44 protein-coding genes and 1 pseudogene are annotated in these 54,233 nt (G+C 62.8%); 28 read left to right on the top strand and 17 right to left on the bottom strand.

From position 1 onward, the window contains the following. Positions 1-18: 18 nt before the first annotated feature. Entirely contained in the window at positions 19-1,059 is a 1,041-nt protein-coding gene (locus tag N6L27_RS21025; protein ID WP_271909393.1) for an OmpA family protein, read from the bottom strand. A gap of 188 nt (positions 1,060-1,247) precedes the next feature. Here N6L27_RS21025 and N6L27_RS21030 point away from each other — a divergent pair, with 188 nt between their 5' ends. From N6L27_RS21030 to N6L27_RS21045, 4 genes are all read left to right on the top strand, one after another. Beyond that, positions 1,248-2,744: a caspase family protein gene (locus tag N6L27_RS21030; RefSeq protein WP_334312519.1), complete on the top strand. Its 1,497-nt coding sequence runs from the start codon at positions 1,248-1,250 to the stop codon at positions 2,742-2,744. Between the two features lie 740 nt (positions 2,745-3,484). After that, complete coding sequence (locus N6L27_RS21035) at positions 3,485-4,447, top strand: LysR family transcriptional regulator (RefSeq protein WP_271909394.1); 963 nt, start codon at positions 3,485-3,487, stop codon at positions 4,445-4,447. A 107-nt stretch (positions 4,448-4,554) separates the two neighbouring features. Continuing rightward, a complete protein-coding gene (locus N6L27_RS21040) occupies positions 4,555-6,255 on the top strand; it encodes a hypothetical protein (protein WP_271909395.1) in 1,701 nt (566 codons plus the stop codon). Beyond that, positions 6,252-6,986, top strand: coding sequence for a DUF3726 domain-containing protein (locus N6L27_RS21045; RefSeq protein WP_271909396.1), 735 nt, complete (start codon positions 6,252-6,254; stop codon positions 6,984-6,986). Before N6L27_RS21040 ends, N6L27_RS21045 begins: the two co-directional genes overlap by 4 nt. A 265-nt stretch (positions 6,987-7,251) precedes the next feature. Here N6L27_RS21045 and N6L27_RS21050 read toward each other — a convergent pair whose 3' ends face one another. The 6 genes from N6L27_RS21050 to N6L27_RS21075 form a co-directional block, all read right to left on the bottom strand. Beyond that, positions 7,252-8,586, bottom strand: coding sequence for a DUF4384 domain-containing protein (locus N6L27_RS21050; RefSeq protein ID WP_271909397.1), 1,335 nt, complete (start codon positions 8,584-8,586; stop codon positions 7,252-7,254). Positions 8,587-8,591: 5 nt separating this feature from the next. Next, positions 8,592-8,999 (bottom strand): ExbD/TolR family protein, encoded by a 408-nt coding sequence (locus tag N6L27_RS21055; protein WP_271909398.1) that lies wholly within the window; start codon positions 8,997-8,999, stop codon positions 8,592-8,594. Then, positions 8,996-9,409 (bottom strand): ExbD/TolR family protein, encoded by a 414-nt coding sequence (locus N6L27_RS21060; protein ID WP_271909399.1) that lies wholly within the window; start codon positions 9,407-9,409, stop codon positions 8,996-8,998. Before N6L27_RS21060 ends, N6L27_RS21055 begins: the two co-directional genes overlap by 4 nt. A 145-nt stretch (positions 9,410-9,554) precedes the next feature. Continuing rightward, positions 9,555-10,172 carry a MotA/TolQ/ExbB proton channel family protein gene (locus N6L27_RS21065; RefSeq protein WP_271909400.1) on the bottom strand — a complete coding sequence of 206 codons (618 nt, stop codon included), beginning with the start codon at positions 10,170-10,172 and terminating at the stop codon, positions 9,555-9,557. A gap of 3 nt (positions 10,173-10,175) precedes the next feature. Beyond that, positions 10,176-10,595: a hypothetical protein gene (locus N6L27_RS21070; protein ID WP_271909401.1), complete on the bottom strand. Its 420-nt coding sequence runs from the start codon at positions 10,593-10,595 to the stop codon at positions 10,176-10,178. A gap of 64 nt (positions 10,596-10,659) precedes the next feature. Further along, on the bottom strand, positions 10,660-11,508 hold the full coding sequence (locus N6L27_RS21075) for a hypothetical protein (RefSeq protein ID WP_271909402.1): 849 nt from the start codon (positions 11,506-11,508) through the stop codon (positions 10,660-10,662). 189 nt (positions 11,509-11,697) lie between these two features. Between N6L27_RS21075 and tssA the strand changes: the two genes are divergently transcribed. The 22 genes and pseudogenes from tssA to N6L27_RS21185 all read left to right on the top strand — a co-directional run bounded on the left by tssA (position 11,698) and on the right by N6L27_RS21185 (position 42,088). Then, the gene (tssA, locus tag N6L27_RS21080; RefSeq protein WP_271909403.1) at positions 11,698-12,768 is read left to right on the top strand and encodes a type VI secretion system protein TssA; all 1,071 of its coding nucleotides are present in this window, start codon (positions 11,698-11,700) and stop codon (positions 12,766-12,768) included. 71 nt (positions 12,769-12,839) lie between these two features. After that, entirely contained in the window at positions 12,840-13,355 is a 516-nt protein-coding gene (gene tssB, locus N6L27_RS21085) for a type VI secretion system contractile sheath small subunit (RefSeq protein WP_271909404.1), read from the top strand. Between the two features lie 15 nt (positions 13,356-13,370). Further along, positions 13,371-14,867 carry a type VI secretion system contractile sheath large subunit gene (gene tssC / locus N6L27_RS21090; RefSeq protein ID WP_271909405.1) on the top strand — a complete coding sequence of 499 codons (1,497 nt, stop codon included), beginning with the start codon at positions 13,371-13,373 and terminating at the stop codon, positions 14,865-14,867. Positions 14,868-14,931: 64 nt separating this feature from the next. Then, positions 14,932-15,435 (top strand): Hcp family type VI secretion system effector, encoded by a 504-nt coding sequence (locus tag N6L27_RS21095; RefSeq protein ID WP_271909407.1) that lies wholly within the window; start codon positions 14,932-14,934, stop codon positions 15,433-15,435. Between the two features lie 90 nt (positions 15,436-15,525). Continuing rightward, entirely contained in the window at positions 15,526-16,329 is an 804-nt protein-coding gene (locus N6L27_RS21100) for a type VI secretion system accessory protein TagJ (protein WP_271909408.1), read from the top strand. After that, the gene (tssE, locus tag N6L27_RS21105) at positions 16,322-16,819 is read left to right on the top strand and encodes a type VI secretion system baseplate subunit TssE (protein ID WP_271909409.1); all 498 of its coding nucleotides are present in this window, start codon (positions 16,322-16,324) and stop codon (positions 16,817-16,819) included. The genes N6L27_RS21100 and tssE overlap by 8 nt, the downstream gene beginning before the upstream one ends. After that, a complete protein-coding gene (tssF, locus tag N6L27_RS21110) occupies positions 16,819-18,696 on the top strand; it encodes a type VI secretion system baseplate subunit TssF (protein WP_271909410.1) in 1,878 nt (625 codons plus the stop codon). The genes tssE and tssF overlap by 1 nt, the downstream gene beginning before the upstream one ends. Continuing rightward, a complete protein-coding gene (gene tssG, locus N6L27_RS21115) occupies positions 18,660-19,715 on the top strand; it encodes a type VI secretion system baseplate subunit TssG (RefSeq protein WP_271909411.1) in 1,056 nt (351 codons plus the stop codon). The genes tssF and tssG overlap by 37 nt, the downstream gene beginning before the upstream one ends. A gap of 1 nt (position 19,716) precedes the next feature. Next, positions 19,717-22,440, top strand: a complete 2,724-nt coding sequence (gene tssH / locus N6L27_RS21120) for a type VI secretion system ATPase TssH (protein ID WP_271909412.1) — start codon at positions 19,717-19,719, stop codon at positions 22,438-22,440. A 32-nt stretch (positions 22,441-22,472) separates the two neighbouring features. Next, positions 22,473-23,681 (top strand): hypothetical protein, encoded by a 1,209-nt coding sequence (locus N6L27_RS21125; RefSeq protein ID WP_271909413.1) that lies wholly within the window; start codon positions 22,473-22,475, stop codon positions 23,679-23,681. Positions 23,682-23,764: 83 nt separating this feature from the next. Beyond that, on the top strand, positions 23,765-24,619 hold the full coding sequence (locus tag N6L27_RS21130) for an ion transporter (protein ID WP_271909414.1): 855 nt from the start codon (positions 23,765-23,767) through the stop codon (positions 24,617-24,619). Continuing rightward, positions 24,612-25,109: pseudogene (tssB, locus tag N6L27_RS21135) on the top strand (type VI secretion system contractile sheath small subunit); the annotation flags it as partial. The gene N6L27_RS21130 and the pseudogene tssB (N6L27_RS21135), both read left to right, overlap by 8 nt. Before the next feature lie 1,083 nt (positions 25,110-26,192). After that, positions 26,193-29,708, top strand: coding sequence for a type VI secretion system contractile sheath domain-containing protein (locus N6L27_RS23315; RefSeq protein ID WP_442915815.1), 3,516 nt, complete (start codon positions 26,193-26,195; stop codon positions 29,706-29,708). Positions 29,709-29,772: 64 nt separating this feature from the next. Next, positions 29,773-31,884 carry a type VI secretion system Vgr family protein gene (locus N6L27_RS21145; protein ID WP_271909415.1) on the top strand — a complete coding sequence of 704 codons (2,112 nt, stop codon included), beginning with the start codon at positions 29,773-29,775 and terminating at the stop codon, positions 31,882-31,884. A gap of 40 nt (positions 31,885-31,924) precedes the next feature. Beyond that, the gene (locus tag N6L27_RS21150) at positions 31,925-32,503 is read left to right on the top strand and encodes a DUF6931 family protein (RefSeq protein WP_260018665.1); all 579 of its coding nucleotides are present in this window, start codon (positions 31,925-31,927) and stop codon (positions 32,501-32,503) included. Between the two features lie 18 nt (positions 32,504-32,521). Then, positions 32,522-32,824, top strand: a complete 303-nt coding sequence (locus tag N6L27_RS21155; RefSeq protein WP_039186474.1) for a PAAR domain-containing protein — start codon at positions 32,522-32,524, stop codon at positions 32,822-32,824. 8 nt (positions 32,825-32,832) lie between these two features. Then, positions 32,833-34,302 (top strand): type VI secretion system-associated FHA domain protein TagH, encoded by a 1,470-nt coding sequence (gene tagH, locus N6L27_RS21160; RefSeq protein WP_271909416.1) that lies wholly within the window; start codon positions 32,833-32,835, stop codon positions 34,300-34,302. 47 nt (positions 34,303-34,349) lie between these two features. After that, positions 34,350-35,690 carry a type VI secretion system baseplate subunit TssK gene (tssK, locus tag N6L27_RS21165; RefSeq protein ID WP_271909417.1) on the top strand — a complete coding sequence of 447 codons (1,341 nt, stop codon included), beginning with the start codon at positions 34,350-34,352 and terminating at the stop codon, positions 35,688-35,690. A gap of 14 nt (positions 35,691-35,704) precedes the next feature. Next, positions 35,705-37,132 carry a type VI secretion system protein TssL, long form gene (tssL, locus tag N6L27_RS21170; protein ID WP_271909418.1) on the top strand — a complete coding sequence of 476 codons (1,428 nt, stop codon included), beginning with the start codon at positions 35,705-35,707 and terminating at the stop codon, positions 37,130-37,132. Further along, the gene (gene tssM, locus N6L27_RS21175; RefSeq protein WP_271909419.1) at positions 37,129-40,701 is read left to right on the top strand and encodes a type VI secretion system membrane subunit TssM; all 3,573 of its coding nucleotides are present in this window, start codon (positions 37,129-37,131) and stop codon (positions 40,699-40,701) included. Before tssL ends, tssM begins: the two co-directional genes overlap by 4 nt. Next, positions 40,701-41,366, top strand: coding sequence for a type VI secretion system-associated protein TagF (tagF, locus tag N6L27_RS21180; protein ID WP_271909420.1), 666 nt, complete (start codon positions 40,701-40,703; stop codon positions 41,364-41,366). The genes tssM and tagF overlap by 1 nt, the downstream gene beginning before the upstream one ends. Further along, positions 41,366-42,088, top strand: coding sequence for a PP2C family protein-serine/threonine phosphatase (locus N6L27_RS21185; protein WP_271909421.1), 723 nt, complete (start codon positions 41,366-41,368; stop codon positions 42,086-42,088). Before tagF ends, N6L27_RS21185 begins: the two co-directional genes overlap by 1 nt. 83 nt (positions 42,089-42,171) lie before the next feature. Here N6L27_RS21185 and N6L27_RS21190 read toward each other — a convergent pair whose 3' ends face one another. Both N6L27_RS21190 and N6L27_RS21195 read right to left on the bottom strand, forming a co-directional pair. Continuing rightward, complete coding sequence (locus tag N6L27_RS21190; protein ID WP_271909422.1) at positions 42,172-44,334, bottom strand: serine/threonine protein kinase; 2,163 nt, start codon at positions 44,332-44,334, stop codon at positions 42,172-42,174. Positions 44,335-44,378: 44 nt separating this feature from the next. Further along, the gene (locus N6L27_RS21195) at positions 44,379-44,954 is read right to left on the bottom strand and encodes an OmpA family protein (protein ID WP_271909423.1); all 576 of its coding nucleotides are present in this window, start codon (positions 44,952-44,954) and stop codon (positions 44,379-44,381) included. A gap of 182 nt (positions 44,955-45,136) precedes the next feature. On the opposite strand from N6L27_RS21195, the gene N6L27_RS21200 reads away from it, so the two are divergent. Then, positions 45,137-45,979: a M15 family metallopeptidase gene (locus N6L27_RS21200; protein ID WP_271909424.1), complete on the top strand. Its 843-nt coding sequence runs from the start codon at positions 45,137-45,139 to the stop codon at positions 45,977-45,979. 117 nt (positions 45,980-46,096) lie between these two features. Here the strand turns inward: N6L27_RS21200 and N6L27_RS21205 are convergent, their stop codons facing one another. The 8 genes from N6L27_RS21205 to N6L27_RS21240 all read right to left on the bottom strand — a co-directional run bounded on the left by N6L27_RS21205 (position 46,097) and on the right by N6L27_RS21240 (position 52,625). Beyond that, on the bottom strand, positions 46,097-47,596 hold the full coding sequence (locus N6L27_RS21205) for a caspase family protein (RefSeq protein ID WP_271909425.1): 1,500 nt from the start codon (positions 47,594-47,596) through the stop codon (positions 46,097-46,099). Positions 47,597-47,715: 119 nt separating this feature from the next. Then, positions 47,716-48,042, bottom strand: coding sequence for a hypothetical protein (locus tag N6L27_RS21210; protein WP_271909426.1), 327 nt, complete (start codon positions 48,040-48,042; stop codon positions 47,716-47,718). A gap of 2 nt (positions 48,043-48,044) precedes the next feature. Next, positions 48,045-48,431: a response regulator gene (locus N6L27_RS21215; RefSeq protein WP_039152568.1), complete on the bottom strand. Its 387-nt coding sequence runs from the start codon at positions 48,429-48,431 to the stop codon at positions 48,045-48,047. 39 nt (positions 48,432-48,470) lie between these two features. Continuing rightward, positions 48,471-49,328: a CheR family methyltransferase gene (locus N6L27_RS21220; protein ID WP_271909427.1), complete on the bottom strand. Its 858-nt coding sequence runs from the start codon at positions 49,326-49,328 to the stop codon at positions 48,471-48,473. Further along, positions 49,325-49,807 (bottom strand): chemotaxis protein CheW, encoded by a 483-nt coding sequence (locus N6L27_RS21225; RefSeq protein ID WP_027260148.1) that lies wholly within the window; start codon positions 49,805-49,807, stop codon positions 49,325-49,327. The genes N6L27_RS21220 and N6L27_RS21225 overlap by 4 nt, the downstream gene beginning before the upstream one ends. After that, a complete protein-coding gene (locus N6L27_RS21230) occupies positions 49,797-51,965 on the bottom strand; it encodes a chemotaxis protein CheA (protein WP_271909428.1) in 2,169 nt (722 codons plus the stop codon). The genes N6L27_RS21225 and N6L27_RS21230 overlap by 11 nt, the downstream gene beginning before the upstream one ends. Position 51,966: 1 nt before the next feature. Then, positions 51,967-52,341 carry a response regulator gene (locus tag N6L27_RS21235; RefSeq protein WP_019297430.1) on the bottom strand — a complete coding sequence of 125 codons (375 nt, stop codon included), beginning with the start codon at positions 52,339-52,341 and terminating at the stop codon, positions 51,967-51,969. Next, positions 52,338-52,625, bottom strand: a complete 288-nt coding sequence (locus N6L27_RS21240; RefSeq protein ID WP_271909429.1) for an STAS domain-containing protein — start codon at positions 52,623-52,625, stop codon at positions 52,338-52,340. Before N6L27_RS21240 ends, N6L27_RS21235 begins: the two co-directional genes overlap by 4 nt. A 413-nt stretch (positions 52,626-53,038) precedes the next feature. Between N6L27_RS21240 and N6L27_RS21245 the strand changes: the two genes are divergently transcribed. Then, positions 53,039-54,233, top strand: a 1,195-nt coding sequence (locus N6L27_RS21245; protein WP_271909430.1) for a cache domain-containing sensor histidine kinase, incomplete at its 3' end; no start/stop codon positions are given.

The following is a 54,233-nucleotide window of genomic DNA, read 5'->3' on the forward strand; positions in this document are numbered from 1 at the left end:
AACAGGTTCAGGCGCTGATCAGTTCAAGACTTTGAACTCGATCCGCCGGTTCTTGGCCCGGTTCTGCGCGGTGTCGTTGGACACCAGGGGTGTGGTCTCGCCATAGCCGACCGCGACCAGACGCTCTGACGGGATGCCTTTCTGCTGCAGATACTGGTTCACTGCGGCGGCGCGCTTCTCGCTCAGCGTCATGTTCCAGGCGGCCTTGCCCTGGCTGTCAGTGTGGCCGCCGACCTCAACCACCATGCCGGGGCAGCGGCGGATGATGTCCGACAGGCTGTTGAGGAAGTCGCGGGAATTGGCATCAAGCCGGGCAGTGGAGGGAGCGAAGTTCACGCTGCGGCCCTGCGACAGGATCTCGAACCGCCCGGTGCAGGCTTCGCGGCTGAAATCGCCGCTCGCCTCCAGCGCGGCAGAGGCGCCGGCGGTGACTGTCCCCGCGGGGACAGATGCGCTGCCCGCACCGCCGCGCTCAAACATCAGGTCCATGCTGACCAGGCCGACGGGGGTGATGGTGACGCCGGCCGCTTCCTCCAGCTTCTCGCGGCCGGGGTTCAGATTGAAATCCTCCAGCTTGAGGATCACCGGCTGAACGGTGGCCACGGCGACACGGGTTTCGTCCAGCAGGGTGACCGCGACAGGAATGGTCAGCCCGGCAGTGACCCCATGCAGGGACAGGGTGACCGGCAGGTCGATCTGCTTGCGCTGCAGGGCAGTCAGGTCGGCGATCTGTTCCGGGCTGATCTGCGCCGTGATCACCGCTTCGGGGTAGGTGAAGGTTTCAAAGAACAGGAACCGCATCCGCACATTGCGCAGGTCGATGGAGGTGTCGACGGAGTCCAGAGCAATGTGGATCCTGGCTTCGCCCGTCTCGGAGATGCCGCCGGAGAAGGCAGCAAAGCGGCTGGACTCCGCAATGCTGCCCTTTTTGATCGATATGAATCGAATGGCAGAAGATTCGGGTGTCAGCTGCCAGCCGCCCTCAAACGGGCCAGCGGCCAGGGCAGGGCGGAGAGTAAGAAGGAAAAGTGTTATTATTGAGAGGGTTATGCGAAACATGCGGCAGCCATCCGGGTTGCTGAAAAGGGACGTCCCGGCATCAGGGCCGGGCAGGAAGCGATGCGCCCAGACTAACAGCAGTCTTGCCGCCGGGTGCAAGGGACGCGATAGTTTGGTAACCAAATACCTTTAAGAATGATACAGATGCCCGGCAGTGCAGGTGCTGCGGCGAGAAGTGGAGCAGAGACGTGCAAGTTTTGATGATCCGGGTCCGGATGGTCCTGCTGGCGGCTGCGGCGTCCCTTTGGGGAAGCTGGGTCCTGGCAGAGGAGCGGCTGGCGCTGGTGATCGGCAACTCAAGCTATGGTGCGGTGTCTGCGCTGGACAATCCCGTGCGCGATGCCCGGCTGATCGCCGGGGCGCTGGAGGGGCTGGGCTTTGACGTGACCCTGGCGGCGGACGCCAAGCAGATCGAGATGAAACGGGCGATTGCACAGTTCGGCCGCAAGCTGCGCAACGCCGGGGAGGATGCCACGGGGCTTTTCTACTATGCCGGCCATGGGGTGCAGAGCTTTGGCAGCAACTACCTCTTGCCGGTGGATGTGGCACTGTCGGATGCCGCCGATCTGGACCTGATGGCGATTGAGGCGCAGTCTGTCCTGCGGCAGATGGCGTCGGCCCGCAACCGCACCAACATCGTTATCCTGGACGCCTGCCGCAACAACCCGTTTGAAACAGTGGCCGACCTGAACGAAAGCGGCCTGGCGGAGATGAAGGCGCCAACCGGCACTTTCCTGGCCTATGCCACGGCACCCGGTGATGTGGCGCTGGACGGGGAGGGGGAGAACAGCCCCTTCACCGAGGCGCTGGCGCGTGAAATCACGGTGCCCGGGGCGCCGGTCGAACAGGTTTTTAAACAGGTGCGCCGCGCGGTTCTGGAGCAGAGCAGCGGCAAGCAGACACCCTGGGACACGTCCTCTCTGGTGAGTGATTTCACCTTTGCGCCGGCAGCGCCGGAGGCGGCCATGACCGCGGCGGAACTTGAAGAAGCGCAGATCTGGGCCTCGATCAAGGCGTCGCGCGATGCGATGCAGATCATGCTGTACCTGCGCGGTTACGGCGATGGCAAATATGCCGGTGAAGCGCGGGCGCTGCTGGCGGAACTGGTGCAGGAGGAATTGCAGGCCGGCCAGCCTGCGGCGGCGGCGGTTCCGGCCCCCGTTCAGGACGCAGAAACAGCGATGTTCCAGGCGGCGCAGGGGGATGGCAGCAAGGCGGCCTATGAGGCCTATCTGATGGCCTACCCTGAGGGGCAATTCGCCGAAATAGCCGCGGCAGAGGTTGCAGCGCTGGCTGCGGGTGCCGGGCAGGACCCGGCAGCTGGCGGCGAGTCGCCGGCGGCAGCGCCGGAGCCGGCCGCGGAACAGGCGCCGGCGCCGCTCAGCGAAGCCGGGCCGGTGACCTATGCCAGCCCCTTGCATGTCGGCGTTCCGGAGATTGCCGGGCTGACGCTGGCGGAGGCGGTGACACGGGCACCGCTTTTTCCGCCCATCGAGGGCCTGCCGGAGAGCTATTGGAAGGAGCAGTCCTGCAGCAGCTGCCATCAGTGGACGCGGGAACGGCTGTGCACGCAAGGCAACACCTATCTGAGCCTCAACATGCAGCGCTCGCTGGGCAAGCAGCACCCCTTTGGCGGCGCGCTGAAACAGGTGCTGAAAAGCTGGGCGGCGGGCGGCTGCCAATAGGGCTGCCGGCCTGGATCCAGCAGGGCAGGGGGCTCCCGCCCGTGCAGGTGCATTTGAAAATGCACCGTCCCGGTTGGGCGTGGCGCTGTGCTGCGCACAGCGCGGCGGCCGGACAGGCTGGCGAAGTGCCGGGCGGGGGGCGGATTCTCATTTGCTGAGAAGCTGTTAAGCGTCAGATAACTGTGGTTTGTGCGTGCGCAACTGACGCCACCGGCCGCTGTTGATCGCACCAAGGTTTTCCATCGGATACCGGACCTCCTTGACCTGCGGGCGCGCTGCCGCATTGAGCCAGCCAGACGTTCATGCAGCGCGCAGCGAAACCTGTTTTTGAGCCCTCACCGGACCGGTTAAAATTGTGGTGTAAAGGCAAAGTGGAAGATTTTCTGTGCTTGCATGGAAAACAGGTCTGCGGTGCAGCGGAGATCCCGGCCATTCATGCAAGATGCAGCGGAATTGAAGCCGTGAAACCGCACAGTGCAGTGGACCAGTTCAGACAGGGAGGCTTAAGCCGTGATGCTGGCCTTTACCTGTGCAGTAAGACTTGAGGAGCCAAACTTGTTGTTCGCCTAAGCGCGGACCACCCCTTACGCCCGCGGGGCAGGGGCGGATAAAAGGTGTTGATTTGTTTGGTTTTTCTGCGGTGGGGCGTGAGTTTTCAACAGTCGCGCCAGTGGCAGGATACCCGGCCGCAGGCGTTTTGTCCCATTCAGTGTTTGGCTGGCAAGTAATAGACTTCAGGAATGAATACAAAAATCGCCCGCAACCTGTCTCTCAAACAATTCCGCGCTTTTGTTGCGGTGGCGCGGTGCGGTTCGTTCAGCCGGGCAGCGCAGGAATTGGCGGTCTCCCAGCCGGCGCTATCACTGAGTATCCAGCAGTTTGAGGAAGTGATTGGCGTGTCCCTGCTGAAGCGGACCACCCGGTTGGTTGAGCTGACCGCGCAGGGGCAGGAGCTGCTGCCGAAGGCAGAGAAGATTCTGGAGGATGTCGAAGCTTCAGTCCTGTCAGTGAGGGCCAGTGCACAGGACCAGCTCAATCAGGTGCGGGTGGCGGTGCTGCCTTCGGCGGCGGTGCGGATTTTACCGCCGGCGATGCGCGGCTTTGCGGCAGAGATGCCGCAGGCAAAGGTTCACTTGCAGGACGACAACGCGCGCGGAGTGGAGGCGCAGGTGCTCGAAGGGCGTGCCGATTTCGGGGTGTCGAGCAGCTGGTCTGATGATCCCAGGCTGACCTATCTGCCGTTTCTGCGCGATCAGGTTGGACTGATCTGCCGCAACACCCAGGAACTTGCGCGCCGCACCGAGCCGCTGAGCTGGGATTGCCTCGACGGTTTGCCGTTTGCCGGTATGGCCAAGGATACCGGGGTCAGCCGTCTGACCATGGCGGGTAAAGGGCTGCCGGCCTCTGTAACCAGCCCCGATTTCACGGTGCTGACGATGGCGGCGCTGGCCGGGCTGATTGAAAGCGGTGAAGCGGTGTCTGCGGTCCCCGCGCTGGCGGCACCGGATTACCTGAACCCGGCATTGGTCTACCGCAGCCTGTCGGCGCCAACTCTGTACAGGGAGCTTCAGCTGGTGGTGGCAAAAGACCGCCCGCTGCCCTCTGCAGCTCAGAGCTTTCTGGAGTATCTGCAGAGCCAGGCACGGCAGATTTCCGCGCGGTTTCCGAACCGGACTGTTGAGGCATCCGTTGCCGGGGGCTGATTTATTTGCCTGACTTATAAGTCTTTCGATTCTTCAAATTTTACTTGGCTTCCCTTCCCGGCCAAAGCTGTCTGCGAACGCGCAGGACTGGAATGGGAGGGCATTACATGCTCGCAGCACTTACCGAAAGGATGCGGCCGGAGGCGGAGGTCATGGATCTGCAACGCCTGGGGTCACTGCATTCTTCGACGCTCAGCTTCATGCGCACTTTGGTGCGGCGGATCATGAAGGAAGAATGGGACATCAGCCGCCGGATGTTTGATCTGGACCCAAAGGGTTACGGCACGGCCATCTATGAAATCCGGACGCCCAATGGGATTTTCAGCTTTGTGCTGTTTTCCACCGAATTGCCTGATGAGGAGCGCAATGACCGGGTCATTGCCACCAGCTGGGACCTGACCATGGCGCTTTGTGAAGGCCTGGTGGATGAGGTCTGGCTGGAGGACCTGCGCCGCAATGTGCCGAAACAGGAAGCGGGCCGGGTTGATGCGCGGGTGTTCAGCCTGTCGCGGGCCAACCGTTCTTCCCGGCTGTTCAGCTATGTGCTGGAAGAATTGAGCGCAGGCCGCCAGCCCGACGCGCAGCGCATTGCCGAAGTCGGCTATCTTTACCGGACAACAGCGGTTTACGGCAGCGGCAAACTGGGCATGGCGGACTGGAACAAGGTCCGGGCGAAGTTTCCGGATTTCAACCGCCCGTTTGCACCGGAAATGTTCATCTGCTTCATGCTGCGCCAGTTCAGCCTGGACCAGATGGATCATGTCGCCAAGGCCAGCGCGCCTGATACGGCGGTGGCGCTGGATGGTCGGCTGAAGCGGTTTTTTGGCATTGGCAATTCCACGGGACTGGGCATGGCCCCATATCTGATCAACCATGGCGAATTATTCAGCCAATGGGTGGAGATGCGCGAAACGGCGCTGGCGCAGGTCTTGCACAAAGCCGCTCCGACAGCCTGGCGGATCAGCCTGTTCCACAATCTGGTAAGCCGTGCCAAGCAGCATTTCGGCGAAAGCCGCACCAGTGACGCCGAGCAGATCGACCGCAACCAGGTACTGATTGCGGAGCTCAGCGAAGTGGACACCTGGCTGGCTGGTGCAGGCGATCAGCTGACAACCTGGTCGGAGCTGACGGATTACGCCCGTGATGTCTGGAGCCTGGAAACACAGGAGCTGATCAATTCCTTCTGCCTGGAGATACACCCTGAGCTGGTCAATGACCTGGAAGACAATTTCGCCGTCATTCCAAATCCGGTGATCGACCCGGCGATGAGCACTGCAACCCTGCGGCAACTTATCGAAACCCGTTACGATTGGGCGCTGAAGATTGATTTCTCTGATCCTTCACAGACCGATGCCTTCTGGTACCGCTCGGAAGAAAAACTTGAGCCGCGCTTGGGTTTTGCCGGCGCTGATCCGGGGGTGGAAAAGCAGATGCCGCTGCCGATCGGCCGCCGGGTGCGCGAATGCTATGATCTGCTGATGCAAGATCTGGCGGAGACCCCGGACAGCGACGTGGTGCATTTCCTGATGCGCTGCCCGGCGATGAAAAGCATCGTGCGCCGCATCCAGACCATGTCGCGCCACAAATACGGAGAGATCCGGGCCAATCTGGCCAGCCGCGACATCCGCCCGATGGACATGCTGCGCTGCAAGCTGGCGTTCTTCGGCGTCAGCAAATTCGACCCCCGCTCCAAGCTGTGGGTGCGCAACACCATGTATCAAGGCGCTCCGCTGATCGAGGACATCGGCAAGACATACGACAGCTGGTTTCTGCCGCTAACACCGAAAATGGAGGAGGTCCTGGCATGAGAGTTTCCCGCAATGAAATGATCGCGGCGCTGTCACGCGCTTATGAAGGCGCCGGACATCAGATCGGTGACTACGAGGATGCCGCGCAGCTGATCACCTGGTCGCATATGAGCGGGCTGGGAGGGTTTGAACGCATCGCGCTGCCGCCAGCAGCCCCCAAGGGCGGTGTGGCGCCGCGGCTGGACTATGAAAACGCTGGTCTTGCGGTGATCGACGCCGGCGGTGCCGAGATCTGCGAGCACGGCTCTCTGGCAGCTGATCTGGCGTATGCCAAGGCGCAGACGGCCGGATTTGCGATCGTGGAGCTGATCAATTGCCGCTATCCGGACTTGATCCTGCGCAGCCTGTCGCTGGTTGCCCAGCAAGGGGTCTATATCGCCGCCTACTGGAGCGATCAGGCTGGACGGCATGGGGCCACCTTTGAAAGCGGTGCGGTTTTCCCCAACTATTGGAGGGTGGAGCATGCCGGAGCAGGACAAGAGACTTCTGCTCTGACCATTATCTGTACGACGCAGGCAGCCTTGCTGGCGGATGCAGTCACGCGGCAGGCCGAACATCCGGAACTGCAGCGGTTCGAAGTCACCGCGGCGCAGCTGGCAGCCAATTATGATCAGTCGCTGGAGCGTGGCATCTCTGTGCCTTCAGACCATTGGAACGCGCTGAATGCAGCTGCCTGGCCGATCCTGGTGCCGTCGGATGACAAATCCCGGGCAGGGGCTGGCCCAGCCTAGGTGCCGGCCTAAAAGCGTTCCGGTGTTCAAGAGCGGCAACCATGGCGGTTAAAAAATCCGCCAGAGGCAGAAACAGCCAAACACTTTTCTGCCTGTGCCGTGTTGTGACTGGCCGGGAAACGAATGCTGTGTCAGCAAGCGGTCAGAAAGATAATGTCGGTGTTGTCCGGCAACAGTGCTGATCGGCAGAGGCGCTTTGATTGCCCGGTCTTGCGGCGTTGGCCGCGGGGCTGCGGGTGCGGGAGTGCTGCCGGAACTGTAGAACTCAGGGGGCGTGGGTGGTGATCAGGAAATAGACCCATTCGCCCTTGAAACCGGCATGTTCGGCGCGGGCTGCGGCCACTTGGGTGCGCAGGAAATCGAGGTAGGGTCCGGCGGGTTCGCTGAGCGGGCGGAGGCCTTCGTAAAGCGGGTGCGAGGCGGCGAAGGCGACCGCGATTTCCTGGCCGTAGGGCGGTGCGACAGTGATCTGCAGACCGGGGTCTCCGGCCTCCTTGGCGCCGACGCGCAGGGCGGTTTTGGGTGCGGCCTCAGCCAGCGGCGCCAGCTCGTTTGGAGAGAGGTGGAGCACCGCGCCGCCGGCGTCGAAGTAATCCACGTAGACATAGGCCGGGTAATCCGGCGCGGTGAGGTCGAAGAACAGCCGCTCGCCGCCGGAATAGTCGAGCACCCGGGCGTGGGCGTCGCTGCCGACCAAGAGCGGGTTGGTGATCTGGTCGGTGCTTTGCGGCAGACCGACGTTCGCAATACCCGCCAGCGCGCCGCATTGCGGGCGGGGCAGCAGGCGCATGTTGTCCGATACCGTGATGTCAGTGCCCATTTGGGCCTGCAGCGCCGCCAGCACCGGGGTGCGGAGGCCGTCTTCGGGCAGGTGGCCGCGGACCTGGAGCGTTGCGGTTTCGGGGACAAAAGCAACCTGCAGGCGGGAACAGGGTACGGCGGCGAGGATGCCGGAGACGCCATCGCGCAGCGGGTCGCCCTCAGCCGCGGCATCGCCGGGCTGCATGAAACTTTGGAAAGCGGCGAGGGAGACCGGGTCGATGTCGCCGGAGCCGCCCTGGAAGGCCAGGGCAGCCTTGATGCGGGGGGCGTCGGGAACGGCGGCCGGGGCGCTCTGCGGATCTGGGTCCGCGCCGGGCAGGGGGACGGTATCCGGCTGCGCCGCGGGGCTGGGCTGGCTGTCGGGCGCAGCCTGCGGAAGCGCCGCTGTGTTCGGCTGCGCGGCCGGCGCGGCGGAGAGCGGGGCGGCCGCGCTGGCGAGCCTGTCTGCCGGAGCCTGGGATTGGGGTGCTGCAGAGGCCTTGGCTGCTGCGGGTTCGAGACTGTCTGCGGCGGGGGCCTTGGGCTGTGCCTTTGACTGGGGGATGCTGCCAGCGGCGAGGCCCTGGGTGTGGGCTTGGCTTTCAGGGGCTTGCTCACTCTCTGCCGCTTGCGGCACGGCCTCGGACCTTGGGATGCGGTGGGCCTGGAGGTTGAGGCTGCTTTCGGGCGCAGGCTGCTGCGGCAGCGGGTCCGGGGCGAGCGAGATCAGAAGCGCGCCCGCGCCTGCGGTGTGGACCAGGGCAGAGGCGGCCATCCCCAGTGCCCATATGGCGGGCATGCGCATCATCCGTCTGTTTCCGGAGTGACCACCAGTACCACGTCTTTGAACCCCAGCGCCTCGCCTTCGGCGACGAGCGGCAGCACTTTGCGCAGCTCAGCCGTGCGGTGGGCGTTGATGCGCAGGCGCAGGTCCGGATCGTCTGCCAGGAGGGCGGAGAGGGCAGGGGAGAGGGCGTCGCGCGGGAGCGCTGCGCCGTCAAGCGCCAGGTCGCCGCTGGCCGAGACCGCGAGAGTGATGCCGCCGGCGGGCATATCACGGCCTGTGACAGCGGTGGCGGGGCGGACGTCGAAGGGCGCAGTGGCGTCCATGCGGCCGATCAGCATGAAGAACACCAGCAGGAAAAACACCACGTCAATGAGGGCGATGATGGTTTCCGAATGGGACCCGCGGGCGGGGCGGTTGAGTTTCATTGCGCCGCCTCCAGCCGCAGGACGCGCAGGCGGGTGACGCCGGCCAGGGCGGCGGCGTCCATCACGGTTACCAGCGCCTGGGTCTGGGCGGCACCGGAGGGCAAGATGACGACTTGTGTGAGCGGTTCGTTTGCAACGGCGGTGGAAAGCGTGGAGCGGAGAGTGTCTGCATCCAGTTCCGCGCCGCGCAGCACTGGCACGCCATCGGCGCCAAGGCGGATCATCAGGGTGCCTGCCGGGGCTTGGGTGCCGCCCGTTGCAGCACTTTCGGAGGGTTTCACAGCCGGGATCATGTCGAGGTTCAGATAGGTGGAGGTCACCATGAAGAACACCAAGAGGATCAGCATGACGTCGATCATCGGCACCAGCGAAATCAGGGCGCGGGGGCGGGCGGGCCGGGTGAGGGTCATGCTGCCCCCGGGGCTATCCCCTTACGGAGGTTCGCGCCCGGGTCCGAGGGGGGGCGCAATCGCGCCCGCCCTGGGGGGCGGGGCCGGGCGCGAACCGGACCGCATGCGGTCCGGTGAAGAAGGGACTGGGGACAAACGGCCATTTTCAGCGCGACCCGTCGATCAGCAGCAGGCGGCCGGCGGCGCTTTCGATGGCTTGCGCGGCGGCGTCGATGCGGGCTGCGAAAAGCCCAGCGGCGATGGCGGCGGGGATGGCGACCAGAAGGCCCGCGGCGGTGGTCAGGAGCGCCTGCCAGATGCCGCCCGCGAGCACCGAGGCATTGGCGGCGCCCTGCGCCAGTTCCAGTTCCTGAAACGACTGGATCATGCCAAGGACGGTGCCGAGGAGGCCGAGCAGCGGCGAGACCATGGCGATGAGCTCCAGCAAGCGGATCAGGGAGTTCATGCGGCTCACCTCCTCATTGCCGCGGCGCTGCAGTTCATCCTGCAGCAAAGGGCCGCGCAGGCCTTCCTGCAGCGCCTGCATGGCGTAGGCCATGACCCGGTCGGCAGGGGACTTGCCGTCCGCGATGCTGTCCTGCGCCTGCTTGCGGTCGCCGTCTTTCCATTGGGTCAGCGCCTGTTCGCGGGCTTGCCCGCCGGAGCGCACCGGCCAGAGCTGGATCAGTTTGACGGCAATCACCGTCAGCGACAGAAGCGACATCAGGGCCAGGATCACGATCACTGGCCCGCCGGTGCCGAGCATATCCCAGGTGCCGGCCATGGCTTATTTCACCAGCGGCGCGGCAGCGCGGGAGCCAAGTTCCAGAATCGGGAAACAGTCCATCTGGTCCTCGTTCTGGGGCTGGCAGGAGGTGATGTCGTGCAGCAGGATCTCTGAGATGTTGCTGCAGGCGGTTTCCGGGATTTCGAACAGTTTCAGGGTGGTGCGCTGGACGGGCAGGGGGGCTGCGTCGATCGACAGCAGGCGGTCGATCACGCCCTGGCCGTCGAGGATGGCCAGCGACATCTCAAAGCCTTCAAAGCTTTTGCCGGTCTGGTTGCGGAACAGGAAGAAGGCGCGGCAGCCGCCGCCCTCGATTTCTTCGGTCTTGTTCAGCTCAACCCGCAGCGGGCCAGTGTCCGCGGCTGCGGCGAGCGGCAGGCAGGTCAGGGCGAGGGCAGTCAGCAGGCGGGTCAGGGGCATCGCGGTCTCCGGGGTCCGGTGGATGCCCGGCCCGCAACCGCTGCGGGCCGGGCGGTGTTCGGGGTCAGACCAGGGCGGTCAGGGCCTTTTCGATCTTGTCCATCGCGTCGCGGGCGGAATCGAGGTCGCGGCGCTTGAGGTGGCGGGCGGCCACATGCAGGGCGCGGCCCAGCCGGTCGCGGACCTTGCCCGGGGCGCGGGCGACATTGGCCTGCAGCGACTGGGCGCGTTTGACCTGGGCACCGAGCGAGCGCTGGTCCATTTCGCGCTGGCCGCGTTTCATCGACTTGGCCTCGTCTTCGCGGTCGGCGCCGATGCGGGCGACGGCGCGTTCGATCACCACGATCATGGTTTCGGCCTCCTGCAGCCGGCCGTCGTTGATCAGGCTGACGGATTTGGCCAGCGCGCGTTTCAGTTTCAGCTCCAGCGGGCCGGGAGCGAGGGTGATGCGCGGCTGGATGCGCTTCAGGCGCCGTTTCAGCGGCGCGATGGCCTTGGCGTCGATGCCGGAAGCAGAGATGTCGGAGGCGTTTTCCTCAGTCACCTGGCCCTTGGCGGCCTCGGGCTTGAGGCTGTCCAGAAGGTTGCCGCCGTCGTCATAGAACAGCACGTTGACCTTGGCCGGGTTGCGTTTGAGGAATTTCTTGAGTTCGGTGACCATGCGCTGCGGCGCGCTTTCGCAAATCATCTCCATATTGCCGGAGCGCACCACATAGGTGCCCCAGGCCATCGGCGGGCGCCCCCCCTCTTTTTTCATCGGGGCCTTCAGGGTTTCCGGTTTCTTGCCCGGCTGGATCATCAGGAGCGGGTCCTTGCTGGCATCGAGGCAGAAGGCGAAACTCATCCGCTTCTTGGCCCCTTCGCGAACCATCTCTTTGACTTCCTTGCCAGAAATACGATCAATACTCATCATTCAGCCGCTATTGAATGCTTGGAAAAGGTTTGACATTAGGATGGCGATAAGGCTCTGTTGGGGTCAAGTTATTGTTTGAGGTTTCCGCGGGTTTAACCACCAGGCTCGAAAAGAGTGGCACCTGCTTTCCGTTACGTTACCACACGGGAACGTAACCAAAAAAGAATGCACCCAGGGGGGCGAAAGACAATGGATCCTGCAGTATTGCTGCAATCCAAAGGGGATGATGCCCCTAGCGGTGAGAATCTCGAATACGATCCGGCTTTCACCGAGATGGAGCTGGCGGCCCAGCCGGGCGAGGAATCGGTGGTGGGCAACGAGACGATCGAAGCCACTGATCCCGATTACCGCGAAGTGCAGAAGAAGGCGCTGGAAGTGCTGGAGCGCAGCCACGATTTGCGGGCGGCGGTGTTTCTGGGCGATGCGATGCTGCATTCGGACGGGCTGCCGGGCTTCGCCGATGTGACCACCTATATCCGCGGCTGCCTGGAAGAGTTCTGGGAAACCTGCCATCCGGAGCTGGATGAGGACGACGGCGACCCGACAATGCGGATCAACGCGGTTCAGGATCTGTGCGGCCAGCCGGACGGGATGGCGGGGGCGTCGCCCTTGTACCGCTCGCTGCGCCGGGCGCCCTTGAGCGAGAGCCGCAGCTTTGGCCGGTTCTGCCTGCGCGACATTGAAATCGCCGAAGGGGTGATAACGGCGCCGCAGAGCATGGAGCATATACCGGACAGCGCCACCATCGGCGCGGCGTTCCAGGACAGCGACGAGGACGTGGTTGCGGCGCGGCTGGCGGCGGTGAAAACAGCCGAGGAAAACGTGCGCGCGATCTCTGCCGTGTTTGACGAGCAGACACCGGGGCAGGGGCCGGACCTGAGCGCGCTGATCAAGCTGCTGCAGCAGATCGGCAAGCGGATCGGCTCCTATGCCGATTTGAGCACGGAAGACGGGGCCGTTGAGGATGAGACGGAAGAAAGCGGCGCCGAGGAGGCCGGTGCTGCGGCGCCGGCGGCAGGCGGCCGTGCGATGCCATCCGCGCCCGGGGCGATCAACTCGCATGCGGATGTGTCCAACACGCTGGACCGCATCATCAGCTATTACCGGCGGGCGGAACCTTCCAGCCCGCTGCCGATCCTGCTGGAACGGTGCAAACGGCTGGTGGGGGCCGACTTCCTCACCATCATGAATGACATGGCGCCGCAGGGGGTGGAGAACGTCCACCTGATCGGCGGCATCGATGAAGACGACGACGACTGACGGACACGGGGAATCTCTGCGGCGGAACCAGCTGCGGATCCCGTGAAAGCAAGACGAGTAAGGAGACCTAGATGGCCGGAAGTTCACAGAAATTCATTGCCCGCAACCGGGCACCAAGGGTCCAGATCGAATATGACGTGGAGCTGTACGGCGCCGAGAAGAAGGTGCAGCTGCCCTTCGTGATGGGCGTTATGAGCGACCTGGTGGGCAAATCCGAAGTGGAGCAGCCTGCAGTTGCGGACCGCAAGTTCCTGGAAATCGACGTGGACAACTTCGATGACCGGATGAAGTCGATGGCGCCGCGCGCCGCCTTCACCGTGCCCAACACGCTGACCGGCGAGGGCAACATGGCGGTCGACATCACGTTCGAGAGCATGGACGATTTCAAGCCTGCCGCAATCGCCGCCAAGGTGGAGCCGCTGCGCGAGCTGCTGGAAGCGCGTAACCAGCTGTCGAACCTGATGACCTATATGGACGGCAAGACCGGTGCAGAGGATCTGATCTCCAAGATCATCCAGGACCCGAGCCTGCTGAAGACACTGGCCGCGCAGCCGAAACCCGGCGGTGACGCCGAGAGCGAAGAATAAGAGGGGAGGACAAAGATGGCTGAAGAAGAACTCCAGACGGAAGCCGCTGCTGGCGAAACCGCCTTTGGCTCTGCCGAATTCGCGAGCCTGCTGCAGAAAGAATTCCGCCCCAAGTCGGATCAGGCCAAGACGGCGGTTGAAAGCGCGGTCAAGACCCTGGCCGAGCAGGCGCTGGCGAACACTGCCCTGATTTCCGACGACGCGCTGCGCTCGATCGAGAGCATCGTGGCGGCGATTGATGCGAAGCTGACCGAGCAGGTCAACCTGGTTCTGCACAATGAGGAATTCCAGCAGCTGGAAAGCGCCTGGCGCGGCCTGCACTATCTGGTCAACAACACCGAGACCGATGAGCAGCTGAAAATCCGGGTGATGCCGATCACCAAGAAGGAAATGTCGAAGACCCTGAAGAAGTTCAAGGGCACGGCATGGGACCAGTCGCCGATCTTCAAGAAGATCTATACCGAGGAATTCAGCCAGCTGGGCGGCGAGCCCTATGGTTCCCTGGTGGCCGACTATCACTTTGACCATTCGCCGCCGGATATCGAGCTGCTGGGCGAGATGTCCAAGATCGCCGCTGCCGCGCATGCGCCGCTGATCACCGGCGCCAAGCCGACCCTGTTCCAGATGGACAGCTGGGCGGAACTGTCGAACCCGCGCGATCTGACCAAGATCTTCCAGACCCCGGAATATGCCGCCTGGCGGTCCCTGCGGGACAGCGAGGATGCGAAATACGTGGGCCTGGCGATGCCGCGCTTCCTGGGCCGTCTGCCCTATGGTTCCAAGACCGACCCGGTTGAGGAGTTTGCATTCGAGGAAGACACTGCCGGGGCCGGCAGCGAGAAATACGGCTGGGTCAACGCCGCCTATGGCATGGCGGTGAACATCACCCGTTCGTTCAAGATGTACGGCTGGTGCTCGCGGATCCGCGGCGTCGAAAGCGGCGGCACGCTGGAGAACCTGCCCAGCCACACCTTCCCGACCACCGATGGCGGCGTCGATCAGAAATGCCCGACCGAGATTGCCATCGACGACCGGCGCGAAGCGGAGCTGGCGAAGAACGGCATGATGCCGCTTATTCACCGCAAGAACACCGACGTGGCGACCTTTATGGGCGCGCAGTCGCTGCACAAGCCGGCCGAATACGACGATCCGGATGCAACCGCCAACGCCAATCTGGGCGCGCGGCTGCCGTATCTGTTCGCCACATGCCGGTTCGCGCACTATCTGAAGTGCATGGTGCGGGATAAAGTCGGCTCGTTCAAAAGCCGTCAGGACATGGAGTCCTGGCTGCAGGAATGGATCAACAACTATGTTGATTTCAACGCGGACATCTCTTCGGAGAACCAGAAGGCGCGCAAACCTCTGGCCGCAGCCGAAGTGGTTGTGGAAGAGGTCGAGGGCAACCCGGGGTATTACACCTCAAAATTCTTCCTGCGCCCGCATTACCAGTTGGAGGGGCTTTCGGTCTCGCTTCGTCTGGTGTCCAAACTGCCCTCGGAAAAGGGAGGCTAATTTCCACTCCAACGCCTCCTCCTGACCGAAACGACACTCAAATCAATTATGAAAGGATACAGCTATGGCTGCTAACATGTTCATCGAAATTAAGGACATTAAAGGCGACTCGACTGTTACCGGCTTTGAAAAAATGATCGTCATCCAGTCGGCAAGCTGGAATGTCGAACGCGCCGTGGAAATGACTGATCTGGGCTCCACCCAGCGTATGCATGCGAACTCGAACTTCGGGAAAATTGAAGTGACTTCGCAGATGGGCAAGGCATCGAACGATCTGGCGCTTGCCGTGGCAAACGGCACCGTGCGTCCGGAAATCAAGATGTACTGGTGCCGTTCCGGCGAGAGCGCGTCCGAAGGTCTTCAGGCTTATTCGACCTGGACATTGAAGGATGTTGTGATCGACACCTATTCGATCTCTTCCAGTGAAGATGGCATTCCGGAAGAAACCTGGTCGCTGGCCTATGCCTCTATCATTCATGAGTACAAGGCAACCGACCAGAAATCCGGTAAGCTCACTGCGCAGAAACCGAACTTCACCTGGAACGTGCAGACCGGCAAGGTCGAGTAAACCATTTGGCGGACCCCGGGTGTATTGCATGCCCGGGGTCCGTTTTTCTGACGTTTTAATGCATCCATCCCCGTTGCGGAGTTGAGCCCCATGACCCCCGAAGAGCATCTGAAAGCTGGTGATCCCAAGGCGGCGCTGGAGGCGCTGCAAGCCAAGATCCGTGCGGATGCGAGCAATCCGAAATTGCGGGTCTTTCTGTTTCAGCTCTTGTGCGTTCTGGGCGACTGGAACCGGGCGATTGCCCAGCTGAAGGCGGCGGCGGGGCTGGATGAAGGCGCCACCGTGATGGCGCAGGCCTACCGCGAGGCGATCATCTGCGAAGTCTACCGCGAGAAGGTGTTTGCAGGTGAAAAATCGCCGCTGATCCTGGGCGAGCCGGAGGAATGGCTGGCGCATCTGATCGAGGCGCAGAAACTGCTGGCAACCGGCAATCCCAAGGAAGCGGCAGAGCTGCGCGCTAAGGCGTTTGATGCGGCACCTGCCAGCCCCGGTGAGGTGAACGGCAAGCGGTTCGAGTGGATCGCGGATGCCGACATGCGGCTGGGACCGGTGCTGGAAGCGGTGATCAACGGCAAATATTACTGGCTGCCGTTTTCCAAGATCGTCTCATTCGAAGCAGAAGAGCCGAGCGACCTGCGCGATGCGGTCTGGACTGCGGGCACGCTGACCCTGGCGGGCGGCGGTGAAGTAGCGGCGATGATCCCGACCCGTTATCCCGGCAGCGAGAAGGCCGACGGGCTGTCGATGCTGGCGCGCGCCACCGTGTGGGAGGATGCCGGCGCGGAAACCTATACCGGTCTGGGCCAGCGGCTGCTGGCGATCGGCGATGAGGACATTGCCATCATGGACGTGCGTACACTCCGGATGGATGGGCACGGCGAAGAGAATGGCTGACAAGACACTGGCCGAGCGCCTGCAGCCCTCGCTGCTGGACCGGCTGACCGACAATGCGCCCGGCGATCAGAAGGAAACCCGCGAGAGCCGGGTGATTGATCTTGGGCGGCTGCGGGAAATCATCCAGCGCGATCTGTCGTGGCTGTTGAACACCCAGAATGTCGAAAGCCATTTCGATGCGGAGAGATACCCGGCGGTCTCGGCCTCGGTGCTGAACTACGGGCTGATTGAAGTGGCGGGGGAGGCCTCGACCACCGAGAAGGCAGAGGCGATCCGGCGCTCGATCAAGCAGGCGATCGCCACTTATGAGCCGCGGATCATCGAGGGCTCTGTGGATGTGCGGCTGCAGGATGGCACCGACGCGACCGAGATGACCGTGGGGCTGGAAATCCGCGCCGACATGTGGGCGCAGCCGATGCCGCTGGAGCTGTACCTGCGCAGCAAGGTCGATCTGACCACCGGCGAGGTGGAAATGGAAAGGGCCATGTGATGGATACACGGCTGCTGACCCATTACGAGAACGAGCTGAACTATCTGCGCGACATGGGCGCGGAGTTTGCGGCTGCCTATCCCAAGATTGCCGCTCGGCTGGGCATGGAAGGGGTCGAGGTTCTTGACCCCTATGTGGAGCGCCTGCTGGAGGGCGCCGCGTTCCTGACCGCGCGGGTGCAGCTGGAGCTGGAGCTGCAGTATCCGAATTTCACCTCCAACCTCCTGGAAATCATCTATCCGCATTACCTGGCGCCGACGCCGTCGATGATGATCGCGGCGTTTGAGCCGGATGTGGCGAACTCTGCCGTCAAAAGCGGCTATGTGCTGAAGCGCGGCTCAACCCTGCGGTCGCGGCTGACCGAGGGCGAGCAGACGCCCTGCGAATTCCGCACCGCCGCTGATCTGACCATGTGGCCGATCCAGATCACCGAGGCACAGTATATCGACGGCCGCGGCGAGCTGGTGGCGGCGGGGGTTGCCACGGGGTATGACGCGCGCGCGGGCATCCGGCTGCGGATCAAGCGCATTGACGGTGACCCGATCAGCAAGCTGGAGATGGACAAGCTGACGCTGTACCTGACCGGTGAGGCGGGCAACAGCTGGCCGCTGCTGGAACTCTTGTGCACACAGGTGCAAGGGATCGTGGCGCGCTCCACCGACCGCCGCGCCGACTGGCAGCTGCCGCTGCGCGAGGCCCGGGTGGCGCAAAAGGGGTTCAGCCCTGAGGAGGCGCTGCTGCCGCTGCCGCGCCGGGTCTATGACGGCTACCGGCTGCTGCAGGAGTATTTCGCGATGCCGGAGCGGTTCCGCTTTGTCGAACTGCAGGGGCTGCGCGAGGGGTTGCGGAAATCCGAAGGCAATGAGGTCGACCTCTATATCCTACTGCGAGAGGGGATGCCGGAGATTGCGCCGATCGTGGTGCCGGAGGTGTTCAAGCTGAACGCGGTGCCGGCGGTGAACCTGTTCGAGAAGCGCTGCGACCGGGTGCGGATCGCGCCGATTGACACCGAGCACCATGTGATCCCGAACCGGACTGCGGGCCTTGATTTCGAGATCTACGGATTGCAGAGCGTGGTGGGCATCAGCGGCGAGGGTGAGGACGACGTGGTGTTCCGCCCGTTCTACTCCGCCAATGATTTCACCGCTGCCGGCGAAAGCCATCCGGCCTATTACACTATCAAGCGGCGGATGCGGCAGCGTTCGGAGAAGGAACGCCTGCGCGGGGTGCGCAGTTCTTATCTGGGATCGGAAGTGTTCCTGACACTGGTGGACCGGGCGCAGGCGCCCTATTCCGCAGGGCTGGAGCAGCTGGCGGTCAAGGCGCTGTGCACCAATCGCGACCTGCCGATGCTGCTGGCCACCGGCAATGACGATGTGTTCCAGCTGCCTGAGGGCGGCCCGGTCAAGAAGGTGACGCTGCCGGTGTCGCCAACACGGCCGCATCCTACCCTGGCGCAGGGGGATACCGCCTGGCGTCTGATTTCTCACCTCAGCCTGAACTATGTCTCGATCGCCGAAACCGGCAAGGGCCAGTCGGCGGAAGCGCTGCGGGAGCTGGTCGGGCTTTATGCGCCGCTGGGCGACCGGGTCACGGAGAAGCAGCTGGAGGGCATCCTGTCGGTCGGCGCGCGCCCCATCGTGCGCCGGATGAGCGATGAAGTGCTGTCCACCGCGGTGCGGGGGCTGGAGATCACCCTGGGCTTTGACGAGAGCTTTTTCGAGGGCAGCAATATCTATGCGCTGGGAGCCGTGCTGGAACGGTTCTTCCGCGGCTATGCCAGCATCAACTCGTTCACGGAGACCGTCCTGAAAACCGAAAAACGCGGGGAAATTGCCAGATGGCGACCGGAAAAGGGCCTCGGCCGGATGATCTGAGCCTGTATGGCCGGCTGGCCATCGACCCTGAAAAACATCACGTTTTTCAGGCCCTGCGGGTATTGGAGGCGCATTTTGATGACGCCCCGCGCCTGGGCGAAAGCCGCCGCCCGCGGCAGGACCGGCTGCGTCTGGGGCAGGAGGCGGAACTGGCGTTCCCGCCTTCGACCATTGCTGCGTTCAAACCGGCCGAAGGGGACAAGCCGGCAGTTCTGACCAACCGCTTCTTCGGACTGTTCGGACCGCAGGGCCCGCTGCCGCTGCATCTGACCGAATACGCGCGCGACCGCAAACGCAACCACCGCGACCCGACGATGGTGGCCTTTGCCGATATGCTGACGCACCGGCTGATGAGCCTCTTGTACCGGGCCTGGACGCAAGGTTCGCCCGCGGTCAGCTTTGACCGGGCGGATGATCCGATGGCGCGCAAGGTGGCGTCGCTGATTGGCTACAACGGCTTCAAGTTCGCCAGCCGCGACGACATGCCGGATCTGGCCAAGCTGCATTTTGCAGGCCACCTGGCCAAGGGGGCCAAGAACGCCGAGGGGCTGGTGTCGATCCTATCGGCGTTTTTCGAGGTGCCGGTCAGCTTGGAGGAATATGTCGGCAGCTGGCTGGAACTGGAGCCGGATGACCGCTGGCAGCTGGGTTACGGCGGGCTGGGGCAGACCACCAGCATCGGTGACAAGGTGTGGAGCCGGTCGGCCAAGTTCCGCATCCGCATCGGGCCGCTGAAGCTGGAAGATTATGAACGGCTGCTGCCGGGCGGCGCGGCCCTGGAACGGCTGCGTGCCATCGTGCGATCCTATGCCGGCGATGTGCTGGACTGGGACGTGAACCTGATTTTGGCGGGCGACGAGGTGCCGCGGGCATCCTTGGGCGGCACCACGCGGCTGGGGCACACCAGCTGGGTGCGCTCGCGCCCGGATCCGGATGCGGACCAGCCGGATGTGAATGATTTGTACCTGTACCCGGGATTAGGCGCCGGGGCTGAGATGCCTGTAGAGGGAGGGATTTGAGATGACCGAGATCAGCCGCGTGGCGCTGTTTGGCAAATTGAACAAACTGGGATACCAGGCCGTCGAGAGCGCAACCGTGTTCTGCAAGATGCGCGGGAACCCTTATGTGGAACTGGTGCATTGGATGCATCAGCTGCTGGCGCAGCAGGACAGCGACATGCACCGGATCATCCAGCATTACGACCTGGACACCGGCAAGATTGCCAGCGAGCTGACCCGGGCGCTGGACATGCTGCCGCGCGGCGCCTCGACGATTTCCGACCTGTCGGACCATCTGATGGACGCGATGGAACGCGGCTGGGTCTGGGGCTCGCTGCTCTATTCCGCAGGTCAGGTGCGCAGCGGCCATCTGCTGCTGGGGATGCTGAAGACACCGGCGCTGCGCAACATTCTGACGAATATGTCGCCGGAGCTGGCGAAGATCGGTGCCGATGATCTGGCCGACAACTTCCACGAGGCCACCGATGGCTCGCCCGAGGAACGGATGGGGGCGCAGGACGGCTCCAACGTGACCGGCGGCGGCGCGGAACCGGGCGAAGCCTCCGGCTCAATGGCGCCGGGCGCGATGGGCAAGGGGGAGGCGCTGGAGCAGTTCTGCACCGACCTGACCGAACAGGCCCGCAACGGGGAGATTGACCCGATCGTGGGCCGGGACGAGGAGATCCGCCAGATCGTTGATATCCTGATGCGGCGGCGGCAGAACAACCCGATCCTGACCGGCGAGGCGGGCGTGGGTAAAACGGCTGTGGTCGAGGGCTTTGCGCTGCGGATCGCCCGCGGCGACGTGCCGCCGGCGCTGAAGGATGTGCGGCTCTTGGTGCTGGACGTGGGCCTGCTGCAAGCAGGTGCCAGTATGAAGGGCGAGTTTGAAAACCGCCTGCGCCAGGTGATCGACGAGGTTCAGGCAAGCCCGACGCCGATTGTGATGTTTGTCGATGAAACCCACACGCTGGTGGGCGCGGGCGGTGCGGCTGGCACCGGCGATGCCGCGAACCTCTTGAAACCTGCGCTGGCGCGCGGGACGCTCAGGACCATCGGCGCCACCACCTGGGCCGAGTACAAGAAATACATCGAGAAAGACCCGGCGCTGACCCGCCGCTTCCAGGTGGTCAAGGTTGAGGAACCGGGCATCCCGAAGGCGATCCTGATGATGCGCGGCATTGCCTCGATGCTGGAAAACCACCACCGGGTTCAGGTGCTGGACGAGGGGATCGAGGCGGCCGTCAGCCTGTCGGCGCGCTATATCCCGGCGCGGCAGCTGCCGGACAAGTCCGTCAGCCTGCTGGATACGGCCTGTGCGCGGGTGGCGGTAAGCCAGCACGCGGTTCCCGCCGAGGTCGACGACAGCCAGCGCCGGATCGAGGCGCTGACCACCGAGCTTGAGATCATCGGTCGCGACGAGACCGCAGGCTATGAGGTTGCCGACCGGCGCGAGGCGGTGGAAGCCGCCAAGGCTGCAGAGGAGGAACGGCTGGCCGGGCTGACCGAGCGCTGGGACAACGAAAAGGCGGTGGTTGAGGGCATTCTGGAACTGCGCGCCAAGCTGCGGGAGGGCGCCGCGCCAGTGGACGCCCCGGCGGATGCTGGGGAAGACGGCGCGGAGGGCGCTGCCGGTAGCCCGCTGTCGGATGAAGAACGCGCCAAGCTGATGCAGGAGCTGAAGGACAAGAACGCGGAGCTGGAAGCGCTGCAGGGCGACTCTGCGCTGATCCTTCCGATTGTCGACCATCAGGCGGTGGCCTCGGTCGTGGGGGACTGGACCGGCATCCCGGTGGGCCGCATGGTCAAGGATGAGATCGAGACCATCCTGAACCTGGAAGAGCGGCTGTCGCAGCGGGTGATCGGCCAGGATCACGCGATGAAGATGATCGCCAAGCGCATCCAGACCAGCCGCGCCGGGCTGGACAATCCGAACAAGCCGATCGGGGTGTTCATGCTGGCCGGCACCTCCGGCGTCGGTAAGACCGAAACCGCGCTGGCGCTGGCTGAGGTGCTGTATGGCGGGGAACAGAACGTCATCACCATCAACATGTCGGAGTACCAGGAAGCCCATACCGTCAGCTCGCTGAAAGGCGCGCCTCCGGGCTACGTCGGCTATGGCGAGGGCGGGGTGCTGACCGAAGCGGTGCGCCGCAAGCCTTATTCCGTGGTGCTGCTGGATGAGGTCGAGAAGGCGCATCCGGATGTGCATGAGATCTTTTTCCAGGTGTTCGACAAGGGCGTGATGGAAGACGGCGAGGGCCGCATCATCGACTTCAAGAACACGCTGATCCTGCTGACCTCCAATGTCGGCACCGAGACGATCATGGACCTGTGTTCCGACCCGGAACTGATGCCGGACCCGGAGGGCATGGCAAAGGCGATCCGCGATCCGCTCTTGAAGGTGTTCCCGCCGGCGCTCTTGGGGCGTCTGGTGGCAATTCCCTATTACCCGCTCAGCCCGGAGATGATCGGCGAGATCACCAAGCTGCAGCTGGGCCGCATCCAGAAACGGGTGCAGGAGGCGCATGGGGTGCCGTTCGAATACACCGATGCCGTGGTCGAGGAGATCGTCAACCGCTGCCAGGAGCTGGACAGCGGCGGGCGGATGATCGACGCGATTGTCACCAACACCATGCTGCCGGAGATTTCCAACGAGTTCCTGCGCCGCCTGATGGAGGGTGCGGACGTCGAGAAGGTCGCCATTGGCGTCAAGGACGGAGAATTCACCTACGCGTTTGACTGATTGAATGCAGAAGCAGCCAGGAGGAAATTGACATGGCCACACAGTACAAGACGATTTTCCTGGGTTCTGGCGGCGGCGAGAACGTTGCCAGTGCCGACATTGCCAAAATGGCGATGGCAATCGGAAAGTATCTGAAGGACAAGGGCATGCAGGCCCAGGGCATCAAGCTGCCCGGGTTGAAAAAGGCGCAGGCCCTGGTTGCCAAATGCGCCAAGGTTCAGCAGGTCGCGCAAAATTCCTCTCAGGTGAAGGATCTGGGCTTTACCCCGGAGCTGAGTGTGGTTGGCGGCATTGACACGTCCGGGCACCTGTCGATCTGCATCACCGGAATGCTGCCGCCGCCGAAGGAAGGCAAACCGCCTGTCAATTTCGACAAGACTGAGGTGATCCGCAAGGACTGGAACAAGCTTGAGGCGGAACTGGCGGATGAAACCAATGTTGTGGTGAACCTGACGAAGAAGAACATCTCGATCATCGAAGAGGCGCTGGACAAACTGGTGGCCAAACATGACGGCGATCTGAAGAAGGTCCGCAAGGACAAGGTCTACGGAGTGCTGCTGGAGAAGTTCAAGGGCGGCGATAAGGTGATCAACAGGGCTGCCGAGAAGCAGGCTGCGAAGTACAAGACCAAGACCGTGAACACGGACGAGGCGGACTTTGGCGAGCTGACGACCGGCACGGTGGCGCTGTGCGCCCATGGCTCGCGCGAGAAGATCAATGGCATCTGGCTGGGCACCAAGCTGGGCAAGAAGTCGCCCGATCAGATCGTCGATCTTCTGACCGGCAACAAGGACAAGAAGAAGAACCTGTCGAAGAGTTTCAAGGGAACGGTGCTGCTGTCGGGCTGCTTCACCGCGGCGGGCGGCATTGCTCCGCCGGGTGACAAGTACGACTACGACACCTATGCCGGCAAGGTTTGGCGGCTGCTGAAGGCCAAGGGCATCAACTGCAAGGTTGTCGGCCAGCCGGGGACGGCCTCGACCAATGAAGACGGCTCCAAGAACTCTGTGATGCCGACCAAGCAGGACGAGAAGGACGCCTACAAGGCTGAGATCAAGGCCCTGGAGAAAGAACTTCAAAAACTTGAGAAAAAGCTGAAGTCCGGCGACAAGGCGACCAAGAAATCGGCGACCAAAAAGGCGCAGACGCTGTACAGCAAGATCAAGGACGCCAGGAACAAGTCTGCCCTGACCTGGATGAAAGACTTGCAAGTCAACTACGGGCTGGACCCGCTGCGCTAGGGCCGTCGGCCCCCGGCGGCCGGAGCTGGGCCGGGCGCTTGTGCGGCGCCCGGCTGAATTGAAAGACCAGGTGGAGAGAAACATTGGACAGCAGCGCGCAAACTGCCGTGACGCTTCGGGACAAGGCCCGCGAATTTGTTGAACGCAGGTCGGTGACCAATGCCATTCTGGGCATCATCATCTTCAACGCGATCACGCTGGGCCTTGGCACCTCGGCGGCAGTGCGGGCGCATGCGGGCGGGCTGCTGGATGTGATCGACACCGCCGTTCTGGCGGTCTTTGTGCTGGAGCTGGCGCTGAAGCTGTTTGCCTATGGTTTGCGGTTCTTCTCCTCAGCCTGGAACATATTCGACCTGGTCGTGGTTTCCTTCGGGCTGTTCCCGGACAGCCAGGGCCTGTCGGCGCTGCGCGGCCTGCGGGTGGTGCGGGCGCTGCGGCTGCTGTCGGTCATTCCGCAGATGCGGGCCGTTGTGCAGGCGCTGCTGGATGCCTTGCCTGGCATGGGCGCGGTGATCGTTATGATCTCCATCGTGTTCTACGTCTTTGGCGTGATGGCGACGATGATGTACGGGCAGGCATTCGATGAGTGGTTCGGCACGCTGGGCCGGTCGCTCTATTCGCTGTTCCAGATCATGACGCTGGAAAGCTGGTCGATGGGCATCGTGCGCCCGGTGATGGAGGAGTTTCCGTTCGCCTGGTCGTTCTTTGTGCCGTTCATCGTGATCACCGCGTTTTCGGTGCTGAACCTGTTCATCGGCCTGCTGGTCAACACCATGCAGTCGGCGGTGGAGGCCGATGCGGAGGCGGAATTCGAGAAGCTGCGCGACCTGGTGAAGTCGGAGACCGACGTGGTCGATGCGCATGTGATGGAGCTTCATGCGGAGATCAAAAGCTTGCGGGCGGAGATTGCTCAGCTGAAAGGGCAGGGCAATGGCTGACAGCTCGCAGAAGTTCATCGCCCGCAACCGGGCGCCCCGGGTTCAGATCGAATATGACGTGGAGCTTTATGGCGCCGAGAAGAAGGTGCAGCTGCCCTTTGTCATGGGGGTGATGAGCGATCTGGTTGGCAAGTCCACGGTTGAGCAGCCCGCGGTGGCGGACCGCAAATTCCTGGAGATCGACGTCGACAATTTCGATGAGCGGATGAAGGGGCTTGCGCCGCGCGCTGCCTTTACGGTGCCCAACACGCTGACGGGCGAGGGCAACCTGGCGGTGGATCTGACGTTTGAGAGCATGGCGGATTTCGCGCCCGGCGCGATTGCGGCCAAGGTGGATGCGCTGCGCCCGCTGCTGGAGGCGCGCACCCAGCTGCAGAACCTGATGGCCTATATGGACGGCAAGACCGGGGCCGAGGCGCTGATCGAGACGATCCTGAACGATCCGTCGCTGCTGGCAGCAGTATCGGCGCCTGCAGCGGATGCAGAGAGTGCCGCGGCGCTGGACAGTTTGCGCAATCTGGAACTGCCGGAGGATGAGGCGGACACCACGGGTGACGTTTTGGCAGGCCTTGCATCACAGGCGCCTGGGGATGCTGCGCCTGCAGATACCTCCGGCGGGGTTCTGGATGCGCTGCGCGATGCTGCGCCGGAAGCGGCGGAGCCTGCAGATACCTCCGCGGACGTGCTGGCGGGCCTGAGCGCGGCAGCGCCTGAGGACACAGGCCAGCCGGATGAGGCTGCAGATGCATTGGCCTCGCTGGCGGGTGCTGCGGTTCCGGACACAGTTGAGGAAGACACCTCTGCGTCGGTGCTGGAGGGGTTGGCCCAGGCTGACCTTCCGGAAGAAGAGGAAGACACGTCCGGTGAGGTGCTGGCCGGGCTTTCCGCACAGGCCCCGGAGGAGGAAGAGGCCGGGGATGCTGCTGGCAGCGTTCTAGATGGTCTGCGGGCCGCTGAGCCTGAGGAGACGTCTGCAGACGAAGGGGCTGCGGATGTATTGGCGGGTCTGAGCGCCGCTGCACCCGAAGAAGAAGACCAGGGCGATGAAGCCGGAGAGGCGCTGGCCTCGCTGGCGGGCGCTGAGGTTCCAGAGGCTGAAGAGGACGATCAGACAGGATCCGTTCTGGAAGGATTGGCACAGACGGAAACACCGGAGGAGGAGGCGGATATCTCTGGCGATGTGCTCGCCGGGCTGGCTGCGCAGGACGTGGAGGAGGCCGCCGAAGAAGATACCGCAGGCGCGGCGCTGGAAAGCCTGGCGTCCGTTGAAGTGACTGAAGCGGAAGAAGAGGATCATGCTGGTGTGCTGGATGCGCTGGCGGATCTGGACGTGCCGGAAGAAGCCGATACGGCTGCTAACGATGCGCTGGAGAGCCTCGCCGCTGCCGAGATTGCGGAGGACGGCGAAGAAGACCATTCCGGCGTGCTGGATGCATTGGCAGATGCAGCAGTTGAAGAGGCCGAAGACACCGCGGCGGAGGATGCGCTCGAAAGCCTGGCCGCCTTGGAAACCGGTGATGACGCGGAAGAAGACACTGCCGGCGCCGCGCTGGAGAGCCTTGCGGCTGCGGATGTGCCCGAAGCTGACGAGGAAGAGGACCATGCCTCGGTTCTGGATGAGTTGGCCGCGCTGGAGGTGGAGGATGAGGCCGGTGATGCTGCCGCCGACGCGCTGGAGAGCCTCGCAGCCGCTGAGATTTCTGAGACTGAAGATGAGGACCATTCGGGCATTCTGGAGGGGCTGGCAGATCTGGAACCGGACGCGGCTGAGGAAGAGGATGACTCTGGTGCGGCTTTGGAAAGTCTGGCTGCGGTGGAGGTTGCCGAAGACGAAGATGACGATATTTCCGATGTTCTGACCGGGCTTGCAGATACGGATCTGGCAGAGGAAGACAACGGCGAAGAGGCCGCTGCGGCCCTGGAGAGCCTGGCGGAAGCGGTTGTGTCCGATGATGAAGAAGACGCCGGCCTGGACGGCGTGCTTGACGGGCTGCTGGAGGAGGCGCCCGGGGAGGACGAAACCGCCAGCGATGCGGAGGATGCGCTGGAAAGCCTCGCCGCCGTTGAGATTGAAGATGCGGCAGAGGATGGATCCGATGATATTCTGGACGGCCTTTTGGATGCCGCGCCTGAAGAGGAGGAAGCGGAAGGCGACGACCTGAGCGCCGTTCTGGACAGCCTTGATGCGCCTGAAGAGTCCGGAGAGGCGGATGATGCCGGGGATATCCTGGCCGGGCTGGCAGAGGACGAACCCGAGGAAGATACCGGTGCCGGCACGGATCTGGATGATATCCTGGGCGGTCTTGATGAACCGCAGGACGATGCCGGCGAAGAGGATCTGAGCGCGGCGTTGGATACGCTGGAGGCGCCTGAGGAAGCCGAAACCGAAGACAGTGGTCTGGATGATCTGCTTGCGGATCTTGGCAGTGATGAACCGGAAGAGGCCGCGGAGGATGGCGCTGAGGATGTGCTGGCAGGCCTCGCGGATGCCGGCAGTACAGAGGAACCGGACAGCGGTGATGACGATCTGGACTCGCTTCTGGGGGGCGGACCGGATGAGAACGACGATCTGGACAGCCTGCTGGGCGATCTGGATGCTGCGGAAGACATTCCGGACGAAGCTGATGCGCTGCTGAGCGCCGTGGAGGACGATGAAGGCGACAGTGGTCTGGATGAGCTTCTGGGCGGCCTCGACGCTGAGGAAGATGACGATAGCCCCGGTTTGGATGCGCTTTTCGCCGATGAAGAGGCCGCCGAAGATGACGGTGGTGACGATCTTGATGCCCTGCTGGGCGGATTGGACGAAGTGGAGGAGACCGCCAGCGAGGAGGCGGGCGGCGGCGATCTGGATGATCTGCTTGGTGGTCTGGAAGACGAAAGCAGCAGCGGGACAGGGGACGCTGCCGAGGATGACCTTGACGCGCTTCTGGGCGGTCTGGATGAGGACGAGGCCGGCGGGGACGCCAGCCTGGATGATCTGCTGGGCGACCTTGGCAGCGATGAGGAAGACGACGGCGATCTGGACGGTTTGCTGGCGGGGCTTGGCGAGGAAGCGGAAGCCGAGGAGGCAGAGGATACGGACAGCGCCGAAGATGATCTTGATGCCCTGCTGGGCGGGCTGGGGGACGCAGATGCGGATCTTGACAGCCTGATGGGCGGTGACGGCGGGGATATGGATCTGGATGATCTGCTTGGCGATTTAGGCGGTGACGATGAGGACACCGCCGAGGCCGGCGGCGATGATCTGGATGCGCTTCTGGGGGATCTGGACGAGGGCGGCGATGAACCGGCTGCGGCGGCAGAGGTCTCGGACGAGCCGGAGTTTGCCTATGGCACCATGAGCGCGGAGCGGCCGGCTGCGCAGAAGCTTGAGCGCAAGCGGTTCCGGATGGCCATATTGGGCGACTTTTCGGGCCGCGCGGCCAAGGGGCAGATCGAGACCGGCGATGCGCTGGCGGCGCGCAAGGCGGTGCTGCTGGATCCGGATACGGTTGAAGACGTGATCGAGAGCTTCGCCACCGAACTGGTGCTGCCGATTGGCAAGGACGGGGCGGGCATCGCGGTCAAGCTGGAGGATCTGGACGGGCTGCACCCGGATGAGCTGTATGAAAACGTCGAGCTGTTCTCGGAACTGGTCGGTCTGCGCAAGCAGCTGCAGAGCGGTGCGACGGCGGATCATGCGGCGAACACGCTGAAGGCCTGGGCAGAGAAACATGGCACCAAGGCGCGGGCACCGAAGCGGACTTCAGCCGGAAACTCGGTGCCGGCGGACAAGCGCCTGAGCGCCTTCCAGCAGCTGATCGGGGACACTGGCAACACGCTGCGCGAGGCCTCGCCGGTGGAGGAGCTGCTGGCGCGCGTCGTGGGTCCGCACATCCGGGCACTGCCGGACCCGCAGGTGGCCGAGATGCAGAAGGCGGTGGATGAGGCATTGTCCGATGCGATGCGGCTGGTGCTGCATCATCCGGAGTTCCAGTCGGTCGAGGCGCAGTGGCGTTCGCTGGATCTGATGGCGCGCTCCATTGAGGCGGACGATACGCTGGATGTGATGTTCTATGACATCTCGGCGGAGGAGCTGGCGGCGGATCTGGCGGCAGAAGACGACCTGTCCAAGACCGGCTTCGTGCGGCTTTTGACCGAGGAACCGCTGGACGAGGAAAACGGGCGCGGCGGCTATTCGGCGCTGATCGGGATGTATCAGTTCGAGGAAACCCCGCCGCATGCAGAACTTCTGGGCCGGATCGCACGGGTCGCGGCACATGTGGATGCGCCGTTCTTTGCGTCCATATCGCCGGAATTTCTGAAAACGCCCAAGGCGGAACGGCCCAAGCTGGTGGCTGATGCCTGGAACACCTTGCAGGGCATGGCGGAGGCCGGCCATCTGGGGCTGGCCAGCCCGCGGTTCCTGCTGCGCCGTCCCTATGGTGAAAAAAGTGATCCGTGCTATGAGTTTGATTTTGAGGAGTTTACCGAAACGGAAGGCCTGAAGGGCATGCTTTGGGCCAATCCGGTGGTGCTGGTTGCGATTTTGCTCGGGCGCTCCTTCAAGGAAAACGGGCCATCGCTGCAGCTGGGGAAAATTATGTCTCTGGGCGGGATGCCCTATCATTATGTGAACGACAAATTCGGCGACCAAGTGGCGTTGCCCTGCACCGAGCGCAATATCGATCTGGACAAGATCGCGCTGGCACAGGAACGCGGGTTCATGGCGGTGAGCGCGGTCAAGGGGCGGGACGAGGTGCGGCTGACCTCTTTCAACTCGCTGAAGGGTGCTGAGATCCTGGGGCCCTGGACCGGATTGCCGGCGCCGGAGCCCTCGCCGCCGGACCCGCGCGGGCTGCCGAAGCCCAAGCCGCCTGCTGGGGGCGGCGATGAAGACGAAGACCTGGATCTTGATTTGGATTTGGGCGGAGACGATGAGGACGATCTCGGCCTGGATGATCTGGATTTCGGAGGCGATGACGGGGATGACGATGGCCTCGGGGATCTGGACGACTTGCTGTCATCGTTTGGGGATGACGATGACGGCGACGATGGGGATGATGACGAAATGGATGCGGACCTCGCCGCGCTTTTGGATGATTTGTGATGCGAATGTTTGAGAACACAGCCGGCGATTACCGGCCCCGTTCCCGTCACGGAAAGGAGGAGACATGGTTGTAAGCAAGGGCCATGAAAACGACCTCGCCTGGATGTCGGGGACATATTCCACCGACGGCCTGATGATGAGCCGGGCGATTGTGCGCGAGGGCTTGAGCAAGCTCACCGAAACCACAATCGAATTTGCGGCGACCAAGAAACAGCCCAAGCTGGAGGATTTGGTCGGCAAGCAGATAAACGTGCATGTGATGCGTCAGAAGACGGAGCATCAGTTCAATGGCATGTGCGTCTCGGTCGAGTATCTGGGGTTCCGCAACGGCTATGAGATGTATGTGGCCGAAGTGCGCCCCTGGTTCTGGATGCTGACCCGGACCGCGGATCTGCGGGTGTTCCAGGAAAAGACCACGGTCGAGATCATCAAGCAGCTGTTCAATGAATACGGTTTCAGCGATTTCACTGACAAGCTGAGCGAAAGTTATGAAAAACGGGAATATTGCCTGCAGTACCGCGAGAGCGATTATGCGTTCCTGTGCCGGCTGATGGAAGAAGAGGGGATCTATTTCTACTTCGACAGCCCGTCAGGCGATACCGCGCGTGAGAAACTGGTGCTGTGCGACGGTGTCAGCGGCCACAGCCCGATTGCAGGCGGTTCTGATATTGAGTTCCATGCCCGCGACGACAGCGACCGGCGGCGCGAGGAGCATATCTCGGAGTGGGCCAAGGATGAGCGGATTACCCGCGGCAAGGTCACACTGAATGATTTTGATTTCCTGACACCGTCAGCCGATCTTACGGCCACATCGTCGATCCAGAAGGGTATGCACTCTTACAAGGATTACGAGGTCTACGATTATCAGGGCCACTACCGGAAGAATTCCGGCCTGGGCAACAAGCTGGCGCGGGTGCGGATGGAAGCGGAAGCGGTTAAGCATATCACCTGGCGCGGCGCCTCCAGCGTGCCGACGCTGGGCACCGGCAGCACCTTTGCCATGAAGAAGCACCCGGTTGCGGCGAACAACAACGAATACCTGGTCATCAATGCCGAGCATCACGTCAAGGTGGCCTGGGACTATGGCGAACGCGAAAGCCAGAAGGCAGAAGAGACTGCCAAGAAAGGCGCCATGCGGCGCGACCTGAAGCCGCGCAACATGGAAGTGCCGGAGGAAATGGAGCATGACGTGTATGCGTCGACCTTCAGCGCCATTCTGAAGGCAGACCAGTTCCGCGCGCCGCTGGTGACGCCCTGGCCGGAAGTGCAGGGGCTGCAGACCGCAACGGTTGTCGGTCCAAGCGGCGAAGAGATCCACACGGACAAGCATGGCCGGATCAAGATCAAGTTTCACTGGGACCGGGAAAACAAGAAGGACGACACTGCATCCTGCTTTGTGCGGGTGGTGACGCCCTGGTCCGGCAAGAACTGGGGCATGGTGGCGGTGCCGCGGATCGATCAGGAAGTGGTGATCCAGTTCGAGGACGGAAATCCAGACCGGCCGATCTGCACAGGTATGCTTTACAATGCCGAAACCATGCCGCCCTACACCTACCCCGAAGATCAGACGCAGCTGGGGATCAAGACCAATTCGTCAAAGGGCGGCGGCGGCTATAACGAGCTGATGTTCGACGACAAGAAAGACAGCGAGCTGATGCGGGTGCAGGCCGAGAAGGACCATCAGATGCTGGTCAAGGACCGCTCGACGGTGACGGTCGGCCTGGATGCGCCATCGCCGGAGGTGACCTCGGCGGATGAGAAAAGCTATGTCATGACGGTTGAGGAAAATGTCACCGAGACGGTGAACAAGGGCGACCGCACCGAGACCGTCAAGATGGGTGACAAGGCTGAGACCATCGAAAAGGGCAATATGACCCTGGACGTGGACACCGGCAACCTGACCGAAACCATTGCCAAGGGGAACCATACAGAAACGGTGAAGCTGGGCAATCTGACCGTGGATGTGACCGCGGGCAAGATCGCGATGAGCGCGGGGCAGGAGATTAAGCTGACGGTTGGCGCTTCCGAGGTGAAGATCGACAACTCCGGCGTTTCCATCAAAGGGCCGATGATCAAGATCGAAGGCACCGGAATGGTTGAGGCCAAAGCGCCGATGACCACCGTCAAAGGCGAGGCCATGCTGACCCTGAAGGGCGGCCTCACGATGATCAACTAGGCGGGTGCAGATGTCGGCAAGATTTGAAAAGCTGGTGAAAATGCCTGCTGACCCGGTAGCCAAGCTGCTGTCGCGGGCAAATGTCATCTTGAAAACCCCGCTGGAGGCGCCGCCAACGGCGCAGGCGGGGATTGTGCTGGAGGAGCTGGACCGCAAAGGCGCTCTGGTTGATCTGCTGCGCACTCTGGCGGTGCTGCTGCCCCCGCGCGAGCGGGTGTGGTGGGCCTGTCTGGCCGCGCGGGACTATATCGGACCGCGCTCGGACAAGGACCCGGCCTCTCTGACTGCGTCGGAGGCCTGGGTGTTCGAGCCCAGCGAGGAAAACCGCGACAAGGCGCGGATCACCCTGGATCATGCCTATGTGGATGATGACACGGTGAATTGTGCGCTGGCGGTGCTTTATGCGGCGGGAACGCTGGGACCCGGAGAATTGAATCAATATCCTGCCCCGGCAGGGGCCTCTGAGGCGGCTGCCTTTGCCATGAATATGGTGGCCTTGGGTCAATTGTCTGATAAGTTTGAAGAACACGGCGCCGTTCTGATCGAGCGGGCGCTGGATATTGCGCGCGGCGGCAAGGGGCAGGTGATCGAAGTCCCGTTGCAGGCTGCGCAGGACTGAATGGGAGGGTTGTAACAGATGGGAATGCCACAGGCCCGGGTGACGGATCTGCATGCCTGCATGCTGCCCTCCACCCCGCCGCCGCCGGTGCTGCCGGTGCCGACGCCGATTCTGCCGCCCTGTGCTGTCACTGTGCTGGTGGCCAAGCTGCCGGCCGCGCGGCTGAGCGACATGTGCACCGCGGCGCCGTCGCCGCACCCGATCATCAAGGGGTCGGCAACTGTGCTGATCAACAACCTGCCGGCCGCGCGCATCCTGGACAGCACCGCCTGCGGCGGCATGGTTGCCAAGGGTGAAGTCACCGTTCTGGTGGGAGGATAAGCCCAGGCATGGGAGTGACACTGAAATTCCAGAGCTCGGGTGCGATGCCCGGCGATGCGGCCCCTGTTCCGATGCGGGGGCCGAGCCTGACCGTGGGGCGCGGCGCGAGCTGTGATCTGGTGCTGCCGGATCCGGACCAGATGCTGTCGCGCAACCATTGTGTGATCGAGGATCACAATGGCAATGTGGTGGTGGTGGACCTCAGCTCCAACGGCACCTTCCTGAACTATTCGAAGATCCCGCTGGGCCGCACCCCGACACCGCTGAACAATGGCGATGTTCTGTGTGTCGGCAATTATGAGCTGGTGGTGGAAATCCGCGATGATCTGGCGGATGTGGGCGACATGATTGCAGCGCCTGCGGCACAAGGGCCCGCCTCGCACGGGAATGCTGCCAATGCACCCGATCCGCTGCAATTGCTGGAGGATGCCGGGCCGGGCGGTGATTTCCTGGACGATCTCTTGGGCGAGGGGCCGAAGGGGCCTGCGCAGTTCAGTCCGGTGGACCCGATCGACGAGTTGCTGCCGCCGTTGGACGAAGAAGAAGATCCGTTCTTCCAGAAGGCCAGCGACGGGCGGGAAGGGGAGGGGGCGAGCCTGCCCAACCATAATCCGACCGCCTCGGACGGGTTTGCTGCGCCTGCGTCGCATTCCAGCCTGATCCCGGACGATTGGGATGATGATTTCCTGTCCGGCATCGGTGAGCCTGAGGTCCCCGCGCCTCAGCCGGATCCGCAGCCTGTGCCGCCGCCGCGCGAAGTGCCGCCGCCGCCAGCAGAGGTGCCGCCTTCGGCCCCGCCGCAAGAGGCCCCGCCTGCGCCGCCGCAGGAAATCCCGCCGCAGCAGGACAGCGGTGAAAAGACCGTCGCGCCAGCCGCCCCGGCGTCCTCGGAAGCATCGCAAGAGGCGGTCGAGGCCTTTCTCAAGGGCGTTGGCGCGGAAGCAAGTCTTGATCCCGCGGACCACGCCAGCACCATGGCGCGGATGGGCCGGGTGATGAAGACGCTGGTCACGGGCCTGCGCGAGATTCTGATGACGCGGACCTCAATCAAATCCGAGTTCCGCATTGAGCAGACGATGATTTCTGCCGGCGGAAACAACCCGCTGAAATTCTCGATCACGCCGGAACAAGCCATCGAGGCGATGGTGCGCCCGGCGACCAAGGGCTACCTGTCGCCTGAGACTGCCGCCGAAGAGGCGCTGCGGGATATCAAGGCGCATGAAGTGGCGATGGTCACCGGCATGGAGGCAGCGCTGAAAGGCGTGCTGAAGCGCCTCGATCCCAAGGCGCTGGAAAGCCAGATCGAGACCAAGGGCGGCTTCAGCGGCCTCTTGCGCGGCAAGAAAGCGCAGTATTGGGACGTCTACGAGCAGCTTTATGCGGAGATTTCCGATCAGGCTGAGAATGATTTTCACGACCTGTTCAGCCGCGAATTTGCGCGGGCCTACAAGGACCAGCTGGACAGGCTGAAGGAATGACCGGCACCGCGCCCCGCGCGCGTGCCCGCAAGTAAGAGGAGATCCCGGTGTCCTGGGACAGCAAGGTACTTTGGACGGAGGGGCTGTTTCTGCAGCCGCACCATTTCCAGCAGTCCGACCGTTACAACGAAGCGCTGGTGGCCGGACTGGCGCGGCGGCTCAGCCCCTATGCCTGGGGTGTGAACGGGCTGGAGATCGACCATGAGGCGCTGAAGATCGGCCAGTTCGCGGTCAAGTCCTGCGAGGGGCTGACCCATGACGGCACGGTGTTCCGGGTGCCGATGGCAGACCCGCATCCGCCGGCAATGGAAGTGCCGACTACCGTCAAGGACTGCATTGTCTACCTGACCGTGCCGCAGCGCCGCCAGGGCGCGACCGAAGTGGATCTGAGCGGCGCCGAACGTTCGGCCAGCCGCCTGCGCCCGGACAAGGTGGAAGTGACCGACGTGACCTCGACCGAGCGCAAACCGGTGGAGCTGGACGTGGGCAAGATGCGCCTGCAGTTCGCGCTGGAGGTGGATGATCTGGCCGACCTGCTGGCGGTCCCCGTGGCGCGCATCATCGAAGTGCGCCCGGACAAGGAAATTGTTCTGGACCAGGCCTTTATCCCGTCCTGCCTGGACGTGCGGGCGGCACCTGCACTGAGCGGTTTCCTGCGCGAGCTTGAAGGGCTTCTGGCGCACCGGATGGAGGCGCTGGCGGGCCGCCTGTCGGAGGCGGGCGGCGCCCGCGGTGTGGCGGATGTGTCGGATTTCATGCTGCTGGCGGTGGTCAACCGGATGCTGCCGCAGGTGCGCCACCTGCGCAACATCGAGAACCTGCACCCGGAACGGCTGTTCACCGCCTGCGCAGGCATGGCGGGGGAGCTGTCGGTGTTCATGTCGACGGAAAAACAGGCGCCGGAATTTCCGCCCTATACCCACGACAATCTGGTCGACTGCTTCGCGCCGGTGATCCGGGTGCTGCGCCAGTATCTGAGCTCGGTGCTGGAGCAGACCGCGATCCCGATCAAGCTGGAGGCGCGCAAATACGGCATCTCGGTGGGGGTCATTGCCGACCGCAAGCTTTTGGGCAACGCGGGTTTTGTGCTGGCGGTCAGCGCCGACATTCCGGCCGAGGACGTGCGCAAGCATTTCTCCGGCCAGGCCAAGATCGGCCCCGTGGAGGAAATCCGCCAGCTGGTGAACTCGGCCCTGCCGGGGATCACCCTGCGGCCCCTGCCGGTGGCGCCGCGGCAGATCCCCTATCATTCCGGCGTGGTCTATTTCGAGATGGATGCAGACAGCCCCTATTGGCGCAAGATGACCACCTCAGGCGGCATCGCGGTGCATGTGTCGGGACAGTATCCGGGGCTCAAGATGGAGCTTTGGGCGATCCGTAATGCATAAGGGAAGGCGCTGAAATGGCTGATTATGACGATCCCTTTGCTGAACCGGGGGATACCGACAAGACGGTAATCAAGCCGAACCCGGGCGGGCGGCGCACGGCCGCGCCGTTGCAGCAGCCCGAGGTGCCGCAGCAGACTCAGCCGGTGCCGGACCAGCCCGCGGAACCGGCTCTGGATGCCTATGGGGTGCCGCAGGCGGCGGCGCCGAAACCGCAGGCCGCGGCGGGCGGGGCCAAGGCGCCGAAGATGGCGCTGACGGGGATGAACCAGCTGACGGCCTGTGCCTCGACCCTGTTTGCGCTGATCTCCCGCATCCGCAACCGGGCCCAGCACATGGACCCGGACGGGCTGCGCAAGAATGTGGTGGCCGAGGTGCGCGCGTTTGAAAACCGCGCCCTTCAGGCGGGCATTGCCGCGCAGACGGTGAAGGTTGCGCGTTACGCGCTGTGCGCGACGCTGGACGATGTGGTGCTGAACACACCCTGGGGCGGCCAGTCCGCCTGGGGGCTGCAGTCGATGGTGGCGACCTTCCACCGCGAGGTGGTGGGCGGCGACCGGTTTTACGACCTGCTGGCACGGCTGGAGAAGGAGCCGGGCAACAATATCGACATGCTCGAGTTCTTGTACATGTGCCTGTCGCTGGGGTTTGAGGGCCGTCTGCGGGTGGAGCAGGGCGGTTCGGAGAAGCACCTGCAGATCCGCGGCGCGCTGGCCCGGATCATCCGCAACCAGCGCGGTCCGGTAGAGCGCGATCTGTCGCCGCATTGGGAAGGCATCGTCAAACCGTTCAAGGCGCTGTCGGTCTGGCGGCTGGTGTGGATCACCATGGCGGCGACCTGCGCCATTCTGGCGCTGCAGTTCCTGGGCCTCAGCTGGATGCTGTCGAACCAGACCGAAAACGTGGTTGGCCAGCTGACCATCGTGGACAGCGGCCCCAAGGCTGAGCTGGAGCGGCGCGCACCGCCGCCGCCGCCGCCGCCATTGGCGCCGACCACTGAGGAACAGGTCGCCAAGGTCGCTGGCTTCCTGGAACCTGAGATCAAGGAAGGCATCGTGCAGGTCTTCCAGAAGGGCAATACGCTCATCATCCGGCTGACCGGTTCCGGCATGTTCGGTTCCGGCTCGGATCAGCTGAGCAAGGCGTTCCGCAATCCGGTGAACCGGGTGGCCGAGGCGCTGAATGACGAAAAGGGCAAGATCATCGTGGCAGGGCATTCCGACAACGTGCCGATTCGCTCCTCCCGGTTCCCGTCCAACATGGCGCTGTCGCTGGCGCGGGCGAAATCGGTGATGGCGGGCATGGCCGCTGTGATGAAGGATCCGGACCGGCTGTCGGCGGAAGGCCGCGCCGACAAGGAACCGATTGCAGACAACAGCACCCGCGCCGGGCGGGCCAAGAACCGCAGAATCGAAATTCTGCTGGTTCAGGAGGTTGAAGGATGATCCGCCGTTATATCTTTCCCCTGTTCCGGTCGATCTACACCATCCTGCTGATCCTGGCAGCGGTGCTGTCGGCCTGCGTGTGGTATTTCGCGCCGTTTATCGGCACAGACAGCTGGCGCCCGTTTGACGGCGTGATGGCGCGGCTGATCGCCATCGGGGTGATCTTCCTTTTGTATTTCATCATCATCGGCATCATTTTCTGGCGGCGCCGCCGCAAGGACAAGGAGATGACCGAGGAGATGGCGGAGGCTGTCGACACCTCGGAAGATGATGTCTTGTCCGAGGAAATCGGCGAGCTGCGCGGCAAATTCAAGGACGCGATGAAGGAGCTGCGCAAGTCCAAGGGCGGCCGGCGGCATCTGAACGATCTGCCGTGGTACATCATGATCGGCCCGCCGGGCGCCGGTAAGACCACTGCCATTGTGAACTCAGGCCTGCAGTTTCCCCTGGCCGAGAAGATGGGCAAGGCCGCCATTGGCGGCGTTGGCGGCACCCGCAATTGCGACTGGTGGTTCACCAATGAGGCGGTGCTGATCGACACCGCCGGGCGCTATACCACGCAGGAAAGCGATGCCGAGGCGGATAACGCCGCCTGGCTGGGGTTCCTGGGGCTGCTGAAGAAGTACCGCAAGCGGCAGCCGATCAACGGCGCGATCATTGCGATCTCGCTGTCGGACCTGTCTTTGCAGGATGAAATCACCCAGAAAAGCCACGCCGCTGCCGTGCGCCGCCGCCTGGCGGAGCTGCGCGAGAAACTGGGCGTGCGCTTCCCGGTCTATGTGCTGTTCACCAAGGCCGACCTGATTGCCGGCTTCCAGGAATTCCATGATTCCTTAGGCAAGGAGGACCGCGAGCAGGTCTGGGGCTTCACCCTCCCGCTGCCCAAGGGCAAGAAGGAACAGCCGCCGATTGCCGGGTTTGACGAGGAATTCGGCCTGCTGCTGGGGCAGATCAACGCGCAGCTGCTGGAGAAGATGCAAACCGAGACCGACCACCAGCGCCGGGCGCTGATTGCCGGGTTCCCGGCTCAGGTCGCCTCGATGCGTGCAGTGGCGCGGGAGTTCCTGATGGAGGTGTTCCAGGACAACCGTTATGAGCAGCGCCAGATGCTGCGCGGGGTCTATTTCACCTCCGGCACGCAGGAAGGCACGCCGATCGACCGGCTGATGCTGGGTATGGCGCAGACCTTTGGTATCGGGCGCCAGGCGATCGGCACGGGGCAGGGGACCGGCAGAAGCTTCTTCCTGACCCGTCTGTTCGAAAGCGTGATGTTCCCGGAAGCAGGGCTGGTGTCCGCCGATGACAAGGTGGAGCGCCGGTACCGCTGGACCCGACGGATTGCGATTACTGCCACCGTGCTGGTGGCGCTTGCGATGGGCGCGCTTTGGGTGCGGTCATATCTCAAGAACACCGACCTGATTGCCCAGGCTGAGGGTCAGGTCGCGGCCTATCAGGCCGCCGCGGCAGAGCTGCCGCCAAGCCCGGTTGGCGATACTGACCTGGTTCCGGTGGCGGCAGCCCTGAACAATCTGCGCGACATGCCGGGCAACCCCGTGCTGTCCGACCCGGAGACTGAGGGGGCGATGACCTATGGCCTGTATCAGGGCGAGGTGATCGGCACCCAGGCGGCGCAGACCTACCGAGGGGCGCTGAACCGGCGTTTGCTGCCGCGCCTGCTGGTGCGGCTGGAGCAGCAGATTGAGGGGAATATGAACAACCCCGATACGCTGTATGAGGCGCTGAAGATCTATCTGATGCTGGGCCTGCAGGGGCCGATGAACCCCGATCTGGTCAAGGAGTGGATGCGGCTGGACTGGGAAAACATTGCCTACCCGGGCATTGCCCGCAACCAGCTGCGCGCTGATCTGATGGATCACCTGACGGCGCTGCTGTCGCAGCCGATGGAGGAGATCGCGCTGAATGGCCCGCTGATCGAGCAGGCACAGAACATCCTGTCGGAGATGCCGCTGGCCCAGCGGGTTTACAACGGCATCCTGAATTCGCAGCAGGCGACCGCTCTTCCGAAATGGCGGATCACCGATGTCGGCGGACCGTCGGTTAAACGGGTACTTGTGCGCAGTTCCGGCAAGCCGCTGAATGATGGGATCGAGGGCATCTTTACCTATGACGGGTTCCACAACGTGTTCCTGCCGGAAGCAGTCAGCGTTGCGGAACGGGTCCACCGCGAGGCCTGGGTTCTGGGTGAACAAAGCGAAGCGGCCCAGAACGAAGCGGTGCTGCTGAAGCTCAGCCGTGATGTGCTGGATCTCTACTACAACGACTACATCAGCCGCTATGACCAGATCCTGGGCGATATCGACATTGTGCCGCTGGAAACGCTGTCCCACGCAGTGGAAGTCACCAATGTGCTGTCGGGGCCGACCTCACCGATCGTCAATATTCTGACCGACGTCAGCAACGAAACCCGGCTGAACGAAGACAAATCGCTTCTGGACGCGGGCACGCTTGCCGCGGGCGCTCAGAACGTCGCAGCGATCGAGGCGCGTACGAACCTGTCGATCCAGGGGCAGATCCTGCTGGAGGCGCTGGTCGGCTCTGCCGAAAATGCGCCCGGCCAGGCGGCCAAGCCGCCGGGGGCCTATGTGCAGGAACGGTTCCAGTGGCTGTATGACCTGGTGAACCGGCCTGAGGGCCAGCCCTCGCAGCTGGATGATCTGATGGGGCAGCTGCAGCTGGTCTATCAGGAACTGAACAAGATGTCCTTCTCTGGCGTTGCCAACGGCGGCCAGAGCGGTCAGGCTCTGTTGCAGTTCCAGCAAACCGCCAGCCGCATGGGCGGGCCTCTGCCCCGGTGGGCCACACAGGTTTCGGCGGGCTCGTCCGGCATCACCTCCGAGGGCACACGCGCCTCGATCAACGCGCGCTGGCAATCGGCCGTGCTGCCGTTCTGCGAGAAGGCTCTGGCCAACCGCTATCCGTTCAACCGTTCAGCCCGTGCTGATGTGGCGATGGCGGATTTTGCCAAACTGTTCTCTCCGGACGGGATGATCGACGGTTTCTTCAACGAGCATCTGCTGAAATACGTCGACACCCGCAGCCGCCCCTGGACCTGGAAGCGTGTCAACGACGTGGATCTGGGCATCAGCCCGGCGGTGCTGCAGCAGATGCAGTATGCGTCGGAAATCAAGGAAGCGTTTTTTGCCGGCGGCGCGCAGCCTGCGGTGAATTTCCAGATTACTGTCAACGCTTTGGACCCCAAAGCCAAAGAAGTGCTGCTGGAGATCGACGGTACCAAGGTCGCCTATAACCACCGTTCCGGCGCGCCGACGCCGGTGGCTGTGACCTGGCCGGGATCTGTCGGACTGGCGCGGTTGACCCTTCTGCCGCAAAAACGCGATGCCGAAAACGTGCTGTCGCGGGACGGGCCCTGGGCCTGGTTCCGGCTGCTGGACGCAGCCGAGGTTCGGCGCACCAATGTCTCTGACCGTCGGCGGGTGAACTTCCGCGTCGGCGGGCGGCTGGCGCTGTTTGAGCTTCAGTCCGGGTCTGTCATCAACCCCTTCGCCCTGCCGGCCATGGCGAAATTCAGCTGTCCGAAGTCGATGTGATGGCGGGGTTCGGCGCCTTTGGAAAGATGCCTTCAGCCGGGGACTTTTTCCGGCTGAACACGCCTGGCGGGTTTGTGCGGGTCTGGGATGCCTGGCTGCAGCAGGTTATGCTGGATGGCAAGACGGCCTATGGCGCCGGCTTTGATGCGCATTACATGAGTGCACCTATCTGGCGGTTCACATTGCCTGCCGGTCTGGCGGGCGCAGCATCTGTTTGGGGGGTGATGATGCCCTCGGTCGACCGGGTCGGGCGCCGGTTTCCGCTGACACTGGTTGCGCCGCTGTCAGCGGCTGGGGGAGCGGGGGCCGGTCACATGGGCGCAGGCACCTTGTTTGAGCGGCTGGAGGACTTGGCCCTGGACGCATTGGAGGACAGCATGACCAAAGACAGGCTTGCAGAACGGCTTGCAGCAATGCCAGCGCCTGGCGGTGATCGGCCAGAGCCACTGGATGTGGTCAAAGCCGGGCCGCAAGGCCCGGAGCGCCTGGCAGTATCCGGCCCTGATGGCCGGTTGAACCCTGGGCTTGAGGGCTGCAGCTTGTGGACGGCTGTTCTGGAGGGGGGGCCGAGGACGCTGGCGTGTAAGGGGCTGCCAGCGGGAAGCGTGGCCCTGGGGCTGTTTGACCTGGACGCGCCGGTCTGGGCTGGGCTCGAGGCCGCATAATGAACCAGCTGCGCAAATACCGCTATACCGCGCAGACCCATGTCGGATTGAAGCGCAAGGTGAATGAAGATTCTGTTCTGGCTCTGCCTGAACATGACATCTGGCTGGTGGCAGATGGCATGGGAGGCCACGACGCAGGCGATTTTGCCAGCCGGCTGATTGCCGATGCGGTGGCGATGATCCCGCTGGGCCTTGACCCTGCGGCCCGGATGCATGCGCTGCGCGATGCGATCCAGAACGCGCACAAGGCGATCCGGGCCGAGGCAGCGGCCCGCGGCGGCGGCACCATCGGTTCAACCGTGGCTGCGCTGATCATGGCGAACCAGCATTTTGTCGGTCTCTGGGCGGGGGACAGCCGGATTTACCGGCTGCGAAATGGCCATATCGAGATGCTGACCGAGGATCATTCCGCTGTGGCGGAATATGTGCTGGCGGGCAAGATGACCTGGGACGAGGCGGAGCAGCACCCGCATTCCAACGCCATCACCCGTGCCGTCGGGGTTGGGGACGAGCTGGAGATCGACAAGATCCGCGGCGACACGGAGCCGGGCGACCGGTTCCTGGTTTGCTCGGATGGTCTGACCAAATACGCCACATTCCAGATCCTCGAGGATGTGCTGAGCAGCGCGCCGCTGGAAACGGTGGGGGACCAGCTGATCCAGATTGCCCTGACGGGCGGCGGGGCGGACAACATCACGGCTGTTGTGATCGACGTTCTCTAGGCTCCGGTATTCCTCCGGCGCAGAGAATGGCCCGGGAAGCAACAGTTTCCCGGGCCGGACTTTGTCTGAATGCTGTTACCGGATCAGGGTTTGGCGGTGACCAGTATCCGGCTGTCGAGAGAACGGATGCGGCTGGAGTCCGCCTCGTAGCTGGCTTTCAGCGCCTCGGCAAATCCTACCGCGCTTTCCGAGGTCGGGCGCATACCGTCAAACAGCGGTTCCGCGGAATGCAGCACCAGCACCTTGCTTTTGCCCAGGGTGCTGTCGTCGACCTTGAAAGCAATGCCGCCGTTGGCCGCTGATTCCTCCAGGCTGTAAGCAACACGTACCGGAATATGCCCTGCCACGCCGTCGCGCAGGCTGGCCACAGCGTTGTCCTCGCGCGAGATATTGGGCAGAAGATGGAACACATTGCCCGACACATCGAGGATCGAGACGGTCAGATACCCGTCGGTCACGTCATCCGGTAGCACAACGTCGATCACCGGGTTTTCGCCAACAAAGAAGCGGCCGGACGGGTTGGGTTCCACAGTGTCGCCGCCGACGGCGAATTCCACTGCGGCGCCGCCGGGCGGGGCTTTGGGCAAATGCTGTTCAACCACGCAGAGCGAGTCGTTCAGCACTTCCACATCGAGGACAACCTGACGTTCGTGTGCCAGCGCGCGCAGCGCATCGAACAGTTCCAGCCGGGTGGCGGTGCTGGCAACCCGGCCGCTGATCAGGATCGGGTCAGAGGGGCCGTAGCCGTCAAAATGGCCATTGCCCTGGCGCGCCAGCGGCCCGCAATCAGCAAAGCTGTCCATGATCGCCTTGACCTCAGCAACCGGCAGCACCGGCAGTTCAAACCGGATTTCGGCCTTGCCCTCCAGGGCTCCGGGCAATCCGTTGCGGAACAGCTCATTCAGCATCTCCGCAACGTTGGTATCATCCGTGGTCCCGGTCAGCCGGGCCTTGTTGTTGCTGATGACCAGACGCCATTCGCGCAGCCCTTCAAGCGGCTTCACGGTATCCAGGACGTCAGCCCCCCAGGTGTCGGCTATCGCGCCGGAAGCCAGGGTGAGGTCGGCATCCTGAGACACCGCCAGCAGCGCATCCCGCACCGTCTCAGACGGCACATTCCCGACAATCTCGACAGGTCCGTCGGCGGGTTTTTCGGCAATGAAGGAATAGGGGCGCACTTCCGGGTAGCCGGGTTCCAGGACACTGTCGAGGAAACCGCCGAAATAGGCGCCCGCACCGCCGCCGCCCAGCAGCAAGAGAATGGCCAGCGCAGCCCAGAGCCCGCCCCCGCCGCTCTTCTTTGCCTTGTCTGGCGCGGGCTTGGAGGCCGGCGGAGAAGCTGGGGCCGGTTTGCTGGCCTTCGGTACAATGATGGTGGCGTCTTCGTTCGGGGCATCCAGCAAATCGTCCAGACTGCCGCCGTCGGGATTGTCGAGGAAGGCCAGAACTTCGCCTGCGTTCTGGAACCGGTCCGCAGGATCCGGTGCGCACATCCGGCCGATCAAGGTCTTGAGCGGTTCGGGCAGACCATCAGTGTCCAGCGGCTTCTGCTTGTTTTCAACCACTTCCATCGGGTTGGCGCCCAGCTTGGGCGCGGCGCCGCGGAAGTTGGCAAGCAAGAGCGCGCCCAGCGAATAAATGTCTGAGCGGGCGTCTGTATCTCCGCTCATTTGTTCCGGCGCAGCATAAGAGTACTTGCCGGCAAATTCATTGCCGACAATGGTCTGAGCACCCGGGTTGGTATCCTTGGCGATGCCGAAATCGATGATCACAGCTTCTGCCGGGTCGCCGCCGCGCAGGATGATGTTGTCCGGGCTGAGGTCGCGGTGCACGATATTGCGGGCGTGGGCTGCCTGCAGGCCCTGCGCCACCCGGCGGCAGATCACCATCAGGTCTTCGGCGGCCATCGGCCCTTGCTTCAGGCGTTTGTCGAGGCCGGGGCCGTCAACATAATCCATCAGCAGGTAGATGTGGCCGTCCGGCGTGCGGTGGTTCTCAGAATACCGCACCACCGCCGCATGGCGGATTTCGCGGATGTTCTCCTCGCGCGCCATCAGGACGGTAAAGTCCTCATTGGCGGCGAGTTCCTGTTTCAGCACCTTCAGGGCAACCAGGTTGCCGGAAATTTCCGAGCGCGCCTTGTACACGTCGGACGTGCCGCCGCGGCCCAGCAGGCATTCGATCCTGTAGGTATTGTTCAGCAGATCACCCGGCTGGAACAAGTCGCCAGGGCGCGATTCAAGCATGGAAGTCTCCCTGACCTCTTATCCGGCGCGGGTCCGGGCTGTTTTTAGCCCAGAGCCTGGAATTCAACGCGGCGGTTCTCATCGGCGCGCGTGTTGTCCTGATTGAACGGAGCGGTTTCCCCCATCCCGATTGCTTTCAGCATATCCTCGCGCACGCCGCAGGAGCTGATCAGATGGCGGCGCACTTCCTGCGCGCGCAGAAGGGATAGCCGTTCGTTGTAGGCGGCTGAGCCGGAGCTGTCGGTGTGGCCGATGATCTGGAAGACGGTGCCGTCCAGCGCTTTCATCGACGCGCACATGTTGGCCAGCTTCGGCTCCTGATCGGCGCGCAGGGCTGCGCTGTCGAAGTCAAAGGAGATCTGAATGTTGATCTGCGTCTGCTGGTCAACGGGGGTATATTCCTCCGCAGCAGCGGCCACGGTTGTGGCCTCTTCGGTGCTGTCCTGGGTTGCGTCCGTGCTGCTGGGCACGATGACAAGACCGCGGGTCTTCTGTTTCTTGAAGGCTTCGGTGATCTCTTCGACGGACAGCTCACCGCCGTTCGACTGCGCCTGCGCCATCGGTGCCAAAATCAGGCCGGCGCCCAGAATACTTGTGAAAATACCTTTCAGGCGGATCATGCTCTGCGCCCTCCCCTACCGTTTCAACATTGCAGGCAGTCTATACCAGCACTATCAGGCTGCCAATGGCGGGCAGGGCTGCGCACGGGAAAAAAACACGGTGTTTCCGGCAAGTTGTAAACAGGGGGTTTACTGCCCGGCAGCTAGGGATTGAAATGGGCGCAAACGGACCAGGAGGAAAAATGCGGGTTTTACCAGCAGTGATAATCGCGATCGGCCTGGTGCTGGCCCCGGCTATCTGGTTCGGGCTCAGCTGGCTGCTGAGCGAAGAGGACTATCAGGGTGCCGGAGGCGTTGATTCCACCGCGCGGATCGAGATCGAAATGCTGCGCCAGCAGGTCGAAGATCTTCAGGCCCGGATGTCGGATCTGCAGAATGAAGTCGCCAGCCTGCCCGCAGGAGGGGCAGGCGCCGGAAGCCCTTTCACTGATGACGCGGCCGGAGAGGCCGCGATCTGGAACCAGACCGGCGGCGCCGATCTGGACTATGCCCAGGTGGTGCTGATCGCAGACCGGCTGAACGTGAACCGCGGCCTGCGGGTCACCGGCGGCAAATACCTGACTGAGAGGCTCGGCCGCCCGCGCGAGGATCTGAACGACACCTGCCAGCCGATGACCAATCCGGATCTCAAGGAGAAGCTGGTGACTGAACAGGTCGGGCCGATCCGGGTCAGCATGCTGCGCCCGGCCATCGAAAGCCTGAAGGTGGTGTTTGAAAACATCCGCCAGGCGGATCCCGATCTTTATGCCCGCATCAACACTGCCGGGGCGCTGTGCGTGCGGCGGATCCGCGGCACCACCAATTCGCTGTCCACCCACAGTTATGGCCTTGCGGTGGATCTGAACATTGACGGCAAGCTTGATAACTTCACCGACGGCAAGACCCAGCTGGGGCTCACCATCATGGCGGATTTCTTTTACGATCAGGGCTGGGTCTGGGGGGCCGGTTTCCGGCGCGAGGACAGCATGCATTTTGAAATCAGCCGCCGCCAGCTGGATCAGTGGATCACCGACGGGCTGCTATAGACAGGCAGCCGGCCGATTGACCTGCCGCAATAAGGCGAATTGGAACTCACGGGAAGCCGTGCCTGGACCAAAGCCCTAAGCAGGCCGGGTTTTGCCTGCTTAGGGTCTTGACCCGGATTACCCCTCAAGCCCGTAAGCCTTGCGGATGCCACGCTGTGTCCCGGGTCCGAAATCCCCGTCAATTGCCCCGGCATAGAAGTTGTTCTCTTTCAGCTTCTGCTGCAAGGCACGCCGGGTTTCGGGGGTGAACATGTTCGGGCGTTCGCTCAGAAGGCCAAGCACGTCAGAACTGCCGCTGCGCAGCGCAGCATAGAGATAATGGGCGGAATCTTCCGGGCCTTTAGACGGGATCAGCCCGTCATCAATCAGCGCAGCAAAATTGAACTGGGCCTGCGGATGGCGCAGGTCGGCGGCCCGCTCAAAGAACGTCAGCGCCTTTTTCGGATTGGCAGGCAGACCCAGGCCGCCCTGGTAATGCAGGAAGCCGAGGTCGTTGATCGCATCGGCAAAATCCTGAGCGGCCGCGGCCTGGTAGAGCTCCAGCGCTTTGGCGGGATCCGTATCAACGCCGGTGCCGCGCTCATAGAGTTTGGCAAGCTCGAATTGCGCCTCGGGCGAACCGGCATCCGCTGCACGCTGCAGAAAATCCACGGCGGCCTTGGGGTCGAACCGGCCCTGGTTCGGGTTCAGGCGGATATAAGCAAGACCCAGCATCGAGCGGGTATCGCCCAATTCGGCCAGCGCCAGCAGCTGTTCTTCCTGGTCGGGCTTCAGGGCAGCCCAGGCCGCAGACGCATCGGCCACGGAAACAGGGGCGTCATTTTCGCCGGGGCCCGCCAGGTAGAAGGGCACACCGGTCAGCGACCCGTAGGTGTGCGGCTCCTGCAGGTTCGCGGTGCTTTGCAGCACCTGATCGCGCACTTGGCGGAACATCAGGCTGATCTCCAGCCCCGGCTGCACCATCTTTTCCATCAGCGCGGTGGCATAGGGCGAGTTGCTGCCGCTGCCGTCCAGTGCCACCTGGCCGTCTTTGGCGGCAAAGGCCACCAGGGTGCCGCGGTCCGGATCGGCAGGTGCCATGCCGCCGCCGCCGCGGGTCGTTTCCGTGGTTTCAGTGGTTTGATTGCTGCTTGCCTCCAGCGCGATGGAATCCCCAAGCGGGTTGTCGCGGCAGCTGTCCAGGATCACGATCCGCATCTTGCGCGCCCGGTCGACAGCATTCAGCAGCTGTTTCAGCGACAGGGACTGGCGCTGCACATCAAGATTGCTGGCCACCTTGGCGTCGGCGGGGATCAGGAAGTTCTCCCCCTGGACCTCAATCCCGTGGCCGGCAAAATAAACCAGTGCCAGATCGGCGACTTCCGAGCGGAAAGCGAAATCCTCCAGCATCTGCTCCATTTCGGAGGTGCCGGGATCCAAAGCCAGGCTGACATCAAACCCGATGCCCTCCAGCGTGTCTGCCATGGCGACGGCATCGTTGCGGGTGTTTTCGAGCGGCGGCAGATACTGGTAGTCCGCCACCCCGATGACCAGAGCGATGCGATCGGTTGCAGCCTGTGCGCCAGCAGCGGTGAGCAGGCACAGTGTGAAAATCAACGGTTTGAAAAGAAAAGACATGCGGGTACCCGGGCTCGCGAATTTGGCTATGCCCCAATGTACGCGCTTGCGGCGGCAAAGAAAAAGCAAAATTGCCCATGGGATCTGCCCCGCCTGTTTCCGGGCGGGGCAGGGGTGTTTCAGGTGCTGGCCATGCTGCCGGCGGAGCGGAGCCGGTCGCGCAGCTTTTCAAGGGTGACCCCAGCGGCGGCAGCCGGCAGATCCGCCGGGCCGGACTCGTCGACCTGGGCCTGCACGCGCCTGTAGAACCCGGAGAGGCCCGACAAGGTCTGGATCACCAGGTCAAAGTCCTGCAGCGAGCGCAGCTCCTGGCTGGTCGGGGCCGTGCCCCGTTCCAGCACGTCGAGGACGACGTCCTCCAGCGCTTGCATCTGGCTGCGCAGCTGCTCCATTTCCCAGGCCGAAGCGGCACAGAGTTCGCCAAGGGCTTTGTCGGGATGCTCCATGATCAGAGCCGCCCGACGACCTGTTCGATGGCCTGCTTCATGGTTGCTACCGTGAAGGGTTTGCGGACGATGTTGTTCAGGCCGATCTGCTTGCCGACCTGGATGATCTCCGGTGTCGGTTTGCCGGTCACCAGAATGAAGCCAACGCGCTGGGTGACCTGATGGCTACGCAAGGCCTTCAACAGCCCCAAACCGTCCATGCCGGGCATGTTGTAATCGGACAGCACCAGGTGAACCGGGGTCTGGGTCAGCTTCTGATAGGCGCCCTGGCCGGAGTTTTCGACCATGTAGTTCTTGATGCCGATTTCATCCAGGCTTTGGGTAATGATCCCCCGGCTCGTCGACATATCGTCAACAACCATGACGCGGAGAGAGTCTTTCAAGCTCATTGTTCTTTCCTTCTGCTCTGCTTGCAGCCGTGGCCAGGGTTACCTGCCAGCGGGTGAGTTGACGTAAGTGGTGATCCCGGCCGTCTTCAGGTGCTGCGCAGCCGGGCCTGACATGCGCTCGGAATGACCGATGAAGAGGGTACCGCCCGGGTTCAGGGCATTCTGAAAGGCGCTCCAGACCTTCTGCTGGGTCGGGTTGTCGAAATAGATCGCAACGTTCCGGCAGAAGATCGCATCGAACTTCCCTTTGAACGGGAAAGGTTCAATCAGGTTCAGCACCCCGAAAGTGATCAGCTTGCGCAGGCTTTCCGGCAGCCGCCCGTCGGGGTCGCGCTTCGGCACCAGCTTGCTGTATTTGGCGTCGATCTGGGCCAGCTCGTCCTCAGGGTATTTGGCCGCCTGGGCATGGCGCACAACCACCGGGTCGATGTCGGTGCCCAGGATCTTGATGTCGAGCTTTGCGGCCTCCGGACACACGTCCAGCAGCGTCATCGCAATCGAGTAGGGCTCCTGCCCGTTAGAGCAGCCTGCCGACCACAACCGTACCCGGCCGCCGCGCCGCGCCTGTTCCACCAGCGGTGGCAGCACGTCATTGCGCAGGGTTTCGAAGTGATGCGGCTCCCGGAAGAAATGGGTCACATTTGTGGTCAGCAGCGACAGCAGCCCGCTGCGTTCCTCGTCGGCATTGGGGCCGTCCAGGCTGGCAAGGTAGTCCTTGAAGTTGGTGATATTGCGCTGGCGCAGCTTGCGGGCCAAGCGCGACGACACCAGGGGCTTCTTGCTGGCCGCCATGGCCAGGCCGAAGTGTTTATGCGCGAACTGCGCAATGGCTTCGAATTCCTGGTCCGACAGCGAAAAGCTGTCCGCATTGGGAGTGATGGTACCTTCAGCGCTCACGGCATCACCTGCTCCGGAGCCGAGATCACCGCATCAAGATTGATGATGCGCACCATGGTGTCATCATGGGAGATGATACCCTGAATGTACTCCATCGTGTTGCGGCTATCCACCGGCGGGGTGTCCTGGATGTCGTCCGGGTTGATCGAGATGATCTCGGAAACCGATTCAGCCAGAAGGCCCACCGGTTTGCCGTGCACGGAGACGACGATGACCACATTGCGCTCGCTTGCTTCGGTCTGCTGCAAGCCGAAACGGGCGGAGAGATCATAGATCGGGATCACCGCGCCGCGCAGGTTCATAACCCCCAGCACGTCGGCAGGGGCATGCGGCAGGATGGTCACCGGAGACCAGCGCCGGATTTCCCGGATCTGGGTGATTTTCAGGCAGAACGCCTGTCCGGCCACGGTGAAGCTGACAAACTCGCTGTGTTCAGCGTGTTTCACTTCCTGATCGGTTTGCTTCGCTTCAGCTTGCATTGCTCATTCTCCGCTCGGTGTCAAAGGCGGCCGCTGTGGGCGAGGCCGCAATGATGCTTTCAGGGTCCAGGATCATGGCGATTTTACCGTCGCCAAGAATGGTTGCCGCGGCGACGCCGGGGATCTCCCCGCAGACGCCGTCCAGGCTTTTGATCACCACCTGGCGCTGGTCGTGGATGTCATCCACTGCCAAGGCGCAGCGCTGGCCGGTTTCGGTCTCCACCAGAAGGTAGACCCCGGCCTGCTGATCGCTTTCACGGTACAGGCCGAGGGCGCCGGCGACATCGCAGATCGGTACGAAGTTGCCGCGGATCGACAGCAGGGTGCCGTCGGCCCCCAGGCTGTTGATCATGTCGTCGCTGCCGCGCATGGTTTCGACGATCGAGGTGATCGGCACCACCATGGTCTGATCAGCCACGGACACCACCATGCCGTCCATCACTGCCAGGGTCAGCGGCAGGATGATGGTGAATGTGGAGCCCTTGCCCGGCGCGGAAGAGATGTTGATGCGCCCGCCGAGGCCGGTCACCGCATTCTTCACCACGTCCATGCCGACGCCGCGGCCGGAGAGATTGGAAATCTCCTTGGCCGTTGAAAAGCCGGGCGCAAACAGCAGGTTGTCGATCTCGCCATCCGTCAGTTCAGCGTTTTCCGGGATCAGCCCCTTCTCGATCGCAATCTGTTTGACGCGCGGGCGGTTCACGCCGGCACCGTCGTCTTTGATCTCGATGCAGACACTGCCGGAGCGGTGCGAGGCAGACAGCCGGATTTCACCGACCTTGGACTTCCCTGCGGCTTCCCTGTCCTCGGGCTTCTCCACGCCGTGGTCGACCGCGTTGCGCAGGATATGCGTCAGCGGGTCGGACAGCCGTTCGATGACAGTCTTGTCGACCTCGGTGTTTTCACCCTCGGTGACCAGCTTGCAGGTCTTGCCGGTGGCGGCCGAAGCCTCGCGGACGATCCGGGCCATGCGCTGGAACAGCGGCTTCACAGGCTGTGCGCGGATGGCCATGACACCTTCCTGGATGTCGCGCGCCAGGTTTTTGAAACCTTCCAGCTCGGTCTCGACGTCGCGGGTATCCGAGACGTTGAGATTGGCGATCTGCTGGGCCAGCATCGAATGGTTGATGATAAGCTCCCCGACAGCGTTGATCAGCCGGTCCACCCGCTCGAGCTCGACGCGGAGCGTCGGCTTGGGACCGCCGCGCTGCTCCTGTTTGCCGCTCTCGGCTTTCGGGGCCGAGGCCTTTTCTTCGGCAACTGCCGGTTTGGCTTCGGGTTCAGGTGCGGGGACCGGCGGCTCAAAAGGGGCTGCAGGCGCCTCCCCCTCAGGGGCAGCTGCGGCATCTCCGGCTGGCGGTGCAGCGAACATCGCATTCAGCGCGGCCAACGCATTGGCTTCCGCCTCGGCATCGCCATCACCATTGATCGACAGCTCGCACAGGCCCTCGACGAATTCGAACACGGCCTCAACCTTCGAACGCGTCTCCTTGGTGACCAGCACCAGATCCCAGGCCAGATAGGCTTCCGCCATGTCCATGGCATCAAAACCGGGCAGCTCATTCTCGTCCATGGTGACGGTCAGCTCACCCAGATCCTTGAGCGCCTGGAACAGGAAGAACGGCTCGTTGCCGGTGCCATACATTTCCTTCAGCGGCTGGAAGCGGATCCGGTAGGTCTCTTCCTGCGGTTCCGCCGGAGCGCCGCCCAGATCGCCAAGATCCATCATGGGCGCCGGGCCGCCGAGCCCCATCGGCTCGAAGGTGAGGTCTTCCTCTTCTTCCGGAATGTATTCATCCAGCGCCGCCAACAGCGTATCATTGTGCGCTTCGTCTATCTCGCCGCCGTCCCGGGCAACTTCGACCAGCGCTGACAGTTGATCGCTAGAACGCAGCAGCAGCTGGATCAGCTTCTCATCCAAGTCCAGCCGGTTGGACCGCACTTCGTCAAATACTGTTTCGAACCGGTGGGCAAAGGCCACCAGATCATCGAGGCCAAAGGCCCCCGCGCCACCCTTGATCGAGTGCACGGCGCGGAAGATCGCATTGACCACCTCAGGGTCGTGATCGCCTCCTTCGATGGCGGTCAGACCCTCATCCGTTGCTTCAAGGAGCTCTTCGCACTCCTCAAAGAAGGTATCCTGAATCGACCCCGACATCTTACGCCGCGGCTCCGGTCACGCGCTTCAACGCAAAAATAAGCGAGGCGTCGTCAAACGGCTTGGTGATCCAGCCGGTGGCGCCGGCACCGCGGGCGCGGGCCTTCAGTTCAGGCGCGCTTTCGGTTGTCAGAACCAGGATCGGCACTTTGGAATTGATGCCGGTGCCGCGCAGCTCCTCGATCACGCCGAACCCGTCCAGGTTGGGCATGTTGATGTCAGTGATGACGACATCGGGATCCACGTCAGGGTACATATCCACACCCTCGCGGCCATCAACCGCGCAATGGTATTCAAAACCCGCTTCTTCCAGGGTCGCGGCCAGAAGATTCCTGATCGTGCGGGAATCGTCGATTGCCAGAACTTTGGTTTTCATGCTGTTTCCTCGTCTTCAAAACGGTTGGGCTCCAGCCCCAGAAGCGTCAGGGACTTGCGGCAGGATTCGGTGATATTGGTGACTGCGAAGCCCACCCCCTCGGACCGCCATTGCTGCTCTGCACCAAGCAGAAGCTGCAAACAGCGCGAGGGCATCAGGGCAACACCGCTGCAGTCGATTTCGACCGCCTTGGCGCGCGCGCCTTGCAGGAAGGCGATCAGAGGATCCAGCTCCGCGAAGGCGTTCGGCAGGTCCAGAATGTGCTTTTGCGTTTCCGTAGTCATTTTCGGCGATTCGCACCCCCGTTGTCGGCGATCAATTTGAGTTCGATTGGGCAATTCTTACGAGCGGGGCCTTAACATTTGATTGCCGCCGCACCGGCGAAAAGAAAGATTCATAAGGAGGCGCACCGCATTTTTGCGGCAGAAATCCGATCAATTTTTATCTGTGTTTTTATGGCTGAAAGAATCACCTGGAGACGCCAATTCAAGCGTATTTCCGGCCCTTTCCGCTGCTTCCAGTTGTATTTTAACCCAGCCTTCAGAAAGTGACGCGGACGCGCGACGGAATTCAGCTGGTTTCCTTTTTAAATTGGGCATGCTCTGCAGGCTGTAAGCTGCAAATTAACATCTGCGCTCCATTCTGACAGGCATCACTATTGCGGTGGCCTAGACCGCACTGCTCTTAGGAGGACGGAATGAAAGCGTTCAAATCGCTCAAGCTGGCACATAAATTGCCGCTGTTTGTTGTTGGGTTCGGTGTGCTTGTGACGGCGATTCTCGTCACCATCAGCACGATCAGCTTCCAAAAAAGCGCCGAAAAAACTGCGGAAGACCAGTTCCGCTCCATGGTGGCGGACCGGAAATTCTCGGTGCAGACATTGCTGGACGGCATCCACGCCGATGTGCAGACCCTGGCGGCGGTGCCATCGACGGCCACCGCCATCGAATGGCTGACGATGACCTGGAACGATCTCGATGGCAATCCGGGCCAGATTCTTCGCCAGGCGTATATCGACGACAACCCGAACCCAATCGGGCAGAAGCATCTGCTGCTGCGCGGCACCGGTGACTCGCCGTATCACATGCATCACGAGACCTTTCATCCGGCCTACAAGACCCTGATCGAAAGCAAGGGCTACTATGATGCCTTCCTGATCAACCTGGCTGGCGACATCGTCTACTCAGTGTTCAAGGAAAACGACTACGGCACCAACATGATGACCGGCCCGTTCAAGGACTCCGGCCTGGCCACAGTTTACCGGGCGGCACTGGAAGGCAGCCGTGGCGAAGTGTTCTTTGCGGATATGGAACCTTATGCGCCTTCCGGCGGAGCGGCGGCTGCTTTTGCGGCGTCACCCGTTGTGAATGACGCAAATTTGACCGTTGGCGTGCTGGCAGTGCAGATCCCGGTGGATCTGCTGGCAGCCATTGTCAACAATGAGCAGGGTATGGGCGATACCACCCAGGTTTATATTCTGGGCGCGGACCATCTGGCGCGCACGAGCTCCCGTTTCGATGGCAGTTTCGAAGTGCTGTCCCAACTGCCGGAAACCGAACAAGTTCAAAGCGCTTTTGACGGCCAATCACATGTGCTGCGGGGCGTAAGCGGCCTCAGCGGCCAGAAGGTTCTGGCCTATTCCGAGCCGCTGCCGCTGGCCTTTGCCAACTGGGCGATCATTGCCGAGCAGGATTGGGCGGAGCTGATGGCGCCTGCTGCTGAGAAGCGCAACATGCTGCTTCTGGCTTCGCTGATCTGCGCCGGCGGCATGTCCCTCGTCGGCTGGCTTTTTGCGCGCTCTGTGACGCGTCCGATCGACCGGATCTGCGCGGACATGGAGGCGGTGTCCTCGGGCGATCTCGATACGGAGGTCGCGGCGGCCAGCCGCGGCG

Source organism: Leisingera sp. SS27, from assembly GCF_028368855.1.
Taxonomy (GTDB): Bacteria; Pseudomonadota; Alphaproteobacteria; order Rhodobacterales; family Rhodobacteraceae; genus Leisingera.

Excerpts from the sequence above, each read along its gene's own strand:
- N6L27_RS21025 (WP_271909393.1), bottom strand. The coding sequence starts at position 1,059 with ATGTTTCGCATAACCCTCTCAATAATAACACTTTTCCTTCTTACTCTC.
- N6L27_RS21035 (WP_271909394.1), top strand. The coding sequence starts at position 3,485 with ATGAATACAAAAATCGCCCGCAACCTGTCTCTCAAACAATTCCGCGCT.
- N6L27_RS21040 (WP_271909395.1), top strand. The coding sequence starts at position 4,555 with ATGCTCGCAGCACTTACCGAAAGGATGCGGCCGGAGGCGGAGGTCATG.
- N6L27_RS21045 (WP_271909396.1), top strand. The coding sequence starts at position 6,252 with ATGAGAGTTTCCCGCAATGAAATGATCGCGGCGCTGTCACGCGCTTAT.
- N6L27_RS21050 (WP_271909397.1), bottom strand. The coding sequence starts at position 8,586 with ATGCCCGCCATATGGGCACTGGGGATGGCCGCCTCTGCCCTGGTCCAC.
- N6L27_RS21055 (WP_271909398.1), bottom strand. The coding sequence starts at position 8,999 with ATGAAACTCAACCGCCCCGCCCGCGGGTCCCATTCGGAAACCATCATC.
- N6L27_RS21060 (WP_271909399.1), bottom strand. The coding sequence starts at position 9,409 with ATGACCCTCACCCGGCCCGCCCGCCCCCGCGCCCTGATTTCGCTGGTG.
- N6L27_RS21065 (WP_271909400.1), bottom strand. The coding sequence starts at position 10,172 with ATGGCCGGCACCTGGGATATGCTCGGCACCGGCGGGCCAGTGATCGTG.
- N6L27_RS21070 (WP_271909401.1), bottom strand. The coding sequence starts at position 10,595 with ATGCCCCTGACCCGCCTGCTGACTGCCCTCGCCCTGACCTGCCTGCCG.
- N6L27_RS21075 (WP_271909402.1), bottom strand. The coding sequence starts at position 11,508 with ATGATGAGTATTGATCGTATTTCTGGCAAGGAAGTCAAAGAGATGGTT.
- tssA (WP_271909403.1), top strand. The coding sequence starts at position 11,698 with ATGGATCCTGCAGTATTGCTGCAATCCAAAGGGGATGATGCCCCTAGC.
- tssB (WP_271909404.1), top strand. The coding sequence starts at position 12,840 with ATGGCCGGAAGTTCACAGAAATTCATTGCCCGCAACCGGGCACCAAGG.
- tssC (WP_271909405.1), top strand. The coding sequence starts at position 13,371 with ATGGCTGAAGAAGAACTCCAGACGGAAGCCGCTGCTGGCGAAACCGCC.
- N6L27_RS21095 (WP_271909407.1), top strand. The coding sequence starts at position 14,932 with ATGGCTGCTAACATGTTCATCGAAATTAAGGACATTAAAGGCGACTCG.
- N6L27_RS21100 (WP_271909408.1), top strand. The coding sequence starts at position 15,526 with ATGACCCCCGAAGAGCATCTGAAAGCTGGTGATCCCAAGGCGGCGCTG.
- tssE (WP_271909409.1), top strand. The coding sequence starts at position 16,322 with ATGGCTGACAAGACACTGGCCGAGCGCCTGCAGCCCTCGCTGCTGGAC.
- tssF (WP_271909410.1), top strand. The coding sequence starts at position 16,819 with ATGGATACACGGCTGCTGACCCATTACGAGAACGAGCTGAACTATCTG.
- tssG (WP_271909411.1), top strand. The coding sequence starts at position 18,660 with ATGGCGACCGGAAAAGGGCCTCGGCCGGATGATCTGAGCCTGTATGGC.
- tssH (WP_271909412.1), top strand. The coding sequence starts at position 19,717 with ATGACCGAGATCAGCCGCGTGGCGCTGTTTGGCAAATTGAACAAACTG.
- N6L27_RS21125 (WP_271909413.1), top strand. The coding sequence starts at position 22,473 with ATGGCCACACAGTACAAGACGATTTTCCTGGGTTCTGGCGGCGGCGAG.
- N6L27_RS21145 (WP_271909415.1), top strand. The coding sequence starts at position 29,773 with ATGGTTGTAAGCAAGGGCCATGAAAACGACCTCGCCTGGATGTCGGGG.
- N6L27_RS21150 (WP_260018665.1), top strand. The coding sequence starts at position 31,925 with ATGCCTGCTGACCCGGTAGCCAAGCTGCTGTCGCGGGCAAATGTCATC.
- N6L27_RS21155 (WP_039186474.1), top strand. The coding sequence starts at position 32,522 with ATGGGAATGCCACAGGCCCGGGTGACGGATCTGCATGCCTGCATGCTG.
- tagH (WP_271909416.1), top strand. The coding sequence starts at position 32,833 with ATGGGAGTGACACTGAAATTCCAGAGCTCGGGTGCGATGCCCGGCGAT.
- tssL (WP_271909418.1), top strand. The coding sequence starts at position 35,705 with ATGGCTGATTATGACGATCCCTTTGCTGAACCGGGGGATACCGACAAG.
- tssM (WP_271909419.1), top strand. The coding sequence starts at position 37,129 with ATGATCCGCCGTTATATCTTTCCCCTGTTCCGGTCGATCTACACCATC.
- tagF (WP_271909420.1), top strand. The coding sequence starts at position 40,701 with ATGGCGGGGTTCGGCGCCTTTGGAAAGATGCCTTCAGCCGGGGACTTT.
- N6L27_RS21185 (WP_271909421.1), top strand. The coding sequence starts at position 41,366 with ATGAACCAGCTGCGCAAATACCGCTATACCGCGCAGACCCATGTCGGA.
- N6L27_RS21190 (WP_271909422.1), bottom strand. The coding sequence starts at position 44,334 with ATGCTTGAATCGCGCCCTGGCGACTTGTTCCAGCCGGGTGATCTGCTG.
- N6L27_RS21195 (WP_271909423.1), bottom strand. The coding sequence starts at position 44,954 with ATGATCCGCCTGAAAGGTATTTTCACAAGTATTCTGGGCGCCGGCCTG.
- N6L27_RS21200 (WP_271909424.1), top strand. The coding sequence starts at position 45,137 with ATGCGGGTTTTACCAGCAGTGATAATCGCGATCGGCCTGGTGCTGGCC.
- N6L27_RS21205 (WP_271909425.1), bottom strand. The coding sequence starts at position 47,596 with ATGTCTTTTCTTTTCAAACCGTTGATTTTCACACTGTGCCTGCTCACC.
- N6L27_RS21210 (WP_271909426.1), bottom strand. The coding sequence starts at position 48,042 with ATGGAGCATCCCGACAAAGCCCTTGGCGAACTCTGTGCCGCTTCGGCC.
- N6L27_RS21215 (WP_039152568.1), bottom strand. The coding sequence starts at position 48,431 with ATGAGCTTGAAAGACTCTCTCCGCGTCATGGTTGTTGACGATATGTCG.
- N6L27_RS21225 (WP_027260148.1), bottom strand. The coding sequence starts at position 49,807 with ATGCAAGCTGAAGCGAAGCAAACCGATCAGGAAGTGAAACACGCTGAA.
- N6L27_RS21230 (WP_271909428.1), bottom strand. The coding sequence starts at position 51,965 with ATGTCGGGGTCGATTCAGGATACCTTCTTTGAGGAGTGCGAAGAGCTC.
- N6L27_RS21235 (WP_019297430.1), bottom strand. The coding sequence starts at position 52,341 with ATGAAAACCAAAGTTCTGGCAATCGACGATTCCCGCACGATCAGGAAT.
- N6L27_RS21240 (WP_271909429.1), bottom strand. The coding sequence starts at position 52,625 with ATGACTACGGAAACGCAAAAGCACATTCTGGACCTGCCGAACGCCTTC.